The sequence below is a fragment of the Alphaproteobacteria bacterium genome (genome assembly GCA_041396705.1).
Classification (GTDB): domain Bacteria; phylum Pseudomonadota; class Alphaproteobacteria; order CALKHQ01; family CALKHQ01; genus CALKHQ01.
In genome coordinates this window covers 1-53,990 of record JAWKYB010000004.1, presented here as the reverse complement: position 1 = coordinate 53,990, position 53,990 = coordinate 1, and the positions used below count along the sequence as shown (strand labels likewise).

General features: G+C 69.5%; 63 protein-coding genes, 1 tRNA gene and 2 pseudogenes (1 of these 66 running past the window's edge). 16 read left to right on the top strand and 50 right to left on the bottom strand.

Annotation, left to right across the window (positions count from 1 at the left end; genetic code table 11):
* From R3F55_06320 to R3F55_06305, 4 genes are all read right to left on the bottom strand, one after another.
* Nucleotides 1-941, bottom strand: the 5' portion of a protein-coding gene (locus tag R3F55_06320) for a branched-chain amino acid ABC transporter permease (GenBank protein MEZ5667035.1). The gene continues 190 nt to the left of window position 1, outside the view; 941 of the gene's 1,131 nt are visible here — the first part of the coding sequence; its start codon is at nucleotides 939-941; the stop codon falls past the left edge of the window.
* A gap of 4 nt (nucleotides 942-945) precedes the next feature.
* The gene (locus R3F55_06315) at nucleotides 946-1,824 is read right to left on the bottom strand and encodes a branched-chain amino acid ABC transporter permease (protein MEZ5667034.1); all 879 of its coding nucleotides are present in this window, start codon (nucleotides 1,822-1,824) and stop codon (nucleotides 946-948) included.
* Nucleotides 1,825-1,915: 91 nt separating this feature from the next.
* On the bottom strand, nucleotides 1,916-2,806 hold the full coding sequence (locus R3F55_06310; protein MEZ5667033.1) for an ABC transporter substrate-binding protein: 891 nt from the start codon (nucleotides 2,804-2,806) through the stop codon (nucleotides 1,916-1,918).
* Nucleotides 2,773-3,210 (bottom strand): ABC transporter substrate-binding protein, encoded by a 438-nt coding sequence (locus R3F55_06305; GenBank protein MEZ5667032.1) that lies wholly within the window; start codon nucleotides 3,208-3,210, stop codon nucleotides 2,773-2,775. The genes R3F55_06310 and R3F55_06305 overlap by 34 nt, the downstream gene beginning before the upstream one ends.
* A gap of 562 nt (nucleotides 3,211-3,772) precedes the next feature.
* On the opposite strand from R3F55_06305, the gene R3F55_06300 reads away from it, so the two are divergent.
* Nucleotides 3,773-5,179 (top strand): acyl-CoA dehydrogenase family protein, encoded by a 1,407-nt coding sequence (locus R3F55_06300; GenBank protein ID MEZ5667031.1) that lies wholly within the window; start codon nucleotides 3,773-3,775, stop codon nucleotides 5,177-5,179.
* A gap of 31 nt (nucleotides 5,180-5,210) precedes the next feature.
* Here R3F55_06300 and R3F55_06295 read toward each other — a convergent pair whose 3' ends face one another.
* A complete protein-coding gene (locus R3F55_06295) occupies nucleotides 5,211-5,858 on the bottom strand; it encodes a PilZ domain-containing protein (protein ID MEZ5667030.1) in 648 nt (215 codons plus the stop codon).
* A 337-nt stretch (nucleotides 5,859-6,195) separates the two neighbouring features.
* Between R3F55_06295 and R3F55_06290 the strand changes: the two genes are divergently transcribed.
* From R3F55_06290 to R3F55_06240, 11 genes and pseudogenes are all read left to right on the top strand, one after another.
* On the top strand, nucleotides 6,196-7,356 hold the full coding sequence (locus R3F55_06290; protein ID MEZ5667029.1) for an acyl-CoA dehydrogenase family protein: 1,161 nt from the start codon (nucleotides 6,196-6,198) through the stop codon (nucleotides 7,354-7,356).
* Nucleotides 7,357-7,389: 33 nt separating this feature from the next.
* Nucleotides 7,390-7,791: a RidA family protein gene (locus tag R3F55_06285; protein ID MEZ5667028.1), complete on the top strand. Its 402-nt coding sequence runs from the start codon at nucleotides 7,390-7,392 to the stop codon at nucleotides 7,789-7,791.
* Nucleotides 7,788-8,399: a 2-hydroxychromene-2-carboxylate isomerase gene (locus tag R3F55_06280; protein MEZ5667027.1), complete on the top strand. Its 612-nt coding sequence runs from the start codon at nucleotides 7,788-7,790 to the stop codon at nucleotides 8,397-8,399. Before R3F55_06285 ends, R3F55_06280 begins: the two co-directional genes overlap by 4 nt.
* Nucleotides 8,400-8,521: 122 nt before the next feature.
* Nucleotides 8,522-10,018: pseudogene (locus R3F55_06275) on the top strand (carboxyl transferase domain-containing protein).
* Between the two features lie 4 nt (nucleotides 10,019-10,022).
* Nucleotides 10,023-10,808, top strand: coding sequence for an enoyl-CoA hydratase-related protein (locus R3F55_06270; protein ID MEZ5667026.1), 786 nt, complete (start codon nucleotides 10,023-10,025; stop codon nucleotides 10,806-10,808).
* A gap of 12 nt (nucleotides 10,809-10,820) precedes the next feature.
* Complete coding sequence (locus tag R3F55_06265; GenBank protein MEZ5667025.1) at nucleotides 10,821-11,756, top strand: potassium channel family protein; 936 nt, start codon at nucleotides 10,821-10,823, stop codon at nucleotides 11,754-11,756.
* Nucleotides 11,749-13,734: a biotin carboxylase N-terminal domain-containing protein gene (locus R3F55_06260; GenBank protein ID MEZ5667024.1), complete on the top strand. Its 1,986-nt coding sequence runs from the start codon at nucleotides 11,749-11,751 to the stop codon at nucleotides 13,732-13,734. Before R3F55_06265 ends, R3F55_06260 begins: the two co-directional genes overlap by 8 nt.
* Before the next feature lie 112 nt (nucleotides 13,735-13,846).
* A complete protein-coding gene (locus R3F55_06255; protein ID MEZ5667023.1) occupies nucleotides 13,847-14,278 on the top strand; it encodes a DUF1489 domain-containing protein in 432 nt (143 codons plus the stop codon).
* An 81-nt stretch (nucleotides 14,279-14,359) separates the two neighbouring features.
* Complete coding sequence (locus tag R3F55_06250; GenBank protein MEZ5667022.1) at nucleotides 14,360-15,424, top strand: BMP family ABC transporter substrate-binding protein; 1,065 nt, start codon at nucleotides 14,360-14,362, stop codon at nucleotides 15,422-15,424.
* A 6-nt stretch (nucleotides 15,425-15,430) separates the two neighbouring features.
* Nucleotides 15,431-16,795: an amidohydrolase gene (locus R3F55_06245; GenBank protein ID MEZ5667021.1), complete on the top strand. Its 1,365-nt coding sequence runs from the start codon at nucleotides 15,431-15,433 to the stop codon at nucleotides 16,793-16,795.
* Between the two features lie 92 nt (nucleotides 16,796-16,887).
* Nucleotides 16,888-18,096, top strand: a complete 1,209-nt coding sequence (locus R3F55_06240) for a Gfo/Idh/MocA family oxidoreductase (protein ID MEZ5667020.1) — start codon at nucleotides 16,888-16,890, stop codon at nucleotides 18,094-18,096.
* Nucleotides 18,097-18,337: 241 nt separating this feature from the next.
* On the opposite strand, the gene R3F55_06235 is transcribed toward R3F55_06240, so the two are convergent.
* The 3 genes from R3F55_06235 to R3F55_06225 all read right to left on the bottom strand — a co-directional run bounded on the left by R3F55_06235 (nucleotide 18,338) and on the right by R3F55_06225 (nucleotide 20,404).
* A complete protein-coding gene (locus R3F55_06235; GenBank protein MEZ5667019.1) occupies nucleotides 18,338-18,829 on the bottom strand; it encodes a GNAT family N-acetyltransferase in 492 nt (163 codons plus the stop codon).
* Nucleotides 18,826-20,235 (bottom strand): magnesium transporter, encoded by a 1,410-nt coding sequence (mgtE, locus tag R3F55_06230; GenBank protein MEZ5667018.1) that lies wholly within the window; start codon nucleotides 20,233-20,235, stop codon nucleotides 18,826-18,828. Before mgtE ends, R3F55_06235 begins: the two co-directional genes overlap by 4 nt.
* A gap of 82 nt (nucleotides 20,236-20,317) precedes the next feature.
* A tRNA-Leu gene (locus R3F55_06225) sits at nucleotides 20,318-20,404 on the bottom strand.
* 43 nt (nucleotides 20,405-20,447) lie between these two features.
* Between R3F55_06225 and lipB the strand changes: the two genes are divergently transcribed.
* Nucleotides 20,448-21,167 (top strand): lipoyl(octanoyl) transferase LipB, encoded by a 720-nt coding sequence (lipB, locus tag R3F55_06220; protein ID MEZ5667017.1) that lies wholly within the window; start codon nucleotides 20,448-20,450, stop codon nucleotides 21,165-21,167.
* Between the two features lies 1 nt (nucleotide 21,168).
* Here the strand turns inward: lipB and R3F55_06215 are convergent, their stop codons facing one another.
* A complete protein-coding gene (locus R3F55_06215) occupies nucleotides 21,169-22,059 on the bottom strand; it encodes a zinc ABC transporter substrate-binding protein (GenBank protein ID MEZ5667016.1) in 891 nt (296 codons plus the stop codon).
* Between the two features lie 162 nt (nucleotides 22,060-22,221).
* On the opposite strand from R3F55_06215, the gene R3F55_06210 reads away from it, so the two are divergent.
* From R3F55_06210 to R3F55_06200, 3 genes are read left to right on the top strand one after another with little or no spacing between them, the layout of a single operon-like run.
* Nucleotides 22,222-22,725 (top strand): Fur family transcriptional regulator, encoded by a 504-nt coding sequence (locus tag R3F55_06210; protein ID MEZ5667015.1) that lies wholly within the window; start codon nucleotides 22,222-22,224, stop codon nucleotides 22,723-22,725.
* Between the two features lie 29 nt (nucleotides 22,726-22,754).
* Complete coding sequence (locus tag R3F55_06205; GenBank protein MEZ5667014.1) at nucleotides 22,755-23,477, top strand: metal ABC transporter ATP-binding protein; 723 nt, start codon at nucleotides 22,755-22,757, stop codon at nucleotides 23,475-23,477.
* A complete protein-coding gene (locus R3F55_06200) occupies nucleotides 23,470-24,264 on the top strand; it encodes a metal ABC transporter permease (protein ID MEZ5667013.1) in 795 nt (264 codons plus the stop codon). Before R3F55_06205 ends, R3F55_06200 begins: the two co-directional genes overlap by 8 nt.
* A 9-nt stretch (nucleotides 24,265-24,273) precedes the next feature.
* Here R3F55_06200 and R3F55_06195 read toward each other — a convergent pair whose 3' ends face one another.
* The 41 genes and pseudogenes from R3F55_06195 to rpoC form a co-directional block, all read right to left on the bottom strand.
* Entirely contained in the window at nucleotides 24,274-24,672 is a 399-nt protein-coding gene (locus R3F55_06195; protein ID MEZ5667012.1) for a VOC family protein, read from the bottom strand.
* 3 nt (nucleotides 24,673-24,675) lie between these two features.
* Nucleotides 24,676-24,972 carry an acylphosphatase gene (locus tag R3F55_06190; protein MEZ5667011.1) on the bottom strand — a complete coding sequence of 99 codons (297 nt, stop codon included), beginning with the start codon at nucleotides 24,970-24,972 and terminating at the stop codon, nucleotides 24,676-24,678.
* Nucleotides 24,965-25,672: an ATP12 family protein gene (locus R3F55_06185; GenBank protein ID MEZ5667010.1), complete on the bottom strand. Its 708-nt coding sequence runs from the start codon at nucleotides 25,670-25,672 to the stop codon at nucleotides 24,965-24,967. The genes R3F55_06190 and R3F55_06185 overlap by 8 nt, the downstream gene beginning before the upstream one ends.
* Entirely contained in the window at nucleotides 25,669-26,349 is a 681-nt protein-coding gene (locus R3F55_06180; protein ID MEZ5667009.1) for an HAD-IA family hydrolase, read from the bottom strand. Before R3F55_06180 ends, R3F55_06185 begins: the two co-directional genes overlap by 4 nt.
* The gene (locus R3F55_06175; GenBank protein MEZ5667008.1) at nucleotides 26,339-27,325 is read right to left on the bottom strand and encodes an RluA family pseudouridine synthase; all 987 of its coding nucleotides are present in this window, start codon (nucleotides 27,323-27,325) and stop codon (nucleotides 26,339-26,341) included. The genes R3F55_06180 and R3F55_06175 overlap by 11 nt, the downstream gene beginning before the upstream one ends.
* On the bottom strand, nucleotides 27,322-27,708 hold the full coding sequence (gene crcB / locus R3F55_06170) for a fluoride efflux transporter CrcB (GenBank protein MEZ5667007.1): 387 nt from the start codon (nucleotides 27,706-27,708) through the stop codon (nucleotides 27,322-27,324). The genes R3F55_06175 and crcB overlap by 4 nt, the downstream gene beginning before the upstream one ends.
* Complete coding sequence (locus R3F55_06165; GenBank protein ID MEZ5667006.1) at nucleotides 27,705-29,030, bottom strand: replication-associated recombination protein A; 1,326 nt, start codon at nucleotides 29,028-29,030, stop codon at nucleotides 27,705-27,707. Before R3F55_06165 ends, crcB begins: the two co-directional genes overlap by 4 nt.
* A gap of 16 nt (nucleotides 29,031-29,046) precedes the next feature.
* Entirely contained in the window at nucleotides 29,047-30,537 is a 1,491-nt protein-coding gene (locus R3F55_06160; protein MEZ5667005.1) for a trypsin-like peptidase domain-containing protein, read from the bottom strand.
* A gap of 147 nt (nucleotides 30,538-30,684) precedes the next feature.
* On the bottom strand, nucleotides 30,685-31,101 hold the full coding sequence (gene rplQ / locus R3F55_06155) for a 50S ribosomal protein L17 (GenBank protein MEZ5667004.1): 417 nt from the start codon (nucleotides 31,099-31,101) through the stop codon (nucleotides 30,685-30,687).
* A gap of 64 nt (nucleotides 31,102-31,165) precedes the next feature.
* Entirely contained in the window at nucleotides 31,166-32,182 is a 1,017-nt protein-coding gene (locus tag R3F55_06150; GenBank protein ID MEZ5667003.1) for a DNA-directed RNA polymerase subunit alpha, read from the bottom strand.
* 116 nt (nucleotides 32,183-32,298) lie between these two features.
* Complete coding sequence (rpsK, locus tag R3F55_06145; protein ID MEZ5667002.1) at nucleotides 32,299-32,691, bottom strand: 30S ribosomal protein S11; 393 nt, start codon at nucleotides 32,689-32,691, stop codon at nucleotides 32,299-32,301.
* Nucleotides 32,692-32,763: 72 nt separating this feature from the next.
* Entirely contained in the window at nucleotides 32,764-33,132 is a 369-nt protein-coding gene (rpsM, locus tag R3F55_06140; GenBank protein ID MEZ5667001.1) for a 30S ribosomal protein S13, read from the bottom strand.
* Between the two features lie 121 nt (nucleotides 33,133-33,253).
* Complete coding sequence (locus R3F55_06135; protein MEZ5667000.1) at nucleotides 33,254-33,847, bottom strand: adenylate kinase; 594 nt, start codon at nucleotides 33,845-33,847, stop codon at nucleotides 33,254-33,256.
* Nucleotides 33,844-35,193: a preprotein translocase subunit SecY gene (secY, locus tag R3F55_06130; protein ID MEZ5666999.1), complete on the bottom strand. Its 1,350-nt coding sequence runs from the start codon at nucleotides 35,191-35,193 to the stop codon at nucleotides 33,844-33,846. The genes R3F55_06135 and secY overlap by 4 nt, the downstream gene beginning before the upstream one ends.
* Before the next feature lie 36 nt (nucleotides 35,194-35,229).
* Complete coding sequence (gene rplO, locus R3F55_06125) at nucleotides 35,230-35,718, bottom strand: 50S ribosomal protein L15 (GenBank protein MEZ5666998.1); 489 nt, start codon at nucleotides 35,716-35,718, stop codon at nucleotides 35,230-35,232.
* 31 nt (nucleotides 35,719-35,749) lie between these two features.
* On the bottom strand, nucleotides 35,750-35,971 hold the full coding sequence (rpmD, locus tag R3F55_06120; protein ID MEZ5666997.1) for a 50S ribosomal protein L30: 222 nt from the start codon (nucleotides 35,969-35,971) through the stop codon (nucleotides 35,750-35,752).
* Nucleotides 35,964-36,539 carry a 30S ribosomal protein S5 gene (rpsE, locus tag R3F55_06115; GenBank protein ID MEZ5666996.1) on the bottom strand — a complete coding sequence of 192 codons (576 nt, stop codon included), beginning with the start codon at nucleotides 36,537-36,539 and terminating at the stop codon, nucleotides 35,964-35,966. Before rpsE ends, rpmD begins: the two co-directional genes overlap by 8 nt.
* A 63-nt stretch (nucleotides 36,540-36,602) precedes the next feature.
* The gene (gene rplR / locus R3F55_06110) at nucleotides 36,603-36,968 is read right to left on the bottom strand and encodes a 50S ribosomal protein L18 (protein ID MEZ5666995.1); all 366 of its coding nucleotides are present in this window, start codon (nucleotides 36,966-36,968) and stop codon (nucleotides 36,603-36,605) included.
* A gap of 10 nt (nucleotides 36,969-36,978) precedes the next feature.
* Nucleotides 36,979-37,512: a 50S ribosomal protein L6 gene (gene rplF, locus R3F55_06105; protein MEZ5666994.1), complete on the bottom strand. Its 534-nt coding sequence runs from the start codon at nucleotides 37,510-37,512 to the stop codon at nucleotides 36,979-36,981.
* A gap of 42 nt (nucleotides 37,513-37,554) precedes the next feature.
* Nucleotides 37,555-37,953, bottom strand: a complete 399-nt coding sequence (rpsH, locus tag R3F55_06100; protein MEZ5666993.1) for a 30S ribosomal protein S8 — start codon at nucleotides 37,951-37,953, stop codon at nucleotides 37,555-37,557.
* 16 nt (nucleotides 37,954-37,969) lie between these two features.
* A complete protein-coding gene (gene rpsN, locus R3F55_06095; GenBank protein ID MEZ5666992.1) occupies nucleotides 37,970-38,275 on the bottom strand; it encodes a 30S ribosomal protein S14 in 306 nt (101 codons plus the stop codon).
* Between the two features lie 13 nt (nucleotides 38,276-38,288).
* Nucleotides 38,289-38,837: a 50S ribosomal protein L5 gene (gene rplE / locus R3F55_06090; GenBank protein ID MEZ5666991.1), complete on the bottom strand. Its 549-nt coding sequence runs from the start codon at nucleotides 38,835-38,837 to the stop codon at nucleotides 38,289-38,291.
* Between the two features lie 11 nt (nucleotides 38,838-38,848).
* Nucleotides 38,849-39,172, bottom strand: coding sequence for a 50S ribosomal protein L24 (gene rplX / locus R3F55_06085; GenBank protein MEZ5666990.1), 324 nt, complete (start codon nucleotides 39,170-39,172; stop codon nucleotides 38,849-38,851).
* A gap of 26 nt (nucleotides 39,173-39,198) precedes the next feature.
* Nucleotides 39,199-39,567: a 50S ribosomal protein L14 gene (rplN, locus tag R3F55_06080; protein MEZ5666989.1), complete on the bottom strand. Its 369-nt coding sequence runs from the start codon at nucleotides 39,565-39,567 to the stop codon at nucleotides 39,199-39,201.
* Nucleotides 39,568-39,570: 3 nt separating this feature from the next.
* On the bottom strand, nucleotides 39,571-39,831 hold the full coding sequence (gene rpsQ / locus R3F55_06075; GenBank protein MEZ5666988.1) for a 30S ribosomal protein S17: 261 nt from the start codon (nucleotides 39,829-39,831) through the stop codon (nucleotides 39,571-39,573).
* A gap of 10 nt (nucleotides 39,832-39,841) precedes the next feature.
* The gene (gene rpmC, locus R3F55_06070) at nucleotides 39,842-40,045 is read right to left on the bottom strand and encodes a 50S ribosomal protein L29 (GenBank protein MEZ5666987.1); all 204 of its coding nucleotides are present in this window, start codon (nucleotides 40,043-40,045) and stop codon (nucleotides 39,842-39,844) included.
* Nucleotides 40,046-40,048: 3 nt separating this feature from the next.
* Nucleotides 40,049-40,468, bottom strand: a complete 420-nt coding sequence (gene rplP / locus R3F55_06065) for a 50S ribosomal protein L16 (GenBank protein MEZ5666986.1) — start codon at nucleotides 40,466-40,468, stop codon at nucleotides 40,049-40,051.
* A 31-nt stretch (nucleotides 40,469-40,499) separates the two neighbouring features.
* Nucleotides 40,500-41,183: a 30S ribosomal protein S3 gene (rpsC, locus tag R3F55_06060; GenBank protein MEZ5666985.1), complete on the bottom strand. Its 684-nt coding sequence runs from the start codon at nucleotides 41,181-41,183 to the stop codon at nucleotides 40,500-40,502.
* Entirely contained in the window at nucleotides 41,183-41,566 is a 384-nt protein-coding gene (gene rplV / locus R3F55_06055) for a 50S ribosomal protein L22 (GenBank protein ID MEZ5666984.1), read from the bottom strand. The genes rpsC and rplV overlap by 1 nt, the downstream gene beginning before the upstream one ends.
* 4 nt (nucleotides 41,567-41,570) lie before the next feature.
* Entirely contained in the window at nucleotides 41,571-41,849 is a 279-nt protein-coding gene (rpsS, locus tag R3F55_06050; GenBank protein MEZ5666983.1) for a 30S ribosomal protein S19, read from the bottom strand.
* A 12-nt stretch (nucleotides 41,850-41,861) separates the two neighbouring features.
* Nucleotides 41,862-42,692 carry a 50S ribosomal protein L2 gene (gene rplB / locus R3F55_06045; GenBank protein ID MEZ5666982.1) on the bottom strand — a complete coding sequence of 277 codons (831 nt, stop codon included), beginning with the start codon at nucleotides 42,690-42,692 and terminating at the stop codon, nucleotides 41,862-41,864.
* Between the two features lie 22 nt (nucleotides 42,693-42,714).
* Complete coding sequence (locus R3F55_06040; protein ID MEZ5666981.1) at nucleotides 42,715-43,038, bottom strand: 50S ribosomal protein L23; 324 nt, start codon at nucleotides 43,036-43,038, stop codon at nucleotides 42,715-42,717.
* Nucleotides 43,035-43,658 carry a 50S ribosomal protein L4 gene (rplD, locus tag R3F55_06035; GenBank protein ID MEZ5666980.1) on the bottom strand — a complete coding sequence of 208 codons (624 nt, stop codon included), beginning with the start codon at nucleotides 43,656-43,658 and terminating at the stop codon, nucleotides 43,035-43,037. The genes R3F55_06040 and rplD overlap by 4 nt, the downstream gene beginning before the upstream one ends.
* An 11-nt stretch (nucleotides 43,659-43,669) precedes the next feature.
* Nucleotides 43,670-44,440: a 50S ribosomal protein L3 gene (gene rplC, locus R3F55_06030; protein ID MEZ5666979.1), complete on the bottom strand. Its 771-nt coding sequence runs from the start codon at nucleotides 44,438-44,440 to the stop codon at nucleotides 43,670-43,672.
* A 29-nt stretch (nucleotides 44,441-44,469) separates the two neighbouring features.
* A complete protein-coding gene (gene rpsJ, locus R3F55_06025; protein MEZ5666978.1) occupies nucleotides 44,470-44,778 on the bottom strand; it encodes a 30S ribosomal protein S10 in 309 nt (102 codons plus the stop codon).
* Nucleotides 44,779-44,847: 69 nt separating this feature from the next.
* A pseudogene (gene tuf / locus R3F55_06020) lies at nucleotides 44,848-46,039 on the bottom strand (elongation factor Tu).
* An 85-nt stretch (nucleotides 46,040-46,124) separates the two neighbouring features.
* On the bottom strand, nucleotides 46,125-48,200 hold the full coding sequence (gene fusA, locus R3F55_06015; protein ID MEZ5666977.1) for an elongation factor G: 2,076 nt from the start codon (nucleotides 48,198-48,200) through the stop codon (nucleotides 46,125-46,127).
* Nucleotides 48,201-48,247: 47 nt separating this feature from the next.
* Nucleotides 48,248-48,718: a 30S ribosomal protein S7 gene (gene rpsG / locus R3F55_06010; GenBank protein ID MEZ5666976.1), complete on the bottom strand. Its 471-nt coding sequence runs from the start codon at nucleotides 48,716-48,718 to the stop codon at nucleotides 48,248-48,250.
* Nucleotides 48,719-48,730: 12 nt separating this feature from the next.
* Nucleotides 48,731-49,102 (bottom strand): 30S ribosomal protein S12, encoded by a 372-nt coding sequence (rpsL, locus tag R3F55_06005; protein MEZ5666975.1) that lies wholly within the window; start codon nucleotides 49,100-49,102, stop codon nucleotides 48,731-48,733.
* A gap of 432 nt (nucleotides 49,103-49,534) precedes the next feature.
* Entirely contained in the window at nucleotides 49,535-50,083 is a 549-nt protein-coding gene (locus R3F55_06000) for an SH3 domain-containing protein (protein ID MEZ5666974.1), read from the bottom strand.
* A 264-nt stretch (nucleotides 50,084-50,347) separates the two neighbouring features.
* Nucleotides 50,348-53,990 (bottom strand): DNA-directed RNA polymerase subunit beta' (gene rpoC, locus R3F55_05995; GenBank protein MEZ5666973.1); only part of this gene is annotated, 3,643 nt, incomplete at its 5' end.

The following is a 53,990-nucleotide window of genomic DNA, read 5'->3' as shown; positions in this document are numbered from 1 at the left end:
ACGATCGGGCCGGCGAATGTGGCCGTGCCGCCGACGATCACCCAGATCAGCACATAGACCATCTGCGCCACGTCGAACCGGTTCGGCGACACCGAGCCGACGCCGTGCGCCATCAGCGCGCCGGCCAGGCCGGCGAAGGCCGAGCCGATCACCAGCGCCAGCGTGCGATAGCGGCGGGTGTCGACGCCCACCGAGGCGGCGAGCGAATCCTGCCAGTGGATCGCATGGAATGTCATGCCGATGCGCGAGCGCTCCACCCGCCACAGCAGCCACAGCGACGCGGCAACGACCACCAGGCAGAAATAATAGTAGTTGGCGGTGAACAGCGGCTTCGAGAAGCGGATCAGCAGATCCTCGTGCACCGGCATCAGGCCGAGGAAATAGTCGCCGGTCTGGCCGCCGGCGCCCGGTTCGCCGAGCCGGAGCGACAGCCAGTCGGCCAGACCGCCGAGATGCAGGTCGGGCAGCGCCGGCACCTGGGTCAGCCCCTTCGGGCCGCCGAACGGCACGGTGAACTTCTTCCAGCAGAGCCGGATCACCTCGGCCGCGGCAAACGAGCCGATCAGGAAGTAGAAGCCCTTCATCCGGAACAGCGGGAAGCTGAGCAGCCAGGCCACCAGCCCGGTAACCGCCGCGCCGCCGGCCATGGCCAGCACCACCGGCAGGCCGAGCAGCGACGCCAGCAGCGCGCTGCCATAGCCGCCGACGCCCATCATCACCACATGGCCCAGCGACCACTCGCCGGTCAGCGTGATCAGCCGGTAGCTGGCGACCAGCAGGATGTTGACCAGCAGCAGCACCGCCAGTTCGCGCTGCGAGATCGACAGCAGGTGCGGCAACGCCAGCAGGCCGGCGGCCAGCACCAGCCAGCCGACGGCCGTCGCCAGCGGCCGCCAGGCGCTGCCGCCGGCCGCCCCCTGCCGGGCCGCGATCGCGCTCATCGGCTCATGCCCGCTCGCGCGCGCCGAACAGCCCGGTCGGCTTGACCACCAGCACGACCAGCATCAGCAGCAGCCCGACGATGCCGGCGACCGTGCCGTCGGTATAGGTGGTGACGAAGGTGTCGACGAAGGCGTAGAGCACGGCCGCGACCACCGCGCCCTCCAGGCTGCCGATGCCGCCGACGATGATCACGATGAAGGCGGCGACGATGATGGAATGGCCCATATAGGGCTCGATCGGCACGTTCATCGCCATCAGCCCGCCGGCGATGCCGGCCAGCGCCGCGCCGAGCCCGACCGCGATCTGCGCGGTGCGGTTGACCGAGATGCCCTGCAGCTGCGCCGCCTCCGGGTCCTGGGCGCAGGCCCTGAGCGCCCAGCCGGTGCGGGTATGACGCAGGAACAGGTAGAGCAGGCCCAGCACCAGCACGGCGACGCCGATCACCAGCGCCCGCTCATAGGCCAGCTGTGCGCCTTCGATGCCGAGCTGCAGGCTGCCGTCGAGGATGTTGGGCAGGTCCTTGGCCCGCACCCCGAACTGTACCACCGCCAGCGACTGCAGGATCAGCAGCAGGCCGATCGACAGGATCAGGCCGCCCAACGGGTTGTCGCGCATCGGCCGGAACAGCCCGCGCTCCATCGCCAGCCCGATCAGCGCCACCACGATCACGGCGACCGCAAGCCCGAGCAGGAACGGTCCCGACTGCTCCACCGTCACGGTGTAGACCGCGAAGGCGCCGGCCATGTAGAGCTCGCCGTGGGCGAAATTGACGATCCGCATCACGCCGAAGATCAGCACCAGGCCGACCGCGACCAGCGCCATGTAGCTGGAGGCATAGAGCGCGTTCAGCACCGTCTGCAGCAGGGTGGCGAGGTCGGGCATTCAGGCGGCGCCGGGCTGCGCGGCACGGCGCCGGGCGAGGCATGGCCCCGCCCGGACGACGCGCGCGGACGTTGCGATCGGACGCGCGGCGTCAGCCACGCTGGTAGTACATCTCGCCCATCTCCTCCATCTTGGCGATGAGGGTGTCCTTATGGGCTTCCCACCAGGCCGGGATGCTCTTGAACTCGGCGATCTCGGCCTTGCCGTCGCGGATCACCACCACCGGCCAGTCGCCGACCAGTGCATTGTCGATGCCGAACAGGTCCTTGCCCCACCACTCGGCCGCGCCGAAGCAGTGCTTGCCGGTGCCGCCTTCCTTCATCGCGGCCAGCACGTCCTGCGGCTCCACGCTGCCGGCCCGGGTCGCGGCGTCGGCCCACAGGTCCAGGATCGAGGCGTATTCCCACGACACCGCGCTCCATTCGCCCGGGAACCGCTCGGCATATTCGGCATAGAACGCGTTGGGGTCGCGGAAGTTGATGCGCGGATCGTTCAGCGCCGCGTCGTCGAAATCGGGGAACTGGAAGACGAAGCCCTCCATGAACTCCTTCGACGTGTTGGCGACGACGTCGTGGTAGTAGTCGCAGGTGCACGAGATGATCTGACCCTTGAAGCCCTGCTGGTAGGCCTGCTCGCACAGCAGGTTGACGAAGTCGGCATAGGCCGTGTCCAGGCACAGGATGTCCGGGTTCGACGACAGCATCGAGGTCATCACCGGGGCGAAGTCGGTGGTCGAGATATCGAAGAACAGCGTGTCGTTGACCGTGATCCCGGCCGCCTCGAATGCCGCCTGGTAGGTGGCGACCGAAGGCCGGCCGAGCGAATCGTCCTGGGCGCAGATCACCGCCGTCTTCAGTTCGGGCCGGTTCTCCGCCACCCACTGCACGCCGGTGACGTTGTAGATCGGGTGCACCTCGCACGGTGCGATCAGGTTCGGCGTGTCCGGCGTCAGGTCGCTGGGCAGCAGGGTCGAGACCAGCATGTCGGCCTGCGAGGCGACGGCAAGGCCGCCGGCATGGTGTCGCCGCCCAGCATCATCACGAACTTGACGCCGTCCTCGAACACCAGCTGGGTCATGCCGACCGAGGCCTTGTCGGCGAGGTATTCGTTGTCGTAGGGCACCAGCTCGACCATGTACTGGTCGCCGCCGATGGCCAGCCCGCCGGCGGCGTTCACGTGCTCGGCCCAGATCTGGCAGCCGTACAGGCCGGGCAGCCCCCAGGCCGCGACCTCGCCGGTCAGCGGAGCCAGGAAGCCGATCTTGACCGTCTTCTCTTCCGCGCTTGCCTTGCGCGGCGCCTGGGTGACCGCACCCAGCGCCGCCAAGCCGGCCGCGCCCCCGCCCAGTACCCGCCGCCGTGACAGCTGGAATCCCCGCCTCACCATGATCCGTTCCTCCCTCTGCGCCGGACGCCCGCCCCCGCGCGCGCCGCGACCGGTCCTGCCCGCCTGCCGTGCGGGCCGCTCGCCTGAAGTGCGTCGATCATAGCGTCGAGGCGCAACGACCGGTCAAGTGATTAGACCACTTGCCGGGCAAATCCGAACCAAAGGATGACCCAAAACAAGGCCAATTCGAACCATTACAGACGGTGCGCGCAACGCACCGGCGCGCACGGCCCGTCGCGCATGGCTCGGCCTGTGCCGCCATTTCCGCGGCTCCTGCGCCGAACCCCAACCGCACGGTGCCCTTGCGCTGCGAAGCGGACGCCGCTCCGATGCCTGGCCGCAGGCCATGGTGGCTCAGACCAATCTTCGCCGACTGGTCCGATTTGGTCCTGTCGTGCCGTTCCGGTTCTTGCTCCCGCGTCGGCGCCTCAGCTACCGTTTTCTCCGGCAGTCGGCTGCGCCCGCGGGCGCAGCGGCGCGAACAACGGGCGGACGGCCGCACGCCCTGCCGGCGCCAGTGCCGGCCGCGCGGCCTCCAGCCGAACAGGCAGCGAGGGTGCACATGAGCGCGGCGAAGATGTGGGGCAGCGAGCCTTTCTGGGGTCTCGGCTTCGAGTGGGATCCGCAGTGGCTGCTCAACGACGAGCAGAAGCGGCTGCAGGCCAAGCTTATCGAGCTGTGCCGCACGACCCTGCGCGACAACGCGGTCGAGAGCGACCGCGGGCTGATCTTCCCGCGCAAGAACTTCGAGGCGCTCGCCGCCCACGGCTTCCTCGGCCTGCTGGTGCCGAAGGAATGGGGCGGGCTCGGCCAGTCCCACGTCTGCGCGGCGATGGCGGTGGAAACGATCGCGCGCTACGGCTGCGCCTCGACCGCGATGTGCTACACCATGCACCTGGGCGCGGTCGCCGCGGCCATGCTACGCGCCTACGACAACCCGACCATCGAGGCGCTGATGCGCCGGCTGGACAAGGAATGCCTGGTCGGCACGCTGAGCTATTCCGACCCGGAGACCGGGTCGCATTTCTGGTACCCGGTGAGTTCGCGGGCCGAGGACGCCGGCGATAAGTGGCGGGTGCTGAAAAAGGCCTCCTGGACCACGTCGGGCGGATTTGCCGACTGGTACATCGTGCAGACCACCAGCCCGAATTTCGACGGCAACTATTCCGACCTGAGCTGCTTCCTGATCATGGGCGACGAGGTCAAGGCCGAGCCGTCGAAGTGGGACGCTCTCGGGCTGCGCGGAAACCAGTCGGGCACGCTGCTGGTCGACAACGTCGAGATCCCGAAGGACCGCATGGTCGGCCCGAAGGGCGACGGCGCCAACTCGAACGACGAGGCGGTGGACCCGTTCTTCCTGATCTGCTCGTCGGCGTGCTGGAACGGCATCGCGCTCGGCATGATGGACATCGGGCTGATGCACACCACCCGCAAGAAGCACGTCGACGTCGGCATGCGGGTCTGCGACTACCCGACCATCCAGGACTATTTCGGCGAGGGCCTGATCTCGACCAACGCCTGCCGCGCGCTCGACTTCATGGTCGCCAAGGCGCTGGACGACGCCACCAACGACTGCGACTGGTCGATCCACAAGGGCGACCCGTCGAACCTGCCGCGCGCGGCCTATCTGCACTGGTGCTGGCAGATCAAGTTCCAGGCGGCCAAGAACGTGGCCGAGGTGTCCGACAAGATGCTGCATGCCTGCGGCGGCACCGGCTACAAGAAGGACCTGGGCATCGAGCGCTATCTGCGCGACGCCAAGGCCGGCTGGGTGATGGGCCCGACCAACGAGGTGCTGCGCCAGTTCGTCGGCAAGGCGGTGCTGCTCGGCTTCGGTGCGCTCGACTACTGGAACCAGGCGATCAACGAGCGCGTGATCTACAACGAGACCAAGAAGATGACGCCGGAGCAGAAGCGCGCGCTGGCCGAGCGCCTGCTCGCCGAGGCGGAGCCGAAGGCGGCCGAGTAGGCCTGCGCGGAACGGACGGCGGGCGCGGCGGTCAGGCCGCGTCCTCGTCGGCGGCGTTCAGCATGTTGAACTGGGCGCGCGGCAGTACCGCGCTCAGCCGCTCGGCGATGCGGTCCGGATCCTCGTCGAAGATGATCGCCATCTCGTCGTCGCGGGCCCAGGCGACCCGGCCTTCAAGGATGCCGAGACGGTCGATCTGCAGGCGAACGGACGCGCCGTCTACCGACTCCACCGGGGCGGTCAGGCGCAGGCGCGCGCCCTCGGTCGACACGTTCAGCACCATGCATGCCAGGTCGTCGTGGTCGGCATCGAACAGCACCCGGCCGGACCACAGCACGGAGACGCGGATGGTACGCCGCCGGTCGCTGGGCAGGTTGGCCGGCTTCGCCTCGAGCTGCATCTGCTGCGCCGTCTCGCGCGATTCGTAGTCGAACTCGACGCCGACCTCGCGGTCGGCACGCCAGACCACATAGCCGGTCAGGTCCGGATAGCCGTCGACCTGCACGGTGACGGCGTCCAGTGTCGCCGGCACGCTGTCCAGCCGCAGCCGGGCGCCGCCGATGGAGATGTTGATGATTTCGCAGGCGTGGCTGCCGCCGCCGGCGGCCAGCCGGCCGGCGATCAGCACCGCGGTGCGTACATGCCGCTGACGCTCTTGCCCCGTCGCCGGCGCGTTCATCTGCCACTCCGAACCCTGCGCCCGACTCGCCGATGCACCGCGCACCGGGATGGCGTTCTCCAAACCTACGCCACATCCCTTGCGCGATGCTTAACGGCGGCGCCAATGTACAGCGCGGTCGCGTATTGAATTCGCGCCGCCCGTGCATTGTCGCGGCCCGCATGTCCCCGCACGGGCGGCCGCCGTCGGACCCATCGCCGAATCCCCGCATCCCGCCCGCGTCGCGCCGTTCGCCGGCAACCCGGGGCCGGCCGATGCTTGCGTCGCCCGCCGCCGGGCTGCACAAATACGCCGAGCGCGCGCCGGCACCGCCGGTGGCGGCGGAAGGATGCCGGTCATGGTGACCATGCTCAGCTTCGGCCTTGACGAAACCGCGACGCTGCTGCGCGACACGGTCGCCCAGTTCGCGGCGGCCGAGATCGCGCCGCGCGCGCAAGCCATCGACCACGACAACCTGTTCCCGCGCGACCTGTGGCCCCGGCTCGGCGCGCTCGGCCTGCTCGGGCTGACCGTCGGGGAGGCCGACGGCGGCGCCGGCATGGGCTATCTCCACCATGTCATCGCCATGGAGGAGATCAGCCGCGCCTCCGCGGCGGTCGGCCTGAGCTACGGCGCCCATTCCAACCTGTGCGTCAACCAGATCCGCCGGTTCGGCACCGCCGCGCAGAAGGCGCGCTATCTGCCCGGCCTGATTTCCGGCGATGCGCTCGGCGCCCTGGCGATGAGCGAGGCCGGCGCGGGCTCGGACGTGGTCTCGATGCGCTGCCGGGCCGAGCTGCGCGGCGACCACTACCTGCTGAACGGCACCAAGATGTGGTGCACCAACGGCCCGCATGCCGACGTGCTGGTGGTCTATGCCAAGACCGACCCGGACGCCGGCAAGCGCGGCATCACCGCCTTTCTGATCGAGCGCGACATGCCGGGTTTCAGGCCGGCGCAGAAGCTGGACAAGCTCGGCATGCGCGGGTCGGACACCGGCGAGCTGGTGTTCCACGACTGCGCGGTGCCCGCCGCCAACGTGCTCGGCGAGGCCGGCAACGGCGTCGCCATCCTGATGAGCGGCCTCGACTACGAGCGCGTGGTGCTCGCCGGCGGGCCGCTCGGCATCATGCAGGCGGCCCTCGACCTGGTGCTGCCCTATGTCCACGATCGCCAGCAGTTCGGCCGGCCGATCGGCGCCTTCCAGCTGATGCAGGCCAAGCTGGCCGACATGTATGTCGCGCTGAACTCGGCCCGGGCCTACGTCTATGCCGTCGCCGCCGCCTGCGACCGCGGCGAGACCACCCGCAAGGACGCCGCGGGCGCCATCCTCTATGCCTCCGAGCAGGCCACCCAGGTGGCGCTGCAGGCGGTGCAGGCGCTGGGCGGCAACGGCTACATCAACGACTATCCGGCCGGCCGGCTGCTGCGCGACGCCAAGCTCTACGAGATCGGCGCCGGCACCAGCGAGATCCGCCGCATGCTGATCGGCCGCGAGCTGTTCGAGGAAGGCGGGTGAGCGTGCACGCGAGCTACTCCGCGGACGACGTCGATGCGCGGTAGCCGCATCTCCTCCGGCTCGCACTTCGAGGAGCTGGCCGGCTATGCCCGCGCCGTGGTCGACGGCGAGTGGGTGATGGTGTCCGGCACCACCGGCTTCGACTATGCGACCGGCGCCATCAGCGACGACGTCGGCGCGCAGACCGAGCAATGCTTCCGCAACATCGCCGCGGCACTCGACCAGGCCGGCTGCACCCTGGCCGACCTGCTCCGCATCCGGATCTATCTCGCCGATGCCGCAGATTTCGACGTGGTCGCGCCGATCGTCGGCCGCCACTGCCGCGCGGCGCGGCCGGCGAACACGACGCTTGTCGCCGGCATGGTCGACCCCCGGATGAGAGTCGAGATCGAGGTCACCGCCCGCCGCAATCCGCCTGCCGGAGACATCCTGTGACCCTGCCCGCCACGCCGATCGAGTTCTGGTTCGATTTCTCCAGCCCCTACGGCTATCTCGCCGCCCAGCGCATCGACGACGTCGCCGCCGCGAACGGCAGCACGGTCGCCTGGCGCCCGTTCCTGCTCGGCGCGCTGTTCAAGCTGACCGGCTCTTCGCCGCTGCTCGACCAGCCGCTGAAGGGCGACTACGCGCGACACGACATGGCGCGCTCGGCGCGGCGCACCGGGGTGCCTTTCCGCCTGCCCGACCCATTTCCCTTCTCCGGCGTTGCGGCCTCGCGGGCGTTCTACTGGCTCGACGGGTCGGATCCGTCCGCCGCCGTGGCCTTCGCCAAGCGCGCCTACGCGGCCATCTTCGGCGCGGGCCGCGACCTGTCGAAGCCGCCGGCCGTGGTCGACGTCCTTGCCGACTGCGGCCACGACCGCGCCGCCGCCGAGGCCGGCATCGCCGACCCGGCGGTGAAGGAGCGGCTGCGCGCGGCGGTCGACAGCGCCATCGAGCGCAAGATCTTCGGCTCGCCCTACTTCCTGGTCGGCGACGATCCGTTCTGGGGCGTCGACCGCCTGCCGGACCTGGCGGCGTGGATCGAACAGGGCGGCTGGTAGCCGGCGGCGCGCGGGTGGCGATCCTCAGTTCCAACCTGGCTGCCAACGACGCCGACACCCAGGCCCGTGCCGCGCGCGTGCGAACGCTCTGCGACGACCTGCACCGCCAGATCGCCGCGGCGGCCCTTGGCGGCGGCGAGGCCGCCCAGCAGACCCTGCGCGACCGCGGCAAGCTGCCGGTCCGTGCGCGCATCGACCGCCTGCTCGACCCCGGCGCGCCGTTCCTGGAGCTGTCGCCGCTCGCCGCCGGCGGCCTGTACGAAGATGCCGCGCCCGGCGCCGGCCTGGTCACCGGCATCGGTCTCGTCGCCGGCCGGCTGGCGATGATCGTGGCCAACGACCCGACGGTGAAGGGCGGCACCTATGTCCCGCTGACGGTGAAGAAGCACCTGCGCGCCCAGGAGATCGCGGCGGAGAACCGGCTGCCCTGCATCTACCTGGTCGAATCCGGCGGCGCCAACCTGCCGCACCAGGCCGAGGTGTTTCCCGACCGCGACCATTTCGGCCGGATCTTTTACAACCAGGCCACCATGTCGGCGGCCGGCATCGCGCAGATCGCGGTGGTGTTCGGCTGGTCCACCGCCGGCGGCGCCTATGTCCCGGCGATGGCCGACTATGCCGTCATCGTCCGCGGCCAGGGCGCGATCTTCCTCGGCGGGCCGCCGCTGGTGCAGGCGGCAACGGGCGAGCGGATCAGCGCCGAGGAACTGGGCGGTGCCGACGTGCATGCCCGGCTGTCCGGCGTGGTCGATGCGGTGGCCGACGACGACGCGCACGCGATCGCGCTGGCCCGCGAGGCGATGGCCGCGGTGCCGGCCTGCGTCGCGGCGACGCCGGACCGCGCGGCCCTGCCGCCGCGCCATTCCGTCACCGAGCTCGATGCGGTGGCCCCGGTCGACCTGCATCGCCAGCTGGACATGCACGAGATCCTGGCCCGGATCGTCGACGACAGCCGGTTCGACGCATTCAAGCCGCACTATGGCGAAACCTTGCTCACCGGATTTGCCCATATTGCCGGACATCACGTTGGAATCATTGCTAATAATGGGATTCTGTTCGCGGAGTCGGCGCTGAAGGCGACGCATTTCATCGAGATCTGCGCCCAGCGGCATATCCCATTGATCTTCCTGCACAATATCTCCGGATTCATGGTCGGCCGCGAGTACGAGGCCGGCGGCATCGCCAAGCACGGCGCCAAGATGGTCGCCGCGGTCGCCTGCGCCCGGGTGCCGAAGATCAGCCTGCTGGTCGGCGGCTCGTTCGGCGCCGGCAACTACGCCATGTGCGGACGTGCCTACGGCCCGCGGTTCCTGTTCGCCTGGCCGACCGCGCGCATTTCGGTGATGGGCGGCGAGCAGGCCGCCAGCGTGCTGGCAACGGTGCGCCGCAACGCCATGGAAGCAAAAGGCGAATCCTGGCCGGCCGGGGACGAGGACGCGTTCCGCCAGCCGATCCTGCACCGCTACGAGGCCGAGGGCAGCCCCTATTACGCCACCGCGCGACTGTGGGATGATGGCATCATCGACCCGAGATCGACTCGCGACGTGCTCGGGCTTGCCCTCGGCATCGTGCGGCAGGCGCCGGCCGAGCCGACGCGATTCGGCGTGTTCCGGATGTAGGCCCGTGACCGACCAGCCCATACTGCTCGACGTGGACGGCGCGATTGCCAGGCTGACGCTGAACCGGCCCGAGAAGCGCAACGCCTTCGACGACGGGCTGATCGGTGCGCTCGACGACGGCCTCGCCGCGATCGAGGCCGACGACCGGATCCGCGCCGTCATCCTGACCGGCGCCGGCGACCATTTCAGCGCGGGCGCCGACCTGGGCTGGATGCGGCAGGCGGGCGCGCAGGGCCCGGAGGAGAACCGGGCGAGCGCCCATGCCTTCGCCGAAGCGGTTGCCCGCCTCGACCAGCTGCCGGTGCCGACGGTCGCGGTGGTCCGCGGCGCCACCTATGGCGGCGGCGTCGGTCTGGTCTGCGCCTGCGACATCGCTCTCTGCGACCTGAGCGCGCGCTTCTGCCTGTCCGAGGTCCGGCTCGGGCTCGCGCCGGCGGTGATCGGGCCCTATGTGGTCCGCGCTCTCGGCCAGAGCTGGGCCCGGCGACTGATGCTGACGGCGGAGGTGGTGCCGGCCGACATGGCCCGTGCGGTCGGCCTGGTGCAGGAGATCGCGGCGGACCCCGATGCGCGTGCGGCCGAACTGGCCGGCCTGCTGCTCGCCGGCGCCCCGGGCGCGCAGGCGGAGGCGAAGGCGCTGGTCCGGCGTGCGGCCGGCCCGGTCGACGATGCGCTGCGCGGCTTCACCGCCGACCTGATCGCGCGCCTGCGCGCCGCGCCGGAGGGGCGCGAGGGCCTCGACGCCTTCTTCGCCAAGCGGCCGCCGTCCTGGGCGGGCAGGGACAGCTGACGGGCCGGGGCGGTGGCCATCAACCTGCGCGATCACTGGATCACCAGCCACGTCGCCACTGCGACCTTCGCCATCCTGATCACCCTGGCGACCGGCGAGGTCGCCGGCCATCAGCTCAGCATCGTCATCTTCGCCACCATCCTCGCCGGCTATGCGGTCATCTACCGGCTGGTACCGCACAGTCGGCTGTTCAACCTGGCGATGACCAACGGGCTGGTGATCTATGCCTGCCTGTTCGTCTTCTTCGTGTCGGCCAACTTCGCCGACGTGCCCGACTGGGCCTTGATGATCGGCATGCCGATGCCGGTGATCGGCTTCATCGGCGGCACCTGGGTCCATCGCGCCGACATCGAGACGACGATCCGCAACCGCCAGGCGGTCGGCGGGCGCCAGGTGCCGAAGTTCTGGCGCTGGCTGAGCCCGATCGCGCTGATCGGCGTCGCCACCTTCTTCACCAACACGGTGGCGATGGCTCCGCTCCTGCATGCCGCGGCGATGTTGGCGGCGATGACCGGGATCGCCGCGATCGCGGCCTGGCTGGCCCGCGATATCGCGGTGTTCCTGATCGACACCGGGCTGATCTTCGAATCCTTCTGGCGCGGGCTGACCTTCGTCACCGCGCCGGCCTTCGCCTTCATCACCTTCTACATGTTCAACGTGATCGTGTTCGCCGCGCTCTACCGGCTGATCGATCGCTACTCGCTGGCCTCGCACTTCCGCATCGACGGCGTCGCCCGCGACATGACCTTCGCCGAATGCCTGTATTTCTCGGTGGTGACGCTGTCGACCGTGGGCTACGGCGACATCGTGCCGGCCAGCGACAGCGCGCGCCTGATCGTGTCGCTGCAGGTGGTGCTGGGCGCGGTGCTGGTGCTGATCGGCGTGTCGGAAATCCTCAACTACGCCCGCAACCGCGGCTCCGGACCGCATGGCGGCGATCGTGGCTGAGCCGCCGGCCCGGCCGTTCGACAGCCTGCTGATCGCGAACAGGGGCGAGATCGCCTGCCGCATCGCCGACACGGCACGCAGGATGGGGCTGCGCACGATCGCCGTGTTCAGCGACGCCGATGCCGGCGCCCGCCACGTCCGCCGCTGCGACGAGGCGGTGCACATCGGTCCCGCCGCGCCGGGCGAGAGCTACCTCGACCCCGCCCGCATCCTGGCCGCTGCCCGCGTTGCCGGCGCCGGGGCGATCCACCCCGGCTACGGCTTCCTGGCCGAGAATGCGGGTTTCGCCGAGGCCTGCGCCGCCGCCGACATCGTCTTCGTCGGGCCGCCGGCCGCGGCGATGCGGGCGATGGGATCGAAGGACGCCGCGCGGATGCGCATGGCCGCGGCCGGCGTGCCGGTCACGCCGGGCTATGACGGCAACGACCAGTCCGAGACCGGCTTCGCCGCTGGCGCGACCGCGATCGGCTTCCCGCTGCTGGTCAAGGCGACGGCCGGCGGCGGCGGGCGTGGCATTCGCCTGGTCGAATCGCTGCAGGACCTCGCCGACGCCCTGCGCCAGGCCCGCGCCGAGGCCCAGGCCGCCTTCGGCGACGGCCGGCTGCTGCTGGAACGCTTCGTCGCCGGCGCCCGTCACGTCGAGGTCCAGATCGTCGCCGACCGCCACGGCAACGTCGTCCACCTGCACGACCGCGACTGCTCGATCCAGCGACGCCGACAGAAGCTGGTCGAGGAGGCGCCGGCGCCGGCCATCGCCGCGCCGGTCCGCGCCGCCATGGCCGAGGCCGCGGTGACCTGCGCCCGCGCCGTCGACTACCGCGGCGCCGGCACGGTCGAGTTTCTGTTGTCGCCAGATAATTCGTTCTATTTCATGGAGATGAACACCAGACTTCAGGTGGAGCATCCGGTCACCGAGGCGGTTACCGGCATCGACCTGGTCGCCTGGCAGTTGACGGTCGCCGCCGGCGCGCCGCTGCCGTGTCGGCAACACGAGATCGCGGTCAACGGCCACGCCGTCGAAGCGCGCGTCATCGCCGAAGACCCGGCCCGCGGTTTCGCGCCGGATCCCGGCCCGCTCGCGCTCGCCGCCTGGCCGCACGGCGGTGTCCGTGTCGACACCGGCTACGAGGCCGGCGACAGCGTGCCGGGCGCCTATGACTCGCTGCTGGCCAAGCTGGTGGTGCACGGCCTCGACCGCACCGATGCCTGGCGCGGCCTCGCCTCGGCGCTGCGCGACACCGCGGTCGGTCCCGGAGCCAGCAACCTCGGCCTGCTCGCCGCCATTGCCGGCGACCCGGCACTGCGGGCCGGACCGGTCGACATCGGCTGGCTAGAGCGCGCCCTGCCCGCGCTGCTCGCCGGTCTGCCGGACCGTCGCGCCGACGCGCTGGCCCTCGCCGCCTGGCACCTGCTGCGGCCGTCGTCGGGCGACGGCGACCCCTGGTCGCGACGCGACGGCTGGCGCGTGTCCGGCCGTGGCACGGCCGCGCTGACGCTTGCGGTCGACGGCGCCGCGGCCGCCGACCTCGCCGTCGCCTACCGCCCACGGGGCCTGGCGCTGCGCGGCGATGGCATCGACCTCGACCTGCGCGAAGACCGCGATGACGGCGGCCTGCTTCGGCTGGTGTGCAACGGCCGTGCGATTGCCGGCCATGTGCTGCCGCACGACAACGCGCTGGCGGTGCTGACCGGCGGCGCCCGGCACGTCGTGTCACGTCCTGCCCCGCGTGCCGGCAGCGATGCCGCCGCCGGCGACGGCCGCATCCGTGCGCCGCTGCCCGGCCGCGTCCAGGCGGTTCACGTCCGGCCCGGCGCCGCGGTCGCGGCCGGCGCGCCCCTGCTGGCGCTGGAAGCGATGAAGACCCTGCACGCGCTGGCCGCCGACCGCGACGGCGTGGTCGAGACCGTCGGCTGCGCCGTCGGCGACCAGGTCGCGCGCGGCGATCTGCTGGTTGTCATCGCGCCGGCTTCCGACTAACACCGGCATGCGGATCCGAAGCGTCGGCAGCCTCCGCATCGACGATACAGCCAACGGGTGGTCATCGAATAAAATGTTCATAAACAGACCACTATTGCCTTGATCTCATCTTATGGTTGATCTCGTCAAGCTGTGCGTCGGCGCCGAGGGCATTGCCGACCTGAAGGCCTATCACGCCGCCCGCTGGGCCGAGACCTCGCCGGACCGCGGCGCGTTCCGCATCTTCCACGGCACCCGCAACACGCCGAAGCTGGCCGACGAGATTCTCGCGTCCGGCGGTTCGCTCTACTGGGTGATCCAGGGGGCGATCGCCTGCCGGCAGCGGATCACCGGCTTCGAGCGCACCACCCGCGACGACGGCCAGCCCCTGTGCCTGATCGGCCTGGAGAACCGCCATGTCCCGACCGAGGCCTGGCCGATGCGGCCGTTCCAGGGCTGGCGCTATCTGAAGCCGGACCGGCGCCCGCCCGATGCCGCCGACTGGGTCGGCGAAGCGCCGCCGGAGGAGATGGCGCGCGAACTGCGCGCGCTTGGCCTGATCTGATCGACAGCGGTTTTCGGCGCCGCTAGCATCGGTTGGCGCGTGCCGCTCGCCTGGCGCGCAAGGGAACTGGGGGAGAGGATGATGCACAGGACGCTGGCGGCCGGGCTGGCCGCCGCGGCGGTCGCGACCGCGACCACCGCCTTCGCCGAGCCGCTGAAGATCGGCTTCGTCTACAACAGCCCGATCGGCGACGGCGGATGGACCTACCAGCACGACCAGGGCCGGCTGGCGCTGGAGGCGGCGCTGGGCGACGCGGTGGAGACCAGCTACGTGGAAAGCGTGGCCGAGGGCGACGCGGCCCGTGTCATGCGCCAGATGGTCGAGAACGGCGCCGGCCTCGTGTTCGCCACCTCGTTCGGGTTCATGAACCCGATGGCCGAGGTGGCGGCGAGCTATCCCGACGCGGTGTTCGAGCACGCCACCGGCTACACACTGCTCGACAACATGGGCGTCTACCATGCCCGCGCCTACGAGGCGCGTTACCTGTCCGGCATCGCCGCGGGCAGCGTCAGCCAGAGCGGCGTCGCCGGCTTCATCGCCTCCTTCCCGATCCCCGAGGTCATCCGCGGCATCAACGCGTTCACCCTCGGCATGCGCTCGGTCAACCCCGAGGCGACGGTCAAGGTGATCTGGATCTCGTCCTGGTACGACCCGGGCAAGGAAACCGAGGCGGCCCAGGCACTGATCGCCCAGGGCGCAGACGTGATCTCGCAGTTCACCGACTCGCCGGCGCCGACCATCGCGGCCCAGGAAGCCGGCGTCTGGTCGATCTCGGTCGGCTCCGACCGATCCAGCTACGGCCCGGACGCCCACCTGACCTCGGTCGTCTACAACTGGGCCGGCTTCTACGAGGAAACGGCCCGTGCCGTGATCGACGGCACCTGGCAGTCGGCCAACGTCTGGGGCGGCTTCGACCGCGGCATGATCGAGCTCGCCCCGCTGCACGCCGGGGTCCCCGACGACGCGCGCGCGCTGATCGAGGACAGGCGCGCCGCGATCGCCGCCGGCACCGCACATCCCTTCGCCGGGCCGGTGGCCGACCAGGACGGCACCGTCCGCATCGCGGCCGGCGCCGTGGCCGATGACGGCATGCTGCTGGGGATGGACTGGTACGTCGAGGGCGTCGACGACCGGCTGCCGAACTAGCCGGGCATGGCCCGTACCCTGATCGAGAATGCGCTGGTCGTCACGATGGACGACCGGCGCCGGGTGCTCGACCCGGGCACGGTGCTGGTCGACGGCGACCGCATCGCGGCGGTCGGTGCGCCGGGCGAGCCCGGCCTTGCCGCCGCCGATGCCGTGCGGATCGACGCGTCCGGCCACATCCTGATCCCGGGCCTGGTCAACACACATGTCCACCTGTCGCAGCAGCTCGGCCGCGGGCTGGGCGACGACGTCGACCTGTTGACCTGGCTGCACGACCGCATCTGGCCCTATGAGAGCAGCCTGACCCACGACGACCAGCTGATCTCGTCGCTGCTGTGCATGGCCGAGCTGGTGCGCTCCGGCGTCACCACCTTCTGCGAGGCCGGCGGCCAGCATGTCGACGCCATGGGCAGCGCCGTCGAGCAGGCCGGCCTGCGCGCCGTGCTGTGCCAGTCGACGATGGATTCCGGCGAGGGCCTGCCCGAGCGCTGGGTGCTGCCGACCCGGGAATGCCTTGACCGCCAGTTGCAGCAGCACCGGCGCTGGCAGGGCGCCGCCGACGGCCGGATCCGCCACTGGTTCGGCCTGCGCACCCTGTTCAACTGTTCCGACGAACTGGTGCGCGGCACCGTGGCACTGGCGCGCGCGCACGGCACCGGCATCAACATGCACCTGGCCGAGGTGATCGACGAGGTCCGCTTCGTCGAGGCCCGCTTCGGCGAGACCCCGGTCGCCCACATGGCGCGGCTCGACGCGCTCGGACCCGACCTGCTGGCGGTGCACACGGTCTGGCTGACCCCGCGCGACATCGACTTGTTCGTGCTGCACGACGTCAAGGTCAGCCACAACCCGGCCGCGGCCATGCGCGTGCTCGGCTTCGCCCCGGTGCCGGAGATGGTCGCCAAGGGCCTGTGCGTAACGCTGGGCACCGACGGCGCCCCATCGAACAACCGCATGGACCTGATCGACGAGATGTGGCTCGCCGGGCTGATCCACAAGGGCCGCTGGCTCGACCCGACCGTGATGCCGGCGGAGACCATCCTGGAGATGGCGACCGTCAACGGCGCCCGCGCATTGGCCTGGGACGACCAGATCGGCAGCCTCGCCGCCGGCAAGAAGGCCGACCTCGTGCTGATCGACCCGCGCAGCGCCGGCACGCTGCCGCTGCACGACCCGGTCGCCGGGCTGGTTAGCGCCATGCACGCCGCCAATGTCCGCTCGGTGATGATCGACGGGCGCTGGGTGCTGCGGGACGGCGCCATCGCCACCTTCGACGAGGCCGCCGTCCTGGCCGAGGCCGCAGAGCGCGCCGACGCCGTCCGCCAGCGCGCCGGCATCGTCCTGCCGCCCCGTTTCGCCAGGCAGCGCTGACGGCCGGGGCCGGGACGTCCCCGTCGGCCCGTTTCCACCGGCGTCCGAAACGATTAGAACGAACGAAACCATACTCATCGGGGAGGGAAACCATGAGCGGCGACAACATCGCCAACCAGGCCGGCTTCGAGACCTGGGGTCGGCGCCTGCGGCTCGGCTTCGTCGGCGGCGGCAAGGGCGCCATGATCGGCACGATCCAGGCCACCGGTGCCCGCATCACCAACCGCTGGGAAGTGGTCGCCGGCGCATTGTCGGCCCGGCCCGAGGTGGCCGTCGAATCCGGCCGGGCCTGGCACCTGGCCGAGGATCGCATCTACACCGACTATCGCGAGATGGCAGCGAAGGAGAAGCAGCGGCCGGACGGCATCGACGCGGTCTGCGTCGTCACCCCGAACGACAAGCACCATGCGATGTGCTGCACCTTCCTCGACGCCGGTTACGACGTCATCTGCGACAAGCCGCTGACCACGACGCTGGACGACGCCATCGACCTCGTCCGCCGGGTGCGCAAGGCCGGGGTGGTGTTCGGCGTCACCCATGCCTTCGCCGCCAACGCCATGGTCCGCCAGATGCGCGACATGGTCGCCGCCGGCGCTGTCGGTCGCATCCGCCAGATCCACGTTGCCTATTTCGACGAGTTCCTTGCCTTCCCCGGCGCCGAGGAAACCAAGCAGTTTTCCTGGCGCATCGACCCGGCCCAGTCCGGCGCGGCCAGCACCGCGGCCGACATCGGCACCCATGCGTGGCACCTGTCCACCTTCGTCAGCGGCCTGGAGATGCAACAGGTGCGGGCCGAGTTCCACACCTGCAGCCGGCCGAAGCCGATGGAGGACACCGCATTCATGCACGTGCGCTTCGCCGGCGGCGTGCCCGGCACGCTGAACGTAACCCAGGTCGCGGCCGGCGAGCGCGGCGGGCTGCACCTGCGCATCTATGGCGACGACGGCCGGCTGGAATGGCTGCAGAGCGAATCTGAGAAGCTGCGCTACACCCGCCTGGGCGAGGCCGAGCAGATCATCACCCGCGGTGTCGGCGGCAGCATGGCGGATTCGACCCAGCGCTACGTCACCCTGCCCCGCGGCTATGCCGAGGGCTGGTTCGAGGCCTGGGCCAATCTCTATGCCGAGTTCGCCGTCGCCATCGCCGCGCGCCGCGACGGCCGCACCCTGCCTGCCGGCCACGTCGCGTTCCCGACCGTCGAGGACGGCGCCCGCGGCATCAAGTTCGTCACCGCCGCCGTCAAATCCAACGCCGAGGGCGGCAGCTGGCAGGACTGCACGCTGGACCTCAGCGCACTCTGACCCGGCGGCCCGCGATGACGGAGGGGCATGGCGCTACCGGCCTGCCGCGCGGACAACGAGGACCTCGCGCCGCCCGCTGCCCCACCCGCCGTCGTTGCGAGGCGCGCAGCGCCGCGGCAATCCAGGGCAACCGCACAGCCGCACCTGCGCCCAGCCTGGATCGCCGCGCCGGCTTGCGGCTGGTGGCAATGGCGGTGCCGGCACAACCGGCGTGGGACAAGCTCGCGGGTGGAGAGGTCGGCTACGGGCCCAGCCGCTTCTCGAAGTGGAACTCCGTCGTGTTCGACAGGTCGTGCAGGTCGCGGGTGCGGCCGGTCCGGGTGTAGCCGAGGCCGCGGTAGAACCGGTGCGCGGTCTCGAAGCGGGTGTCGGACCACAGCTCGATCCGGGCGGCGCCGCGGTCGCGCGCCGCCGCCTCCACCAGCGCGGTCAGCCGCCGGCCGAGCCCGCCGCGGCGGGCGTCCGGATGGACGTAGAGCTTGTGCAGCTCGACCGTGGCGGTGGCGGGATCGAAGGCGTAGCCGACGATGCCGTGCAGCGCCGCGCCGCGCCAGGCCGTCCAGAACCTGCCGTCCTTGGCGCGGAAATGGCTGGCCGGGTGGCGCAGGCCGGGCTCTTCCAGGTCGACGTCGAGGATCACGCCGGGATAGGCCGACCAGCACAGGTCGACCAGCGCGATCACCGCGTCGCTGTCGGCGTCGCGGCCGTCGCGGATGACGATGCCGTCGCTCACAGCAGGAACACCGTGGCCAGGCCGAGGAACGCCAGGAACCCGACGATGTCGGTGACGGTGGTCAGGAACACGCTCGAGGCGACCGCCGGGTCGACGCCCAGCCGTTCCAGCCCCAGCGGAATGAACGCGCCGAAGAAGGCGGCGGCCAGCAGGTTCAGCACCATCGCTGCGCCGATCACCGCGCCGATCTGCCACGACGAGAACCAGAAGAATGCGATCGCGCCCATGATCAGCGCGAAGCTGAGCCCGTTGATCAGCCCGACCATCACCTCCTTGAAGATTACCCGCCAGGCGTTGGAGGGCGACAGCTCGCGGGTGGCGAGCGCGCGCACCGCCACGGTCAGGGTCTGGGTCCCGGCATTGCCGCCCATCGAGGCGACGATCGGCATCAGCACGGCCAGCGCCACCACCGCGGCGATGGCATCCTCGAACAGCCCGATCACCACCGAGGCCGCGATCGCGGTCAGCAGGTTGATGAACAGCCAGGTGAAGCGCGACCGAGTCGTGTTGAGCACGGCGGAGAACACGTCGGACTCCTGCACGCCGGCCAGCTTCAGCATGTCCTCCTCGGCCTCCTCGCCGACCACGTGCACGATGTCGTCCACCGTGATCATGCCCAGCAGACGCCCGTCGGCGTCGATCACCGGCGCGTCGACCAGACCGTACTGGCGGAACAGGAACGCCACCTCCTCCTGGTCCATGTCGACCGGGATGCGCTTGATGTCCTCCTTCATCAGCTCGGCGATTTTCACCTTGCGCCGGCTGCGCATGATCCGGCTCAGCGCCACCGCGCCGACCAGCTGCATCTTCGGGTCGACGACGAACAGGTCGTAGAACTCGTCCGGCAGGCTCTCGTCGTCCTTGCTGTCGCGCAGGTGATCGATGGTCTCGCCGACGGTCCAGAACTGCGGCACCATCACGAAGGCGCGCTGCATCAGCCGGCCGGCCGACTCCTCGGGATAGGTCAGGCCCTGCTCGACCAGCGCGCGGTCGGGCGCCGGCAGCTCGGCCAGCACCTCGCGCTGCTGGGCGGTGTCGAGATCCTCGATGATCTCGAGCGCGTCGTCGGTGTCGAGCTCGGCCAGCGCCGCCGCGATCTCCGACGCCGGCAACAGGTCGACCAGTTCCTCGCGGACCTGATAGTCGAGGTGGCTGAGGGTCTCGGGCAGCAGCGACGGGCCGATCGCCTTGATCAGCAGTTCGCGCCGCTCGCCGCCCAGCCGCTCGATCAGGTCGGCGACGTCGGCGGCATGCAGCTCGGCGGTGAGGCGGGCGACCTCGTCGAAGCGCTTGGTGTCGATCGCCTCGACGATCGCGCGGGTGACCTCGTCGGTCAGGCCATAGAGGTCTTCAGCCTCTTCGGTCTCCGGGGCCTGGATCGGGTCTTGCCGCGCGGCTTCGGCCATTGGCTTGCCTCGGGTCCGAACCTGGTACAAAACAAGGCCCGTGGTGAAGCCCACGGGCCCGACATAGCAAAGCTAGTTCAGATGGTGCGGTCGAGAAGACTCGAACTTCCACGGGGTTTCCCCCACAGCGACCTCAACGCTGCGCGTCTACCAATTCCGCCACGACCGCCCAGGCGCCCGTTCGCACGCCATGTGCCGTGCGGAGATAGCAAATGGCGCTGACCAGCGCAAGCCAAGCCCTGGAAATCTGCCGGCTTCGCGACCGGCCCGCGGCGCCGGTGGAATGGCGGATCGCGGAGCGGCCGGTGGCCTATCCCGATGCGCTTGCCGCGATGGAGGCCCGGGTCGCCGCGATCCGCGCCGGCACCGCGGCGGAGCTGGTCTGGCTGCTCGAGCACCCGGCGCTCTACACCGGCGGCACCAGCGCCCGGCGCGAGGACCTGCTATGGCCCGACCGGTTCCCGGTCTACCAGACCGGCCGTGGCGGCCAGTACACCTATCACGGCCCCGGCCAGCGGGTGGCCTATGTCATGCTCGACCTCGACCGGCGCGGCCGCGACATCCGCTGCTTCGTGCATGACCTGGAGCAGTGGCTGATCGAGGCGCTGTCGCGCTTCAACCTGCGCGGCGAGCGGCGCGACGGCCGTGTCGGCATCTGGGTCGCCCGCGGCGGCGGTCGCGAGGACAAGGTCGCGGCGATCGGCGTGCGCGTGCGCAAGTGGGTCAGCTTCCACGGCATCGCGCTCAATGTCGACCCGGACCTGAGCCACTTCCGCGGCATCGTCCCGTGCGGCATCGAAGCCGGTGCCGAGTCGCCCTATGGCGTCACCTCGCTGGTCGATCTCGGCCTGCCGGTGACCATGACCGACGCCGACCTTGCCCTGCGCGAGGCGTTCGAGGCGGTGTTCGGCGCACCGACCGTGCCCGCCTGAGCTACCCGCCGAGGCAGCCGGCGAGACTGTCGGCCAGTCCGTTCATCAGCGCGAAATAATCCTCCTGCGCGTCGCCGCCGGCCACGCCCAGCGGGTCGAGCGTGCCGGCACGCACGCCGGTGTCGGCGACGATGGTCTCGATCAGCGCCGGCCGGAACTGCGGCTCGGCGAACACGCAGACCGCGCCGGTGGCGCGGATCCGCGCCTCGATCTCAGCCAGCCGCGCCGCACTGACCGGCGCCTCCGGGCTGACCGTCACCGAGCCCACCGGCGAGAGCCCGTAATGCGCCTCAAGATACTGGAAGGCGTCGTGGAAGACCACATAGGGCCGGTCGCGGAGGGAGGCGAAGCGCGCGGCGAGTGCGGCGTCGAGGGCGCCGATCCGCAACTGCAGCGCTTCGGCGTTGGCGGCGTATGCCTCGGCATTGGCCGGGTCGATCGCGCCGAGGGTGTCAGCGACGGCCGCGACCATCGCGATCGCATTGTCGGGGTCGAGCCACAGGTGGTGGTCGATCAGTTCTTCGCCGTCTTCGTCGTGCGCCGCATCGCCATGATCGCCTTCGCCATGCGCATCGCCGTCTTCCTCACCGGCGGCATGATCGTGCGCCTCCCACAGCCCGCCTTCGCGCACCGGCAGCGGCACGATGCCGGGCGCGTCCGTCATCGCCAGCACGGCGGCGTCGCCGGCCAGTGCCGCCAGCGGCTCGGTCAGGAACCCCTCCATGCCGCTGCCGATCCAGAAGACGGCGTCGGCCTCGGCCAGCGTCCGCGCCTGCGACGGGCGCAGGGCATAGCCATGCGGCGAGCCGCCATCCTCCACCAGCAGGGTCGGCGAGCCGACGCCGTTCATCACGCCGGCGACCAGGCCGTGCAGCGGCAGGATGCTGGTCACGACGGCCGGTCCCTCCGCCGCCGCACCCGTCGCCATCGTCGAACCTGCACCGACAGCCGCCGCCAGAAGCCACTTCCGCACCGCCGATCCCCCCGATCCCGATTGAGTGTGATGTTATCACATATCTGGAAAGCCATGCATTGTTATGTTATCTCATCGGACATGGCAAGACAGAAGGCTGAGACCGATGGCCACGGGTTCCCGCAGCCCGATCACGACCACCGGCATTGCATCGACCAGGCGCTCGGAGCGGCAGAGGCGCTGTGCGCGGCACGCGGCGTGCGTCTGACCGACCAGCGCCGCGCCGTGCTGAGGCTGCTGCTGGAGGACCACGCGCCGCGCGGCGCCTATGAGATCATGGACCGCCTCGACTGGGGCGAACGCCGGCCGGCGCCGGCGCAGGTCTATCGCGCGCTGGAGTTCCTGCAGGAGCAGGGGCTGGTCCACCGGCTGGCCAGCATCAACGCCTTCGTCAGCTGCTGGACCCCCGATCGGCCGCACGGCGCGCAGTTCCTGATCTGCCGGGACTGCGGCACCGTGGCGGAGATGGCCGACGAGACCGTGGAGCGCGCCATCGTGCACGCGGCGGGCGATGCCGGCTTCAAGGTGACCGCGCCGACGGTCGAGATCGCGGGCATCTGCCCCAACTGCGCCGCGGGCTCGTAATGGACGCCATGGCGCCCGGGATGGGCCCGATGCGGGCCGGCGAGCCGCTGATTCGCGCCGAGGGGCTGGGCGTGCGCGCGCAGGACCACTGGGTCCTGCGCAATGTCGACATCGCGGTCGCCAGCGGCGAGATCGTCACCCTGATCGGGCCCAACGGCGGCGGCAAGACCACGCTGGTCCGCGCACTGCTCGGGGTCGCGCACATCCATCGCGGCACCGTCGTCCGCCGGCCGGGCCTGACCGTCGGCTACGTGCCGCAACGGCTGCGCATCGACCCGACCTTGCCGCTGACCGTGCGCCGGATGATGACGGCGACGTCGCGCCACGACGGTGCCGAGCTGCGGCAAGCGCTGGAGGCGACCGGGGTCGCCCACACCCTCGACCGCCCGGTGCAGCGGCTGTCGGGCGGCGAGCTGCAGCGGGTGCTGCTGGCCCGCGCGATGATGCGCAAGCCGGCGCTGCTGGTCCTCGATGAGCCGGTCCAGGGCGTCGACTATGCCGGCGAGGCGGCGCTCTACCAGCTGATCGCCGACACCCGCGCGCGCACCGGCTGCGGCGTGCTGATGGTCTCGCACGACCTGCACATCGTCATGGCCGCCACCGACCGCGTGGTCTGCCTCAACGGCCATGTCTGCTGCACCGGCAGCGCCCATGACGTCAGCGGCTCGCCGGAATACCGCGCCCTGTTCGGTCCGCGCGCGGTCGATGCCATCGCGGTCTACGCGCACAAGCACGACCACGAGCATGTTTGACGATTTCTTCGTGCGCGCGCTGGCCGCAGCGGTCGGCGTCGCCGTTGTCGCCTGCCCGCTGGGCTGTTTCGTGGTCTGGCGGCGCATGGCCTATTTCGGCGACACCATGGCCCATTCGGCCCTGCTCGGCGTCGCGCTCGGCGTGGTCGCCGGGATCGATCTGACCGTCGGGGTCGCCATCGCCGCGATCCTGGTGGCGCTGGCACTCTACGGCCTGCAGCGGGCGGAGACCTTCGCCACCGACACCCTGCTCGGCATCCTCGCCCATGCCGCGCTGGCGATCGGCCTGGTCGTCATCGGCGTCACCGGCGGCATCCGTCTCGACCTGATCGGCTATCTGTTCGGCGACATCCTGGCGGTCGACGACGCCGCACTGGCGACGATATGGGCGGGCGGCGCCGGCGTGCTGGCGGTGCTGGCGCTGGCCTGGCGGCGGCTGCTGGCGATCACCATCGACCGCGACCTCGCCGCGGCGGAAGGCACCGCGCCGGCCCCGATCGAGCTGCTGTTCATGCTGCTGATCGCCATCGTGGTCGCGCTGGCGATGCAGATGGTCGGTATCCTGCTGATCACTGCCATGCTGATCATTCCGGCGGCCGCGGCCCGGCCGCTGGCACGCACGCCGGAACAGATGGCGATTGCCGCCGCGGGCATCGGCGCCAGCGCCGCCGTGCTCGGCCTGATCGCGTCGCTGCAGCTCGACACCCCGGCCGGCCCGTCGATCGTCGTGGTGGCGACGATGCTGTTCCTGGCCACCGCCGCGACGGCGGCGCTGCGCCGCGGCTGAGACCGCGGCCTACACCGCCGGATCGGCCTCAGGCAGCTGGACCAGCGACAGCACGTTGTCGTCGGGGTCCATGAAGTGGGCCAGCCAGCCGCCCCACGGCTGGCGCTCGGGCGGGTCGGCAAAGCGCACGCCCTGCTCGCTCAGCGACTGATACGCCTCCTCGATGTCGTCCACCGCCAGCGACGCGCCGACGAAGCGGCCGACCAGCCCCTCCTCGCCGTCCTCCTCCGGCGCGTCGGCCTCGACGATCAGGTCGGCGCCGTTCGCCAGCGGAAAAACGGCATAGCCGTCGTCGAGCGACACCGCTTCCGGCTGCAGGCCCAGCTGGTCGCGATAGAAATCGACCGCGCCGGCGATGTCGCTGACGAACACCCGCACCGCTGCCAGACGCATCCCGTTCCCCGCCATCGCCTACTCCGTCGGCCGCTGCGCGAAGCCCCGCCCGCGCGCCGGCACATCCGCCGCCGCCGGCTCGCCGGTCTCGACCCGGTCGACCCTCGCGCCGATCGGACCGCGGCGGCAAGCTTCGATCATCGCCGCGACCGCCGCCGCCGGCCCGGCGAACAGCGCCTCGACCGTGCCGTCGCGACGGTTGCGCACCCAGCCGTCGAGTTCGCGGCGCACCGCCTCGCGCACGATCCAGGCGCGAAAGCCGACGCCCTGGACGCGGCCGGCGATCCGCAGCAGCCACGCCTGCCGGTCAGTCATCGTCGGCCGCCGCCAGCAGCGCAAGCATCCGCACCGCCACGTCGAAGTCGGCCCGCCGCGCCGCCCGCGCGCCCGCAGCCTCGGCGTCCTCGCCCCACAGCCGCGCCTGGTGGGTCTCGTCGAGGATCGACGCCGCCCAGGCCGCATCCGACGTCACCGCACGGTCGACCACGGCGAGGGCCAATGCCACCGAACCCAGCACCGCGGTGAGGTTGGAAATCGCCGCCAGCGCGAAATCGTCCCGCGGCCTCAGCGCCGCGCGGATCGCCGCCAGCGAGGCCTCCGGCTGGCCGACCGGCGTCACCGCGTCGGTAACGGCCAGCGGCGCGTCGTGCTGACGCATCAGCCAGTCGAGCACCGGCTGCCAGGTCGCCTGCTGGCGCGCCGCCAGCTCCGGCTGCTCGGCCGTCCGGTAGCACAACAGATCGGTCGCGCCATAGCGCACGATCTGGTCGATCACCTCGTCGCGGCGATCCGGAACCAGGTCGATGGCGGCGTTGGCGATGCGGTTCAGCGGCATCGCGCGCATGTCGATCTTCTCGCCCTGCGCGTTCCATTCGGCACACAGCGCCTCGGCCAGGGCCTGACGCGGCAGGCACAGCGCACGCCGGCCCGGCGTGCGCACCGGCCGGCCGTCCAGCTCGACAGCCCAGCCGGCCTCGGTGCGCCGGCAACCCGCCTGCTTGAAGAACCGTTTCACCGCGCCACCAGGGCATCGAGCAGCCCCGGCACCTCGCTGAACCGCCGGGCGACGCCGGCGGCTCCGGCCTCGGCCAGCTCCTCTGGCGGGTGATAGCCCCAGGCGACCCCCAGCGACCGCGCGCCCGCGTTGGCGGCCATGGCGATGTCAAAGCCGGTGTCGCCGATCACCACGGTCCGCGACACCGCCACGCCGGTTTCGTCCAGCGCCCGGTAGACCATCTCCGGCGAGGGCTTGCCGGCCGCGTCGTCGGCGGTCTGCAGCGTCACGAACCGGCCGCGCAGGCCGTGGCGGTCGAGCGTCGAGACCAGTCCGCTGCGCGACTTGCCGGTGGCGATACCGAGCAGCCAGCCGGCCGCCGCCAGCACGTCGAGCGCGGCCAGTGCCCCGTCATAGAGCGGCTCGGCATGGTCCGGGTCGGCATGCAGCCGCAGGAACGTCTCGCGATAGCCGTCCACCGCCGCGTCCAGTTCCGAGCCTGGCAGCCCGCCGGCCAGCTTGGCGATCGCCATGTCCAGCCGCAGGCCGACGACGCGGCGAATCCGCTCCTCGTCCGGCGCCACCCGCCCGATTGCGGCGAAAGCGCCGCCCATCGACTGGATGATCGTGCGCTGGCTGTCGACCAGCGTGCCGTCGCAGTCGAACAGGGCCAGCCGCGGCGCGCCGTCAGTCGTCATCGACTTCCATCCGGTCGAAATCGGCCTCGTCGAAGCCGAAGAACTGCCAGGTCACCCGCAGATCCTCCGGCAGCGGGGCGGTCACCGCCAGCCGGCCGCCTGCCGGATGGGCGATGTCGATGCGGCGCGCGTGCAGGTGCAGGCGGTGGGCGATGTCAGCGCCGGTGATGAAGGCGTCGGCGCCGCCGTATTTGCCATCGCCCAGGATCGGCGCGCCGACCGCCGCGCAATGCACGCGCAGCTGGTGGGTGCGGCCGGTGCGCGGCCACAGGGCCAGCCAGGCCGCACGCTTGCCTGCCCTGTCGACGACCCGCATGTCGGTGATCGCGCGCTGCCCGCCTTCCGGATCGACCTCCATCTGCTCACCGGCGCGGCCCGTCTTCTTGCGCAAGGCCAGGTCGATGGTTCCCACCTCGCGGTCCGGGCCGCGGACGACGATCGCCCAGTACAGCTTCTCGGCGTCGCGAGCGCGGAACGACGCGGTCAGCGCACGGGCAGCGGGCGCCGACCGCGCCAGCAGCAGCACGCCGCTGGTGTCCTTGTCGAGCCGGTGGACCAGCCGCGGCCGCTCGGCGGCGTCGAATTGCAGCGCCTCCAGCATCGCGTCGAGATGGCGGGTCGTGCCGGTACCGCCCTGCACCGCAAGCCCGGCCGGCTTGGCGATGGCGATCACGTCGGCGTCGCGATGCAGCACCCAGCCGCGCACCTCGGCGATCTCGGCCGCCGTCAGCGCCGGCTGCGGCCGGGCCGGCGCGTCGGCGGTTGCCGGTTCGCCCAGCGGCGGGACGCGCACCACCTGGCCCGCCTGCAGCCGTTGGCTCGCCTTGGCGCGCTTGCCGTCGACGCGCACCTGGCCGGTGCGCAGCAGCTTTTCCAGGCGACCGTGGCTGAGCTGCGGCGCCAGGCGGCGGAACCAGCGGTCGAGCCGGACGTCGGCATCTTCGGCCGTCACGGTGTGCGAGGCGACACCGCTCATCCCAGCAGCCCCCGCATCAGGCGCATGCCGGCGAACAGGGCGGCGACGGAGAGCACGACCGAGGCCGCCACATAGGCGGCCGCCGGCCCGTAGGTCTTGCGCTCGATCAGCACGATCACATCCAGCGAGAAGGTGGAGAAGGTGGTGAAGGCCCCGAGGAACCCCACCACCAGCATTGCGCGCAGCTCCGGCGCCGGCGACCAGATCTGCGCGCCGAGCTCGACCAGCACGCCGAGCACGAAGGAACCGACAACGTTTACCGTCAGGGTGCCGTAGGGAAAGCCGACGCCGACCAGCGCGCCGACCGCGCTCATCGTCAGATAGCGCGCGACCGCGCCGGCGGCACCGCCGGCCGCCACCGCCGCCAGGGTCAGCGCGGTCACGGCTTCGCCTCGGCCGGTTCGGCCGGCGTCGCCGCCTGGCGGTCCTGGCGCAGGCGTTCCCAATAGGCCAGCCGCTTCAGCACCTCGCGCTCGAAGCCGCGCTCGACCGGCTCGTACAGCCGCCGCCGGCGCATGCCGTCGGGGAAGTAGTTCTGGCCAGAGAAGGCATCGGGCGCGTCGTGGTCGTAGTCGTAGCCGGCGCCGTAGCCCAGGTTCTTCATCAGGCGCGTCGGCGCGTTGAGGATGTGCTTGGGCGGCATCAGCGAGCCGGTCTCGCGCGCCGCCGCCCGCGCGTTCTTCTCCGCCCGGTAGGCCGCGTTCGATTTCGGCGCGGTGGCCAGGTAGATCGCGGTCTGCACCAGCGCGATCTCGCCCTCCGGCGTGCCCAGCCGCTCGTAGGTCTCCCAGGCGTTCAGCGCCTGGATTGCCGCCTGCGGGTCGGCCATGCCGACGTCCTCGTAGGCGAAGCGCAGCATGCGCCTGGCCACGTAGAGCGGGTCCTCGCCGGCCTCCAGCATGCGGGCGAGCCAGTAGAGCGCGGCATCGACGTCGGAGCCGCGCAGGCTCTTGTGCAGGGCGGAGATCAGGTTGTAGTGGCCGTCCTGCTTCTTGTCGTAGACCGGCGCGCGCCGCTGCACAAGCTGCGCCAGCCGCTGGGTGTCGACCGTACCGATGTCGGCCGGCAACGCGAACACCTCCTCGGCCAGGTTGAGCAGGAAGCGGCCGTCGCCGTCGGCCATTGCGCGCAGGGCCGCCCGCGCCTCGTCGTCCAGCGGCAGCGCGCGGCCCTCCAGCTCCTCGGCGCGGACCAGCAGCTTCTCCAGCGCGGCGTCGCCCAGCCGATGCAGCACCAGCACCTGCATCCGCGACATCAGCGCCGCATTGAGCTCGAACGACGGATTCTCGGTGGTGGCGCCGACCAGGATGACCGTGCCGTCCTCCACATAGGGCAGGAAGCCATCCTGCTGGGCGCGGTTGAAGCGATGGATCTCGTCGACGAACAGCAGCGTGCCCTGCCCAGCCAGCCGGCGCTCGCGCGCCTGCTCGAACGCCTTGCGCAGGTCGGCCACGCCGGAGAACACCGCCGACAGCGCGACGAAGGCCATGTCGGTGGCATCGGCCAGCAGGCGGGCGATCGTGGTCTTGCCGCAGCCTGGCGGGCCCCAGAGCACGATCGAGCTGAGCCGACCGGTCTTGACCATGCGGCCGATCGGCCCGTCAGGACCGAGCAGGTGGTCCTGGCCGACCACCTCAGGCAGCCGCTGCGGGCGCAGCCGGTCGGCCAGCGGTCGCGGCGCCTGGCTCTCGAACAGCGTGGCCACCGCAGCCCCGCGACGGCTAGCCGTGAATGCCGACGGTCAGCAGCTTGCCGTCGCGCACGAAGGCGATCTGCCATTCCGGCTGCGGTTCGGCGACGTTGCGCAGCAGGATGTCGACCGACTGCACCTCGCGGCCGTTGATGCCGACCACCACGTCGCCCTCATGCAGGCCGATGCGGGCGGCGGGCGAGCCGGGCTGGACGCCGGTCACCAGCGCGCCGCCGCGCATATGACCAAGATCATATTCGTTCATCAGCGCCTCGGTCAGCGTCACCACGACGGCGCCGGCCAGCGGATGCTGACCGTCCAGGGGCGTGCCCTCCGCCACCTCGGTCACGCTTGGCGGCAGGGCCAGCACGGCGCTGAGCTGGACCACGGTGCCGTCGCGCATCGCGACCAGGTCGACCTTGTCGTCGGCCTTGTGGGTGCCGATGCGGAAACGCAGCGCCTCGCCGTTCTCCAGCTCGTTGCCGTCGATCGACATCAGCACGTCGCCGACCTGCAGGCCGGCCAGCGCCGCTGGGCTGTCCGGCGCGACGCCGGTGACCAGCGCGCCGAACGGGCGCGCCAGGCCCACCGCGCTGGCCATCGCCGAGGTCACGTCCTCGGTGGTCACGCCCAGCCATGGCCGGGCGACGATGCCTTCGGCGATCAGCGCGCCGACCACGCTGCGCACCATGTTGACCGGGATCGCGAGCCCGATGCCGTGCGAGCCGCCGGACGAGGTGGTGATGATCTCGGAATTGATCCCGATCAGCCGGCCGTCCATGGCGATCAGCGCGCCGCCGGAGTTGCCGGGATTGATCGAGGCATCGGTCTGGATGAAGAACGCGTAGTCGGAAATGCCGATGTCGGTGCGGGCCAGCGCCGAGATGATGCCGCTGGTCACGGTCTGGCCGACGCCGAACGGGTTGCCGATCGCCAGCACGATGTCGCCGACCTTGGCCCGGTCGGAGTCGCCGAGCTCGAGATAGGTCAGCGGCCCGCCGGGCACGCGGATGCGCAGCACGGCCAGGTCGGTGCTCGGGTCGGTGCCGAGCAGCTCGGCGACGAACTCGCGGCGGTCGGACAAGGCCACCACGATGGTGTCGGCGCCGTCGACGACGTGGTCGTTGGTGACGACGATGCCGTCGGGCGAAACGATCACGCCGGAACCGAGCGACAGCGGCTCCTCCTCGGCCGGTTCGCTGTCCTCGCTGCCGAAGAAGCCGCCGAAGAACGGGTCGTCGCGCAGCCGGGTGCTGGGCTCGCCGTCGGCGGCCCCGCCGACGCGCACACTGGTGTAGATATTGACCACCGCCGGGGTCGCCAGTTCGACCAGCGGCGAGAACGACAGCTGGATCTGCGCCATGCTCTCCGGCACGACGACCGCGCCGGCGCCGCCCTCGCGCGGCGGCCATTCGATATCCGCCGCCAGCGCCTGCGCGCCGGCCAGCGTCAGCGCGGCCAGCGCCGCCGCATTCACCCATCGTCCAAGCCGGCACGCGCCGGCGCCGTTCCGCCCGTTCACGCGGTCATCTCCCCCATCGAGTACAACGCCCGCGGCGAAATCTAGCCGATTTGCCGCGCCGACCCAAAGCATCGCCGGCCGCCAAATGCAAAGGGCAGCCGTCGCCGGCTGCCCCCGCATCGTCAATCCGGCCGGTGTGCGGCCGGTTCAGTCCTCTTCCGCCTCCGCGGCCTTCACCGGGCCGGAGTCCTGGCCCTTGGCGTCCGGGTCGCGGTCGACCAGCTCGATGATTGCCAGCGGCGCGTTGTCGCCGTAGCGGAAGCCCGCCTTCATCACCCGCGTGTAGCCGCCGTTGCGCGCGGCATAGCGCTCGGCCAGCGTGGTGAACAGCTTGTCGGTCAGCTTCGCATCCGGGATCACCCGCAGCGCCTGGCGGCGTGCGTGCAGGCCGCCGCGTTTGCCCAGGGTGATCATGCGGTCGGCAACCCGGCGCAGCTCGCGCGCCTTCGGCAGCGTCGTGGTGATCTGCTCATGCTTCACCAGCGAGGCGACCATGTTGGCCAGCATCGCCTGGCGGTGGCTGTGGGTGCGGCCCAGCTTCCGGTTGGCCATTCTGTGACGCATCGTCCGTCTCCCTGCGCGCGCTCAGCGTCCGCGCCTTTTCTGCCGCTCCGTCGGCACCGGCCGATCAGAACGGCTCCTCCAGGCGCTTGGCAAGATCCTCGATATTCTCCGGCGGCCAGCTGGGGATTTCCATGCCCAGGGTCAGGCCCATGTTGGCCAGCACTTCCTTGATCTCGTTCAGGGATTTGCGGCCGAAGTTCGGCGTCCGCAGCATCTCAGCCTCGGTCTTCTGGACCAGGTCGCCGATGTAGATGATGTTGTCGTTCTTCAGGCAGTTGGCCGAGCGGACCGACAGCTCCAGCTCGTCGACCTTGCGCAGCAGGTTCCGGTTGAACGGAATCTCCTCGGCCTCCTCGTGGGCGGTCTCGGCGCGCGGCTCCTCGAAGTTGATGAACGTCTGCAGCTGGTCCTGCAGGATGCGCGCGGCCAGCGCCACCGCATCCTCGGGCGTCACCGCACCGTTGGTCTCCAGCGTCAGCACCAGCTTGTCATAGTCGGTGACCTGGCCGACGCGGGCGTTCTCGACCCGGTAAGACACGCGCTTGACCGGGCTGAACAGCGCGTCGACCGGGATCAGGCCGATCGGCGCGTCCTCGGCCCGGCTCGCCGACGCCGGCACATAGCCCTTGCCGGTCTCCACCGTCAGCTCCATCGACACCCGCGCACCGTCGTCCAGGGTCATGATGTGGTGCTTCGGGTTCAGCACCTCGATGTCGTGGCCGGACTCGATCGCGCCGGCAGTCACCTCGCCCGGGCCGGTGGCGATCAGCGTCATCCGTTTCGGGCCTTCGCCGTGCATGCGCAGGCCCATCGACTTGATGTTCAGGATGATATCGGTAACATCCTCGCGGACGCCCGGGATCGACGAGAATTCGTGCAGCACGCCGTCGATCTTGACCGCGGTCACCGCGGCGCCCTGCAGCGACGACAGCAGCACGCGGCGCAGGGCGTTGCCCAGCGTCAGGCCGAAGCCGCGCTCCAGCGGCTCCGCCTCGATCTCCGCGACGTTGCGGTTCTCGCCCTTGGCTTCGATCTGCAGCCGGTTCGGCTTCTTCAGCTCTGTCCAATTCTTCTGGAGCACCGATCAGGCCTTTCTGCAAACGGCACGGCGGACTCTGACCACCGCATGCCGCTATTGCGGGAGCGCCCGCCACCCGGCGGACTGGCCGGCTGTCGAAGGCCGGCGAAACGAAGAAATCAGACGCGGCGACGCTTGCGCGCGCGGCATCCGTTGTGCGGGATCGGCGTGACGTCGCGGATCGAGGTGATGGTGAAGCCCACCGCCTGCAGCGCCCTGAGCGCGGATTCGCGGCCGGAGCCGGGGCCCTTGACCTCGACCTCCAGCGTCCGCATGCCGTGCTCCTGCGCCTTGCGACCGGCATCCTCGGCGGCGGTCTGCGCGGCATAGGGGGTCGACTTGCGCGAGCCCTTGAAACCCTGGCTGCCTGCCGACGACCACGAGATCGCGTTGCCCTGGGCATCGGTGATCGTGATCATCGTGTTGTTGAACGTCGCGTTGACGTGGGCCACACCCGACGTGATGTTCTTTCTTTCGCGCCGCCGTGGCCGCGCCGCTGTGGCTTTCGCCATCCCGTTGCTCCTGTCCCCCGGCGGTCGAAACCGGCCGGTTCGCCGTCCAGAACCCCTCGGTCCCCGACCGCGCTACTTCTTCTTGCCTGCGATTGCCCGGGCGCGCCCCTTGCGTGTGCGCGCGTTGGTGTGGGTGCGCTGGCCGCGCACCGGCAGCTGCTTGCGGTGCCGCAGGCCGCGATAGCAGCCCAGGTCCATCAGCCGCTTGATGTTCATCGCGGTCTCGCGCCGCAGGTCGCCTTCGACCGTGTAGTCGGTGTCGATCACCTCGCGGATGCGGATGATCTCGTCCTCGGTCAGGTCGTGGACCCGGCGCTCGTCCGGCAGACCCACCTTGTCGCAGATCTCCTTCGCCTTGGCCGGACCGATGCCATAGATGTAGCGCAGTGCAATGTGCACCCGCTTCTGCGTCGGAATATTGACGCCGGAAATTCGCGCCACCCGTTACTCTCCCCAGCCTGCCGCCGCGCGGCCCAGAATGCAAAAACCCGCGCACGCGCTCGCGCGCCGCCTTGTTTCGGTTGCGTGAAGGCCGCCGAATATACAGGCCCGCAAGCCCGTGTCAATCGCCATCGGCCCGGTCCAGCAGTGCGACAATGTCGCGATAGACGCCCTCGATATCCTGCATGCCGTCGACCGTGCGGAGCATGCCCTTGTCGCGATAGTAGGGCAGGATCGGCGCGGTCTGCGCGCGGTACACCTCGAAGCGGCGGCGTGCCACCGCGACGTCGTCGTCGGCACGGGTCGCCTGCCCCGCCGCCGCCGCCTCGGCGGCGCGGTTGCCGATGCGCGCGATCAGCGCCTCCTCGTCGACCCGCAGTTCGATCACCCGGTCGAGCTTGAGGCCCTTCGCGCTCAGCATCGCGTCCAGCGCCTGGGCCTGGGCCACCGTGCGCGGGAAACCGTCGAGAATGAAGCCGCCGGCACAGTCCGGCTCGTCGATCCGCTCGGCGATCATCGCCACCATCACCTCGTCGGGCACCAGGTCGCCGCGGTCCATGATCTCCTTGGCGCGCCGGCCCAGCAACGTGTTCGCCTTGACCGCGGCGCGCAGCATGTCGCCGGTCGACAACTGCACCATGCCGCGCTCGGCCTGCAGCCGGCCGGCCTGGGTGCCCTTGCCCGCACCCGGCGGTCCCAACAGAATGATGTTCATCCGCGGCGCCCGCGCAGCTTGGCCTTCTTCACCAGCCCCTCATACTGATGCGCCAGCAGGTGCGAATGGATCTGGCCGACGGTGTCGAGCGAGACCACGACCACGATCAGCAGGCTGGTGCCGCCGAAGGTGAACGGCACGGCATATTGCGAGATCAGGATCTCCGGCAGCAGGCAGACCAGGGTGAGATAGGCCGCACCGATCACGGTCAGTCGGGTCAGCACGTAGTCCAGGTGCCGCGCCGTGCTCTTGCCCGGCTTGTAGCCGGGGATGTAGCCGCCGTAGCGGCGCAGGTTCTCCGCCGTCTCGTCCGGGTTGAACACGATCGACGTGTAGAAGAAGCAGAAGAACACGATCAGCGCCGCATAGAGCAGCAGATAGACCGGCTGGCCGTGGCCGAGATAGAGCGACAGGTCGCCGAGGAAGCCTTCCTGCGCCTGGCCGCCGCCGAAGGTCAGCATGGTGGTCGGCAACAGCAGGATCGAGCTGGCGAAGATCGCCGGGATGACGCCGGAGGTGTTCAGCTTCAGCGGCAGGTGCGAGCGCTCGCCGCCAAACATCTTCTGCCCGACCTGGCGTTTCGGATACTGCACCAGCAGCCGCCGCTGCGCGCGTTCCATGAACACGACGAACGCGACCACCGCCACCGCGACGATCAGCATCAGGATCACGATCACCGGCGAGATCTCGTTGGTGTAGCCCATCTCCAGCAACGCGGCCAACGACGACGGGAAGGCCGCCACGATGCCTGCAAAGATGATCAGCGAGATGCCGTTGCCGATGCCGCGCGAGGTGATCTGCTCGCCCAGCCACATCAGGAACATGGTGCCGCCGACGATGGTGGTGACGATCGTCAGCCGGAAGAACCAGCCGGGATCGGTCACCGCCAGCTGGCCGTTGCTGAGCTGCATGCCTTCGAGGAACGAGGCGATGCCGTAGCCCTGCAGCACGGCCAGCACCACCGTGCCGTACCGGGTGTACTGGTTGATTTTCTTGCGGCCGGCCTCGCCCTCCTTCTTCAGCTCGCCGAGCTTCGGCGACATCGCCATCATCAGCTGCATGATGATGGAAGCCGAGATGTAGGGCATGATGTTGAGCGCGAAGATGCTCATCCGGCCCAGCGCGCCGCCGCTGAACATGTCGAACATGCCCAGGATGCCGCCCTGCTGCTGGGCGAAAACCTCGGCCAGCACGACCGAATCCACGCCCGGCAGCGGGATATAGGTGCCGAGGCGGTAGACGATCAGGATGCCGAGCGTGAACCAGATCCGCTTCTTCAGCTCCGTCGCCTTGCCCAGCGCGGAGAAGTTGAAGTTGGCGGCCAGTTGTTCGGCGGCTGAGGCCATGCGTAAGGAATCCCTGCTCGCTGCGGAAGGGGGCCGTTACTCGGCTTCGGGCGCGGCCGGCTTCACCGGCGACAGCACAACCGAGCCGCCCGCCTTCTCCACCGCCTCGATCGCGGCCTTGGAGGCCGCAGCGGCATGGATGGTCAGCTTGGCCGACAGTTCGCCCTTGGCCAGCAGCCGCACCGGGTTGCGCTTGCGCCGCAACAGGCCGGCCGCGACCAGCGCGTCGGCGTCGACGTCGGCCCCGGCCTTCAGCTTGCCGGCCTCGACCGCCTTCTGCAGGCGGCCGAGATTGACCACGTCATAGGTGACCCGGAACGGATAGTTGGTGAAACCGCGCTTGGGCAGGCGCCGATGGATCGGCATCTGGCCGCCCTCGTAGCCGTTGATCGCCACGCCGCTGCGCGACTTCTGGCCCTTCTGGCCATGACCGGAGGTCTTGCCCAGGCCCGAGCCGATACCGCGACCGACCCGCTTGCGCGGGCGATGCGCGCCCGGATTGTCTGAAAGCTGATTGAGCTTCATCGTCTTAGTCCACCCCGCAACGGCCCGCGCGCTATTCCGCCGGCTCGACCCTGATCAGGTGCTGTACCTTGTTGATCATGCCCCGCACGGCCGGCGTGTCTTCCAGCACGCGGCTGCGGTGCATCTTGTTCAGCCCCAGCCCGACCAGCGTCGCGCGCTGGTCGGCCGGCCGGCGGATCGGGCTGCCGATCTGGGTAACCTTGATCCGACCGGCGGCCTGCTGCCCCCCCGCCTTGGCACCTGCCTTAGCCATTCGCCTGCTCCTGCGCTTCCGCCGCGGCCTCCGCCGGCGCATCGCCGCGGCCGCGCCGGCCGAGGATGTCGCTGGTCTTCTTCGACCGCTTGGCCGCCACCTGGCGCGGGGACACCGACCGCGTGAGCCCGGCGAAGGTGGCGCGAATCATGTTGTACGGGTTCGAGGTGCCGAGCGACTTGGCGACGACGTCCTGGATACCCAGGCTCTCGAACACCGCGCGCATCGGGCCGCCGGCGATGATGCCGGTTCCCGGCGGGGCCGAGCGCATCACCACGCGGCCGGCGCCGAACACGCCCTGCACGTCGTGGTGCAGCGTGCGGCTCTCGCGCAGCGGCACCTTGATCATGTTGCGCTTGGCGGATTCGGTCGCCTTGCGGATCGCTTCCGGCACCTCGCGGGCCTTGCCGTGGCCGTGGCCGACCCGGCCGCGGCCGTCGCCGACCACCACCAGGGCTGCGAAGCCGAAGCGCCGGCCGCCCTTCACCACCTTGGCGACGCGGTTGATGCTGACCAGCTTCTCAACCAGTTCGCTCTCGTGGCTGCGTTCTTCTCTCGCTCTTGCCATCAGTCTCGCTTCCGTTCGCTCATGCCCGGCGCGGTTGACCGCGCCGGCACCCTGCGTTGCCGCCTAGAACTCCAGCCCGCCCTCGCGCGCCGCGTCGGCCAGCGCCTTGACCCGGCCGTGGAAGGCATAGCCGCCGCGGTCGAACACCACCGTGCCGATGCCGGCTTCCTTCGCCCGCTCGGCCAGCGCCTTGCCGACGGCGGCCGCCGCCGCCTTGTCCGAGCCCTTGGCCATGCCGCCGCGCAGCGCCTTGTCCAGCGACGACGCGCTGACCAGCGTCACGCCGCGCGCATCGTCGATGATCTGTGCGTGGATATGCTTGCTCGACCGGAACACCGACAGCCGCGGACGGCCGTTGGCCTGCGCGCGCAGACGGAACCGCGTGCGCCGCTTGCGCCGATCGAACAGCTCCTTGGTAGTGCTCGCCATCGTCCCGCCCCTACTTCTTCTTGCCTTCCTTGCGCAGCACCGTCTCGTCCCGGTACTTCACGCCCTTGCCCTTGTACGGCTCGGGCGGACGGTAGCTGCGCAATTCGGCCGCCACCTGGCCAACATGCTGCTTGTTCGCACCGCTGATCGCGATCGTCGTCGGCGTCTCGCACTTGATCGTCAGCCCTGCCGGGATCGGATAGATCACGTCGTGGCTGAAGCCGAGCTGCAGCTGCAGGTTGTTGCCCTGCACCGCGGCGCGATAGCCGACGCCGATGATGTCCAGGTTCACCGTGAACCCTTCCGACACGCCGGCGAACAGGTTGCGGATCTGCGCGCGGGTGGTTCCCCACATCGCACGCGAATGCTTGGTGTCGTCGCGCGGCTTCACCGTGACCTGGCCGTCCGCATGTTCGACATGCACAGCGTCGGTGAGCGCGACTTCCTGCACGCCCAGCTTGCCCTTCGCCTTGATCACCTTGTCCGCCAGCGTCACCTCGACGCCGCTCGGCACGGCAACCGGCAGTTTTCCTACCCGCGACATTGCACTCTCCCTGGCGCTCGCGCCCTTCTCAGCCTGCCGGCCCTAGAAAACCTCGCAGAGGACCTCGCCGCCGACATTGGCGGCGCGCGCGTCCTCGTCGGAGATCACGCCGGTCGGCGTCGACAGGATCGAGATGCCGAGCCCGCCATAGACCCGCGGCAGGTCCTTGATCTTCGCATACACGCGACGGCCCGGCTTGGAGACCCGCTTGATCTCGCGGATCACCGGCTCGCCCTCGTGATACTTCAGCTCGACCGTGAAGAAGTCGATGCCGTTGCGCACGTTGAACTGCGAGTAGCCACGGATGTAGCCCTCGCGCTGCAGCACGTCCAGCACGCGCCGGCGCAGGTTCGAGGCGGGCGTATCGATCGTGTTCAGCCCGGCGCGCTGTCCGTTGCGGATGCGCGTGAGCATATCGCCCAGAGGGTCGCTCAGCACCATGGAGCAAACTCTCCTTCTACCAGCTCGATTTGATCATGCCTGGGATCTGGCCAATCGAGGCGAGCTCGCGCAGCGCGATCCGGCAGAGGTTGAACTTGCGGTAATTGCCGCGCGGTCGCCCGGTCAACTCGCACCGGTTGCGAATCCGCACCTTGGCGCCGTTGCGCGGCATCTCGGCCAGCTTCAGCACCGCCTGGAACCGCTCTTCCGGCGACAGCGCCTCGTCGCGGATCCGCGCACGCAGGGCCGACCGGCGAGCGGCATGGCGCGCCGCTTTCGCGGCCCGCTGCTTGTTCTTCGCAATGGCGCTCTTCTTCGCCATCCTTCCTCTCCAATCAGCTCTGGTTGCCGAGCGGCATGTTGAAGGCACGCAGCAGAGCCAGCGCCTCGTCATCCGTCCGGGCCGTGGTGCAGACCACGATGTCCATGCCCCGCACCTGGTCGACGTTGTCGTAGTCGATCTCGGGGAACACGATCTGTTCCTTCAGGCCCATGGCGAAGTTGCCGCGGCCGTCGAAGCTCTTGGCATTGAGTCCGCGGAAGTCGCGGACCCGCGGCAGGGCGACGTTGACCAGCCGGTCCAGGAACTCGTACATGCGCTGGCCGCGCAGCGTGACCTTGGCGCCGATCGCCATGCCCTCGCGCAGCTTGAAGCCGGCGACCGACTTCTTCGCCTTGGTCGCTACCGCGCGCTGGCCGGCGATGCGGCTCAGCTCGCCGACCGCCGCCGTCACCTTCTTCGAATCCTGGGTGCCCTCGCCGACGCCCATGTTGATGACGATCTTCTCCAGCTTCGGCGCCTGCATGGTGTTGCGGTAACCGAACTGCTCCATCAGCTTCGGACGGATCGTCTTCACGTATTGCTCTTGCAGTCGTGCCGCCATGGCTCGCCGCCTCACCTGTCGATGATCTCGCCGGACCGCTTGGCGAACCGGACCTTGCGTCCGTCCTCCAGCGTGCGCAGCCCGACGCGGGTGGGTTGACCTGTCTTCGGGTCGGCGATCGCCACATTCGAGATATGCAGCGACGCCTCCTTCTCGATAATGCCGCCGGGGTTGCCGGCCGACGGGCGCTGGTGGCGCTTGACCATGTTGACGCCCTGCACCACGACGCGGCGGTTGTCGCGGTCGACCCGCAGCACCTCGCCCTTGGCGCCCTGCTGGCGGCCGGTGGTCACCACCACCTGGTCGCCCTTTTTGATCTTGAATTTCTCGGCCATGATCCGTTGTGCTCCGTGCGTTCGGCCTACAGCACTTCCGGCGCCAGCGAGACGATGCGCATGAAGTTGCGCCCGCGCAGCTCGCGCGTCACCGGGCCGAAGATGCGGGTGCCGATCGGCTCGCCCTGCTTGTTGATCAGCACGGCGGCGTTGCGGTCGAACCGGATCACGCTGCCGTCGACGCGGCGGATGTCGCTGGCGGTGCGCACGATCACCGCGCGATGCACGTCGCCCTTCTTCACCTTGCCGCGCGGGATCGCCTCCTTGACGCTGACGACGATGACGTCGCCGACGCCGGCGGACACCCGCCCGGAGCCGCCCAGCACCTTGATGCACTGCACCCGGCGGGCGCCGGAATTGTCGGCGACCTCCAGATTGGTTTGCATCTGGATCATGGCTTAAGCCTCCGCCCCGGCCGGCTGGTCGGCCTCGTCAAAGATCACTTCCCAGCACTTGTTCTTCGAAATCGGGCGGCATTCGCGGATGCGCACCGCGTCGCCGGCGGCGCAGCGGTTGTCCGGGTCATGCGCCGCGTATTTCTTCGAGCGGCTGATGAACTTCTTGTAGATCGGGTGCATGACGCGGCGGTCGACGCGAACGGACACCGTCTTGTCGCCCGACCGCTTCACCACAACGCCCTGCAAAACGCGTCTCGGCATCGCTCGCTCCTCAGCCCTTCGCCGGCGCGGTCGACGCGCCGCCCAGCAGGGTCTTGATCCGCGCGATATCGCGCCGGACCTGCCGCACCCTGGCCGTGTTCTCCAGCTGCCCGCTGGCCCTCTGAAAACGCAGGTTGAACTGCTCTTTCTGCAGGTCGCCGAGCATGCCGGTCAGCTCCTCGCGCGACTTGCCGCGGATGTCACCGATCTTCATGGCTCAGGCCTCCGCCGCCAGACGGCTGACGATGCGGGTGCGGATCGGCAGCTTGGCGGCCGCCAGCCGCAGCGCCTCATGCGCCACATCTTCCGGCACGCCGTCGATTTCGAACATGATCCGGCCCGGCGCCACCCGTGCCGCCCAGAATTCCGGCGAGCCCTTGCCCTTGCCCTGGCGCACCTCTGCCGGCTTCTGGCTGACCGGCACGTCCGGGAAGATGCGGATCCACACCTTGCCGGCGCGCTTCATGTGACGCGTCATCGCGCGGCGCGCGGCCTCGATCTGGCGTGCCGTCACCCGGTCGGGCGTCGTCGCCTTCAGCCCGAAGGCGCCGAAGTTCAGGCTGGTGCCGCCCTTGGCGGTGCCGTGAATGCGGCCCTTGTGCGCCTTGCGGTATTTCGTCCGCTTCGGAGACAGCATGGTTCTCGCCTCGCCTCTCTAATCCGTTCCGTCAGCGGCCCATCTGGGCCTGCTGGTCGGCCAGCCGCTTGTCCTGGGCCATCGGGTCGTGGGCCATGATCTCGCCCTTGTAGACCCAGACCTTGACGCCGCAGGTGCCGTAGGTGGTGCGTGCGGTCGCGGTGCCGTAGTCGACGTCGCCGCGCAGCGTGTGCAGCGGCACCCGCCCCTCGCGATAGGTCTCCGACCGCGCGATCTCGGCGCCGCCCAGGCGGCCCGAGCACTCGATGCGGATGCCCTGCGCACCCAGCCGCATCGCCGACTGCAGCGCCCGCTTCATCGCACGGCGGAACGCCACCCGGCGCTCCAGCTGCTGGGCGATGTTCTCGGCGATCAGCTTGGCCTCGGTCTCGGTCTTGCGGATCTCGACGATGTTCAGGTTCACGTCCGACTTGGTCATCTGCATCAGGCTCTGACGCAGCTTCTCGATGTCGGCGCCCTTCTTGCCGATCACAACGCCCGGCCGGGCGGTGTGGATCGTCACCCGCGCCTTCTTCGCCGGACGCTCGATCGTGATCCGGCTGATGCCGGCCTGCGACAGCCGCCCTTCCAGATACTTGCGCAGGTTCAGGTCTTCGTGCAGCAGCGCCGCATAGTCGCTGTCGGCGTACCAGCGCGAATCCCAGGTGCGGTTGATCCCGACCCTGAGCCCGATCGGATTGACTTTCTGGCCCATCAGGCCGCCTCCTCGACTTGTTCGCGCACCACGATCGTCAGCTGGGCGAAGGGCTTGCGGATGCGCCCGACCCGGCCACGCGCCCGCGGACGGAACCGCTTCATCACCAGGTCCTTGCCGACCGTGGCCTCGGCGACGACCAACTGGTCGACGTCGAGCTGGTGGTTGTTCTCGGCATTGGCGATCGCTGACTGCAGCACCTTCTTCACGTCGCCCGAGATCCGGCGCGGCGAGAAGGTCAGCGCGGCCAGCGCGTCCTGGGCCTTCATGCCGCGGATCATCTGCGCGACCAGGTTCAGCTTGCGCGGGCTCACCCTCAGCTTGGTCACCTTCGCCATCGCCTCGGTCTCGGCCTGGCGGCGCTCGTTTGCCGGCTTGCCCATCGCCCTACTTCCTCTTCGCCTTCTTGTCGGCCGCATGGCCGTAGTAGGTCCGGGTCGGCGAGAACTCGCCGAACTTGTGGCCGACCATGTTCTCGGTCACCAGCACCGGCAGGAACTTCTGCCCGTTGTAGACGCCGAACGTCAGGCCGACGAACTGCGGCAGGATGGTCGACCGCCGCGACCAGATCTTGATCACCTCGTTGCGGCCCGACTCGCGTACCTTGTCGGCCTTCTTCAGCAGATAGCCGTCGACGAACGGACCCTTCCAAACCGAACGTGCCACCGCCCGTCCCCCTTACTTGCGCGAACGCCGGCGGCGGATGATGAACTTGTCCGTCGCCTTGTTGTGCCGCGTCCTCTTGCCCTTGGTCGGCTTGCCCCACGGCGTCACCGGATGGCGGCCGCCGCTGGTGCGGCCCTCGCCGCCGCCGTGCGGATGGTCGATCGGGTTCATCGCCACGCCGCGCACCGACGGGCGCTTGCCCAGCCAGCGCTTGCGCCCGGCCTTGCCGAGCTTGATGTTCGACTTGTCGGGGTTGGACACCGCGCCGATGGTGGCCATGCACTCGCCCCGCACCACGCGGACCTCGCCCGACGACAGCTTCAGCTGGGCATAGCCGGAGTCGCGGCCGACCAACTGCACATAGGTGCCGGCCGACCGCGCCATCTGGCCGCCCTTGCCCGGCTTCAGCTCCACGTTGTGCACGATGGTGCCGACCGGGATCGAGTTCAGCGGCATCGCGTTGCCCGGCTTCACGTCGACCCGCTGGCCGGACACCACGCTGTCGCCGACGCCGAGGCGCTGCGGCGCCAGGATGTAGTTCTGTGTGCCGTCCTCGTAGCGGATCAGCGCGATGAACGCCGTGCGGTTGGGATCGTACTCGATCCGCTCCACCGTCGCCGGCTGATCGAAATTGCGCCGCTTGAAGTCGACCACGCGATACAGCCGCTTGTGGCCGCCGCCGATGCGCCGCGCGGTGATCCGACCGTAGTTGTTGCGCCCGCCCTTCTTGGTCAGGCCCTCGGTCAGCGCCTTGACCGGACGGCCCTTGTACAGCGCCGAACGGTCGACCAGCACCAGCTGGCGCTGGCCGGGCGTCGTCGGGTTGTAGGTCTTCAGTGCCATCTTCGCCTCGCTTCGCCCGGTCTCAGATGCCGGTCGTCACGTCGATCGACTGGCCCTCGGCCAGGGTCACGACGGCTTTCTTGCTGTCCGGACGCCGGCCCGGCTTGCCGCGCCAGCGCTTGATCTTGCCCTTCTGGCGCAGGGTGTTCACCGCCGTGACCTTGACGTCGAACAGCTGCTCGACCGCCAGCTTGATCTCCGGCTTGGTCGCGTCCATCGACACCCGGAAGGTGATCTGCCCGTTCTCGGCGCCCATCGTCGCCTTCTCGGTGATCACCGGACCGCGGATGATGGCGTACATCCGCTCACGGCTGACGCTCACCGTCCGGTGGTACTTGCTCTTCATGACGCAAGCCTTTCGCTGAGGGCGGCGACGCCGGCGCGGGTCAGCACCAGGGTGTCGCGCTTCAGGATGTCGTACACGTTGGCGCCCTGGCTCGGCAGCACGGCGATGCCCGGGATGTTGGCCGCGGCGCGCTGGAAGTTGTCGTCGGGCGTCTGGCCGTCGATGACCAGCGCACCCTTCAGGCCCAGCTTCGCCAGCTTGGCCGCCAGCGGCGCGGTACGCGGCTCCGTCATCGCGATGCTGTCCAGCACCAGCAGCTGGCCCTCGGCCGCCTTGGCCGACAGCGCGCACATCAGGCCCAGCCGGCGCACCTTCTTCGGCAGCTTGTGGCTGTGGTCGCGCACCACCGGGCCGTGCACGCGGCCGCCGCCGATGAAGATGTTGCTGCGGCGCGACCCGTGGCGGGCGCCGCCGCCGCCCTTCTGGCGGCCCAGCTTCTTGCCGGTCCGCGCGATCTCGGAACGCCCCTTGACCTTGTGGGTGCCGGCGCGGCGCTTGGCCAACTGCCAGTTGACCACGCGCGCCAGGATGTCGCGGCGCACCTCGACCCCGAAGATCTCGTCGGGCAGGTCGATGTCGCCCGCCTCGGCCGCGTCCAGATTGACGACTTTCAGCTTCATCGCCCCTGCCCTCAGCTTTCCTGCGTGTCCGCAGAGGTCTCCGGCGCCGCATCGGTCGCCGTGTCTGCAGGCGTATCTGCCGCCTCGGCCGGGACCGCCGCGCCTGCGGCCGCCTTCAGGCCGGCCGGATAGGGCGCGTCCTCGGGCCGCTTGCGCTTGACCGCGTCGCGGACATAGACCCAGCCGCCCTCGGCGCCCGGCACCGCGCCGCGGACCAGGATCAGGTCGCGGTCGGTGTCGATGCGGAACACCTGCAGGTTCTGGGTGGTGACCATGCGGTCGCCCATGTGGCCGGCCATCTTCTTGCCCTTGAACACCTTGCCGGGGTCCTGGCACTGGCCGGTCGAGCCGTGGCTGCGGTGGCTGACCGACACGCCGTGGCTGGCGCGCAGGCCGCCGAAGTTGTGCCGCTTCATCGCACCGGCGAAGCCCTTGCCGATGCTGGTCGACGACACGTCGACCAGCTGGCCCGGCACGAAGTGCGCGGCCGACAGGCTGGCGCCGACATCGACCAGCGCGTCCGCGGCAACCCGGAATTCCTTCAGCTTCATCTTCGGCTCGACGCCGGCCTTGGCGAAGCGCTCGCGCTCGGGCTTGCCGACATTCTTCACCTTGGCGCGCCCGGCGCCGAGCTGCACGGCGGTGTAGCCGTCGCGCTCCTCGGTCCGCTGGGCGATCACCTGGCAGTCGTCCATGGCCAGCACGGTCACCGGAACATGCGCGCCCTCCGCGTCGAACACGCGGGTCATGCCCAGCTTGCGTGCGATAATACCAGTCCGCATGGCTCCCTCGTCCTACCTTGAGCGCGCGCTCAGAGCTTGATTTCGACGTCGACGCCGGCGGCGAGGTCGAGCTTCATCAGCGCGTCCACCGTCTGCGGCGTCGGATCGACGATATCGAGCAGGCGCTTGTGGGTCCGGATCTCGAACTGCTCGCGCGACTTCTTGTCGATGTGCGGCGAGCGCAGCACCGTGAACCGCTCGATCCGCGTCGGCAACGGAATCGGTCCCCGCACCCGCGCACCGGTGCGCTTGGCCGTATTGACGATCTCGCTCGTCGACTGGTCCAGCACCCGGTGGTCGAACGCCTTCAGGCGGATGCGAATGTTCTGGTTATCCATTGCCGTATCCTTCCGGCGCGTCCGCTGGCCGCCATGGCCGGGACGCGCCGTCTTTCCCTGGATTGCCGCTTACTTGCTGATGGAGGCGACGACGCCGGCGCCGACGGTGCGGCCGCCCTCGCGGATGGCGAAGCGCAGGCCCTCGTCCATCGCGATCGGCGCGATCAGCTCCACGTCCATCGTGATGTTGTCGCCCGGCATCACCATCTCCGTGCCCTCGGGCAGCTTGATCGAGCCGGTCACGTCCGTCGTCCGGAAGTAGAACTGCGGACGGTAGTTCGAGAAGAACGGCGTGTGACGACCGCCCTCCTCCTTCGTCAGGATGTAGCACTCGCACGTGAAGTTCGTGTGCGGCGTGATCGAGCCCGGCTTCGCCAGCACCTGACCGCGCTCCACGTCCTCGCGCTTCGTGCCGCGCAGCAGAACGCCCACATTGTCACCCGCCTCGCCCTGGTCCAGAAGCTTGCGGAACATCTCAACGCCCGTGCACGTCGTCTTCGACGTCGCCTTGATCCCGACGATCTCGATCTCGTCGCCAACCTTCACGATGCCCCGCTCCACCCGGCCCGTCACAACCGTGCCGCGGCCCGAGATCGTGAACACGTCCTCGATCGGCATCAGGAACGGACGGTCCTTCGGGCGCTCGGGCTGCGGAATGTAGTCGTCCACCGCCTTCATCAGCTCGAGGATCTTGTCGTGACCGATCCCCGCGTCCCGGCCCTCCAGCGCCGCCAGCGCCGAGCCCGCGATCACCGGAATGTCGTCGCCGGGAAAATCGTACGACGACAGCAGCTCGCGAACCTCAAGCTCGACAAGCTCCAGAAGCTCCGCGTCGTCGACCTGGTCCACCTTGTTCAGGAACACAACCAGCGACGGAACGCCCACCTGACGCGCCAGCAGTATGTGCTCCCGCGTCTCGCGGCATCGGACCGTCCGCCGCCGAAACCACTAGAATCGCGCCGTCCATCTGCGCCGCGCCCGTGATCATGTTCTTCACATAGTCCGCGTGACCGGGGCAGTCCACATGCGCATAGTGACGGTTCGGAGTCTCGTATTCCACGTGCGCCGTGTTGATCGTGATCCCGCGCGCCTTCTCCTCAGGCGCCTTGTCGATCTGGTCGTAGTCCGTGAACGCCGCCCCGCCGCTCTCCGCCAAAACCTTCGTAATCGCCGCCGTCAGCGTCGTCTTGCCGTGGTCCACGTGACCAATCGTCCCGATGTTGCAGTGCGGCTTCGTCCGCTCAAACTTCGCTTTCGCCATCGTCGGTCTTTCCCTCAATTCCCGCTCCGGCGGACCGCGAGCGGAGGTGTTTGCCTAATCGACCAGCCGGCCAGGGGCCGCGCCGTCAGGCCATCTTGGCCCGGACTTCCTCGGCAACCGCCTGCGGAACCTGCTCGTAGTGATGGAACTGCATCGTGTAGGTGGCACGGCCCTGGCTCATCGAGCGCAGGGTGTTGACGTAGCCGAACATGTTGGCCAGCGGCACCATCGCCTTGACGACGTTGGCATTGCCGCGCGCCTCCATCGACTGGATCTGGCCGCGCCGGCTGTTCAGGTCGCCGATGACGTCGCCCATATATTCCTCGGGCGTCACCACCTCGACGTCCATGATCGGCTCCAGCAGCACCGGGCCCGCCTTGGCCATGCCCTCGCGATAGGCCGCCCGCGCCGCGATCTCGAACGCCAGCACGCTGGAGTCGACGTCGTGATAGGCGCCGTCGATCAGCGAGGCCTTGAAGTCGATCATCGGAAAGCCGGCCAGCACGCCGGATTCGCAGGAGCCCTTCAGGCCCTTCTCGACGCCGGGGATGTATTCCTTCGGCACCGCGCCGCCGGTGATCGCGTTCTCGAACGCGAAGCCCGACCCGGCCTCGCCCGGCTCCAGCACCAGCTTGATCCGCGCGTACTGGCCAGAGCCGCCGGACTGCTTCTTGTGGGTGTAGTCGATCTCGTGCCGGCGGGTGATGGTCTCGCGATAGGCCACCTGCGGCGCACCGACATTGGCCTCGACCTTGAACTCGCGCTTCATGCGGTCGACGATGATCTCGAGGTGCAGCTCGCCCATGCCCTTGATGATGGTCTGGCCGCTCTCGGCGTCGGAGCTCACGCGGAAGGACGGGTCCTCCTGCGCCAGCCGCGACAGGGCGATGCCCATCTTCTCCTGGTCGCCCTTGGTCTTCGGCTCGACCGCGACCTCGATCACCGGCTCGGGGAACTCCATCCGCTCCAGGATGATCGGCTTCACCGGGTCGCACAGGGTGTCGCCGGTGGTGGTCGCCTTCAGGCCGCAGATGGCGACGATGTCGCCGGCGCGGGCCTCCTTGATGTCCTCGCGGTGGTTGGCATGCATCAGCAGCATGCGGCCGACGCGCTCGCGGTTGTCCTTGACCGAGTTCATCACCGACGTCCCGGTCTCCAGCACGCCCGAATAGATGCGGGCGAAGGTCAGCGAGCCGACGAACGGATCGGTCATGATCTTGAACGCCAGCGCCGAGAACGGCGCTTCGTCGTTGGTCGGCCGGGTGTCGGTGGTCTCGCCGTCCATCTTCACGCCGCGCACGTCGGGCACGTCGGTCGGCGCCGGCATGTAGTCGACGACGGCGTCGAGCAGCGGCTGGACGCCCTTGTTCTTGAACGCGCTGCCGCACAGCACCGGCACGAAGGTCAGGCTGAGCGTGCCCTTGCGGATGCACTTGATCAGCGTCGCCTCGTCCGGCTCGCTGCCCTCCAGATAGGCTTCGAGCGCCGGCTCGTCCTGCTCGACGGCGGCCTCGACCAGCTTCTCGCGATACTCGGCGGCGATGTCGGCCAGATCGGCCGGGATATCCTCGTAGACGAACTCGGCGCCGAGGGTCTCTTCCTTCCAGCGGATCGCCCGCATGCGGATCAGGTCGACCACGCCGACGAAGTCGCTCTCGGTGCCGATCGGCAGCTGGGTGACCAGCGGGGTGGCGCCCAGCCGGTCTTCCATCATCTGCACGCAGCGGAAGAAGTCGGCGCCGATACGGTCCATCTTGTTGACGAAACACATCCGCGGCACGCGGTACTTGTCGGCCTGGCGCCAGACGGTCTCCGACTGCGGCTCGACGCCGGCGACGCTGTCGAACACGGCAACGGCACCGTCGAGCACGCGCAGCGAGCGCTCGACCTCGATGGTGAAGTCGACGTGGCCCGGCGTGTCGATGATGTTGACCCGGTGGTCGCGCCAGAACGCGGTGGTCGCGGCCGAGGTGATGGTGATGCCGCGCTCCTGCTCCTGCTCCATCCAGTCCATGGTCGCCGCGCCGTCATGGACCTCGCCGATCTTATGGGACCGGCCGGTGTAATAGAGGATGCGCTCGGTGGTCGTCGTCTTGCCGGCATCGATGTGGGCCATGATGCCGATGTTGCGATACCGGTTGAGGGGAGTCTGCCGCGCCATGGGGATAATCCGTTTCCTTCGTGCTCAGGCGTGTGTGCCGCCTGGCGTCACCAGCGATAGTGCGAGAAGGCCTTGTTGGCCTCCGCCATCCGGTGCGTATCCTCCCGCTTCTTGATTGCGCCGCCGCGGTTGTTCGCTGCGTCCATGAGTTCGTTGCAGAGGCGCTCGACCATGGTCTTTTCCGACCGGCCGCGCGAATTCGAGATGAGCCAGCGGATGGCGAGCGCCTGCGCCCGCTCCGGCCGGACCTCGTTCGGAACCTGGTAGGTGGCGCCGCCGACGCGCCGCGAGCGCACCTCGATCTGCGGCATCACGTTTTCCAGCGCCTCGTGGAACAGGCGCAGGGGATCGCCGACGCCGCGCTGACTCATGCGCTCGAACGCGCCGTAGACGATCTGCTCGGCGGCCGACTTCTTGCCGTCGCGCATCAGGCAGTTCATGAACTTGGTGACCGTGCGGTCGCCGTGCAACGGATCCGGAATGATCTCGCGTCGGACGGCGCTGTGGCGGCGTGACATCCGGGGCTCTCCTTACTTCGGGCGCTTGGCGCCGTATTTCGACCGGCGCTGGCGGCGGTCCTTGACGCCCTGGGTGTCGAGGGTACCGCGGATGATGTGGTAGCGGACGCCGGGCAGGTCCTTGACGCGGCCGCCGCGGATCATCACCACCGAGTGTTCCTGCAGGTTATGGCCGATGCCCGGGATGTAGCTTGTCACCTCGAAGCCGTTGGTCAGCCGCACGCGCGCGACCTTGCGCAGCGCCGAGTTCGGCTTCTTCGGCGTCGTGGTGTAGACGCGGGTGCACACGCCGCGCTTCTGCGGGCAGGCCTCGAGCGCCGGCACCTTGTTGCGTGCGCGCGGTGCCTTGCGCGGCTTGCGGATCAACTGGTTGATCGTCGGCATCCAACCTTCATCCCTATCGAGCGCCGGGCAAATGCGCCGGCACGACACGCCGCCCGGCGCCCTCCGCCGACCGGTCGCGTCGAAAACATATAAGCGACCGCCCGCATTCGCCTTGCCTACTGGTGGCGTGGCAATTGCGGTCCAGCCGCTTGATCTTCAGCGTTGCTTCGGGAGCGTGTTTGGCGGCGCGATCGCTGGTATACGCCCGGTCGCCACGACCGTCCCTGGAACGAGCGGCGCACTATATGTACGCGCCCCAATGGCGTCAACCACAAAGCCGTTGCCGTTGCCGCCACCCCGCAACCGCGGTGTGATAGGCGAAGCGCCGACGCGGGTCAAGCGCCGCGGTCCGTTTCCTGCGCGGGAATCACGTAAGCGTCTGCGCCGTCGCCCGTCGGCCGGGTACTGCAGGCCGCCCGGCGAACGCCCGGCCTATTGCAGGGTGGCGCAGATCGAGCGGCCGTCGCCCATGCGGATCAGCACCTGGCCGCCGACGCAAACCGGCGTCGCGCCGGTCTCGACGGTCGAGCCGTTGTCTGTCGTGGCCGGCCCGGTCGTGGTCGACGGCCGGTTCTCGGACAGCAGGTGCGCAGCCGTGAATCCGCGGCTGCCGTCGGCCATCTCGACATAGAGCCAGCCGCTGCTGGGCGCCTGGCCCAGGACCGAGACCAGGGCGGCATAGGGAATGGTGCCGACCGGGTCGAAGTCGGTGCTGGGGCCGGAGCGGACGCGGGCCGAGGTGGTGGCGTACATCGGACGCGGCGAATCGTAGAGGGCCACATCCTCGGCAACGCTGCCGACGGCGGCCGTGGTGTCGCTGCCGCCGTCGCCGTCCGGCGTCTGGATCGTGTTCAGGCCTTCCTCGCGCGGCGCCAGCGAATCCGCCAGCGCGGACGTCGCAACGCAGGACGCGAGCGCCAGCGCGAGCGCGATCGCCGCCCCGTGCCGCCTGCCTGCCGTTCGACCGAATTCAGCGCTCATGACCGCAGCCCAATCTTTTCCGTTCGCCAGCCTTGCCGGCCGCCCGGCGGCGCCGGGCCGGTGCCGACGGTGCCATCCGAAGCACATGCGAACTCTAACAAGAAACGATGAATGCGGCACAGTCATGGCGACGTCAAAGTGGCGCAGTTCTCCGCGCCCCGGAGCGCATGGCGGGCCCGCAACGCCCGGCGTTGTTCCGTCGCGGAAAGACCGAGGGCCGCCGGTTGCCCGGCGGCCCTTCGGCGTTCGACGCTTGCGCGCGGCCTATTCGGCGGCGTCGGCCGCCGGCGCGTCCGGCCCCGCATCCGCGCCCGGCTCGGCGCCGGCAAGCTGCGCCCGCTCGGTCGCCAGCTCGGCGACCTCGCGGTCGTGGTCGGCGGCGATGCGCCGGTACTTGTTCATGATGTTGCCGGTGCCGGCGGGAATCAGCCGGCCGACGATCACGTTCTCCTTCAGGCCGCTCAGCTCGTCCATCTTGCCGTTGACGGCGGCGTCGGTGAGCACGCGGGTGGTCTCCTGGAACGAGGCCGCCGAAATGAACGACCGGGTCTGCAGGCTCGCCTTGGTGATGCCCTGCAGGACCGGCTGCGCCATCGCGGTGCGCAGGCCCTCCTCGACCATCGCCTCGTTGATCGCCTGGAACTCGGCCCGGTCCGCCAGTTCGCCCACCAGGTAGGTGGTGTCGCCGGGCTCGACGATCTCGACCTTCTGCAGCATCTGGCGAACGATCACCTCGATGTGCTTGTCGTTGATCTTCACGCCCTGCAGCCGATAGACGTCCTGGATCTCGTTGACCAGATAGCGGGCCAGTTCCTCGACGCCGAGCACGCGCAGGATGTCGTGCGGTACCGGGTTGCCGTCGACCAGCAGGTCGCCCTTCTGGACGTAGTCGCCCTCGCGCACCAGCACGTTGCGGCCCTTCGGCAGCAGGTACTCGAACGGCTCGGCCTCCTCGTCGTCCGGCCGGATGATCACCCGCTGCTTGGCCTTGTAGTCCTTGCCGAACTCGATGCGGCCGTCGATCTCGGCGATCACCGCATGGTCCTTCGGCTTGCGCGCCTCGAACAGCTCCGCCACCCGCGGCAGACCGCCGGTGATGTCCCTGGTCTTGGAGGATTCCTGCGGCACGCGCGCGATCACGTCGCCCGGCGCCACCTCGGCGCCGTCCTCGACACTGAGAATGGCGTTGACCGACAGCTTGAAGGTGGCCTGCTGGCCGCTCTCCGAGATGCGCACCTCGCCGGCCTCGTCGACCACGTCGATCGCCGGCTGCAGCGCCGACGACCGTGGCGATTCCATCACCACCTTGCTGGAGATGCCGGTGGCCTCGTCGACCACTTCGCTGAAGGTGACGTTCTCGACCAGGTCGCGATAGCGCACCTTGCCGCTCTGGTCGACGATGACCGGGATGTTGAACGGATCCCACTCGGCCAGGCGGGTGCCGCGGGCGACCGCCTCGCCATTCTCGACCAGCAGCTTGGCGCCATAGGGGATGCGGTGCTTGGCCCGCTCCCGCCCGTTGTCGTCCAGCACCCGCAGCTCGCAGTTCCGGCCCATCACGATCAGCCGGTTCTCGGAATCGGTGACGACGTTGCGGTTCTTCAGCTCGACCTTGCCGTCGTAGTTGGCCTCGATGTGGCTTTTCACCGCGCTCTTCTGCGCCGCACCGCCGATGTGGAAGGTGCGCATGGTCAGCTGGGTGCCGGGCTCGCCGATCGACTGGGCGGCGATCACACCGACCGCCTCGCCGATATTGACCGAGGTACCGCGGGCCAGGTCGCGTCCATAGCACTGACCGCACACGCCGACCTGCGATTCGCAGACCAGCGGCGAGCGGATCTGCACGGTCTCGACGCCGGCGCGCTCGATGCGCTCGACATCCTCCTCCTGCAGGATCTGCCCGGCCTCGGCCAGCGTCTCGCCGGTTTCGGGGTGGACGACGTCGTGCATGACCGTGCGGCCCAGGATGCGCTCGCCCAGCGTCTCGACCACGTTGCCGCCTTCGATGATGGCTGACATCGACAGGCCCTTCTCGGTGCCGCAGTCGTGCTCGGTGATGATGCAGTCCTGCGCCACGTCGACCAGGCGGCGGGTCAGATAGCCGGAGTTGGCCGTCTTCAGCGCCGTGTCGGCCAGGCCCTTGCGGGCGCCGTGGGTGGAGTTGAAATACTCCAGCACGGTCAGGCCTTCCTTGAAGTTCGAGATGATCGGCGTCTCGATGATCTCGCCCGACGGCTTGGCCATCAGCCCGCGCATGCCGGCCAGCTGCTTGATCTGCTGGGCCGAGCCGCGGGCGCCGGAGTGCGCCATCATGTAGACCGAGTTGATGCCGCGCCGGTCGGTCGGGCGCTGCATCTCAGCCATCATCTCCTCGGCGACGAGGTCGGTGCACCGCGACCAGGCGTCGACGACCTTGTTGTACTTCTCGCCCTGGGTGATCAGGCCTTCCTGGTACTGGGTCTCGAACTCCTTGATCAGCGCGCGGGTCTCTTCGACCCGCTCGGCCTTGGTCGCCGGGATGATCAGGTCGTCCTTGCCGAACGAGATGCCGGCCCGGCAGGCCCGGGTGAAGCCGATGTTCATCATGCGGTCGCAGAAGATCACCGTCTCCTTCTGCCCGCAGTGGCGATAGACCACGTCGATGACCTGGCTGATCTCGCGCTTGGTCAGCAGCCGGTTGACCAGACCGAACGGCACGTTCGGGTGCTTCGGAAGCACCTGGGCCAGCATCATGCGGCCCGGGGTGGTGTTGACCGTCAGCACCACCGGGGTCCCGGTCTCGTCGACCGTGGCCAGGCGGGCGCGAATCTGCGAGTGGATCGACAGCGCGCCGGCCTCGACCGCATGCTCGATCTCGCCCATCGAGGTGAAGGTCGGCACCCGGTGCGCAACCGCCTTGCCCGCCTTGACCTTGGCGAAGGCGTCGGCCGCGTCCTTGTAGGCCGGCTCCTCGGAGCGATCGTCCGGCTTGCGCAGCAGCACGTGCCCGCTGTCGAGCGCATCCGCCAGCGCCTCGGCCGAATCCACGCTCACCGCCGGGCCCACCGCGACCGGCGAGTCCATGGTGATGTAGTAGAGACCGAGCACGATGTCCTGCGACGGCACGATGATCGGCTTGCCGTTCGCCGGGCTGAGGATGTTGTTGGTCGACATCATCAACACGCGCGCCTCGAGCTGCGCCTCCAGCGACAGCGGCACGTGCACCGCCATCTGGTCGCCGTCGAAGTCGGCGTTGAAGGCGGTGCAGACCAGCGGGTGCAGCTGGATCGCCTTGCCCTCGATCAGCACCGGCTCGAACGCCTGGATGCCGAGGCGGTGCAGCGTCGGCGCACGGTTCAGCAGCACCGGATGCTCGCGGATCACCTCTTCCAGGATGTCCCAGACCTCGGGCCGCTCCTTCTCCACCATCTTCTTGGCGGCCTTGATCGTGGTCGCCATGCCGTAGAGCTCGAGCTTCGAGTAGATGAACGGCTTGAACAGCTCCAGCGCCATCTTCTTCGGCAGGCCGCACTGGTGCAGCTTCAGCTCCGGGCCGACCACGATGACCGAGCGGCCGGAATAGTCGACACGCTTGCCGAGCAGGTTCTGCCGGAACCGGCCCTGCTTGCCCTTCAGCATGTCGCTGAGCGACTTCAGCGGCCGCTTGTTGGCGCCGGTGATGACGCGGCCGCGGCGGCCGTTGTCGAACAGCGCGTCGACGGCCTCCTGCAGCATGCGCTTCTCGTTGCGCACGATGATGTCGGGCGCGCGCAGCTCGATCAGCCGCTTCAGGCGGTTGTTGCGGTTGATGACCCGGCGGTAGAGGTCGTTGAGGTCGGAGGTCGCGAAGCGGCCGCCGTCGAGCGGCACCAGCGGGCGCAGGTCCGGCGGAATCACCGGCACGACGTCCAGGATCATCCATTCCGGC

What these genes read in the sequence shown, in the direction of transcription:
- R3F55_06310 (MEZ5667033.1), bottom strand. Translation starts at nt 2,806, where the DNA reads ATGCTGGTCTCGACCCTGCTGCCCAGCGACCTGACGCCGGACACGCCG.
- rpsC (MEZ5666985.1), bottom strand. Translation starts at nt 41,183, where the DNA reads ATGGGCCAGAAAGTCAATCCGATCGGGCTCAGGGTCGGGATCAACCGC.
- R3F55_06255 (MEZ5667023.1), top strand. Translation starts at nt 13,847, where the DNA reads ATGGTTGATCTCGTCAAGCTGTGCGTCGGCGCCGAGGGCATTGCCGAC.
- R3F55_06250 (MEZ5667022.1), top strand. Translation starts at nt 14,360, where the DNA reads ATGCACAGGACGCTGGCGGCCGGGCTGGCCGCCGCGGCGGTCGCGACC.
- rplN (MEZ5666989.1), bottom strand. Translation starts at nt 39,567, where the DNA reads ATGATCCAGATGCAAACCAATCTGGAGGTCGCCGACAATTCCGGCGCC.
- rplC (MEZ5666979.1), bottom strand. Translation starts at nt 44,440, where the DNA reads ATGCGGACTGGTATTATCGCACGCAAGCTGGGCATGACCCGCGTGTTC.
- R3F55_06245 (MEZ5667021.1), top strand. Translation starts at nt 15,431, where the DNA reads ATGGCCCGTACCCTGATCGAGAATGCGCTGGTCGTCACGATGGACGAC.
- rplD (MEZ5666980.1), bottom strand. Translation starts at nt 43,658, where the DNA reads ATGAAGCTGAAAGTCGTCAATCTGGACGCGGCCGAGGCGGGCGACATC.
- R3F55_06175 (MEZ5667008.1), bottom strand. Translation starts at nt 27,325, where the DNA reads ATGAGCGGTGTCGCCTCGCACACCGTGACGGCCGAAGATGCCGACGTC.
- R3F55_06190 (MEZ5667011.1), bottom strand. Translation starts at nt 24,972, where the DNA reads ATGACTGACCGGCAGGCGTGGCTGCTGCGGATCGCCGGCCGCGTCCAG.
- R3F55_06210 (MEZ5667015.1), top strand. Translation starts at nt 22,222, where the DNA reads ATGGCAAGACAGAAGGCTGAGACCGATGGCCACGGGTTCCCGCAGCCC.
- rplQ (MEZ5667004.1), bottom strand. Translation starts at nt 31,101, where the DNA reads ATGCGTCACAGAATGGCCAACCGGAAGCTGGGCCGCACCCACAGCCAC.
- rpsJ (MEZ5666978.1), bottom strand. Translation starts at nt 44,778, where the DNA reads ATGGATAACCAGAACATTCGCATCCGCCTGAAGGCGTTCGACCACCGG.
- fusA (MEZ5666977.1), bottom strand. Translation starts at nt 48,200, where the DNA reads ATGGCGCGGCAGACTCCCCTCAACCGGTATCGCAACATCGGCATCATG.
- rpsQ (MEZ5666988.1), bottom strand. Translation starts at nt 39,831, where the DNA reads ATGCCGAGACGCGTTTTGCAGGGCGTTGTGGTGAAGCGGTCGGGCGAC.
- rpsK (MEZ5667002.1), bottom strand. Translation starts at nt 32,691, where the DNA reads ATGGCGAAAGCCACAGCGGCGCGGCCACGGCGGCGCGAAAGAAAGAAC.
- R3F55_06240 (MEZ5667020.1), top strand. Translation starts at nt 16,888, where the DNA reads ATGAGCGGCGACAACATCGCCAACCAGGCCGGCTTCGAGACCTGGGGT.
- mgtE (MEZ5667018.1), bottom strand. Translation starts at nt 20,235, where the DNA reads ATGGCCGAAGCCGCGCGGCAAGACCCGATCCAGGCCCCGGAGACCGAA.
- R3F55_06180 (MEZ5667009.1), bottom strand. Translation starts at nt 26,349, where the DNA reads ATGACGACTGACGGCGCGCCGCGGCTGGCCCTGTTCGACTGCGACGGC.
- rpsH (MEZ5666993.1), bottom strand. Translation starts at nt 37,953, where the DNA reads ATGGTGCTGAGCGACCCTCTGGGCGATATGCTCACGCGCATCCGCAAC.
- R3F55_06195 (MEZ5667012.1), bottom strand. Translation starts at nt 24,672, where the DNA reads ATGGCGGGGAACGGGATGCGTCTGGCAGCGGTGCGGGTGTTCGTCAGC.
- R3F55_06205 (MEZ5667014.1), top strand. Translation starts at nt 22,755, where the DNA reads ATGCGGGCCGGCGAGCCGCTGATTCGCGCCGAGGGGCTGGGCGTGCGC.
- R3F55_06300 (MEZ5667031.1), top strand. Translation starts at nt 3,773, where the DNA reads ATGAGCGCGGCGAAGATGTGGGGCAGCGAGCCTTTCTGGGGTCTCGGC.
- R3F55_06285 (MEZ5667028.1), top strand. Translation starts at nt 7,390, where the DNA reads ATGCGCGGTAGCCGCATCTCCTCCGGCTCGCACTTCGAGGAGCTGGCC.
- rpsG (MEZ5666976.1), bottom strand. Translation starts at nt 48,718, where the DNA reads ATGTCACGCCGCCACAGCGCCGTCCGACGCGAGATCATTCCGGATCCG.
- R3F55_06305 (MEZ5667032.1), bottom strand. Translation starts at nt 3,210, where the DNA reads ATGGTGAGGCGGGGATTCCAGCTGTCACGGCGGCGGGTACTGGGCGGG.
- rpmD (MEZ5666997.1), bottom strand. Translation starts at nt 35,971, where the DNA reads ATGGCTAAGGCAGGTGCCAAGGCGGGGGGGCAGCAGGCCGCCGGTCGG.
- rplP (MEZ5666986.1), bottom strand. Translation starts at nt 40,468, where the DNA reads ATGCTGTCTCCGAAGCGGACGAAATACCGCAAGGCGCACAAGGGCCGC.
- secY (MEZ5666999.1), bottom strand. Translation starts at nt 35,193, where the DNA reads ATGGCCTCAGCCGCCGAACAACTGGCCGCCAACTTCAACTTCTCCGCG.
- rpsE (MEZ5666996.1), bottom strand. Translation starts at nt 36,539, where the DNA reads ATGGCAAGAGCGAGAGAAGAACGCAGCCACGAGAGCGAACTGGTTGAG.
- R3F55_06295 (MEZ5667030.1), bottom strand. Translation starts at nt 5,858, where the DNA reads ATGAACGCGCCGGCGACGGGGCAAGAGCGTCAGCGGCATGTACGCACC.
- rplR (MEZ5666995.1), bottom strand. Translation starts at nt 36,968, where the DNA reads ATGGCGAGCACTACCAAGGAGCTGTTCGATCGGCGCAAGCGGCGCACG.
- rplX (MEZ5666990.1), bottom strand. Translation starts at nt 39,172, where the DNA reads ATGGCCGAGAAATTCAAGATCAAAAAGGGCGACCAGGTGGTGGTGACC.
- rplO (MEZ5666998.1), bottom strand. Translation starts at nt 35,718, where the DNA reads ATGAAGCTCAATCAGCTTTCAGACAATCCGGGCGCGCATCGCCCGCGC.
- rplE (MEZ5666991.1), bottom strand. Translation starts at nt 38,837, where the DNA reads ATGGCGGCACGACTGCAAGAGCAATACGTGAAGACGATCCGTCCGAAG.
- R3F55_06200 (MEZ5667013.1), top strand. Translation starts at nt 23,470, where the DNA reads ATGTTTGACGATTTCTTCGTGCGCGCGCTGGCCGCAGCGGTCGGCGTC.
- rpsL (MEZ5666975.1), bottom strand. Translation starts at nt 49,102, where the DNA reads ATGCCGACGATCAACCAGTTGATCCGCAAGCCGCGCAAGGCACCGCGC.
- rpmC (MEZ5666987.1), bottom strand. Translation starts at nt 40,045, where the DNA reads ATGAAGATCGGTGACATCCGCGGCAAGTCGCGCGAGGAGCTGACCGGC.
- lipB (MEZ5667017.1), top strand. Translation starts at nt 20,448, where the DNA reads ATGGCGCTGACCAGCGCAAGCCAAGCCCTGGAAATCTGCCGGCTTCGC.
- rpsN (MEZ5666992.1), bottom strand. Translation starts at nt 38,275, where the DNA reads ATGGCGAAGAAGAGCGCCATTGCGAAGAACAAGCAGCGGGCCGCGAAA.
- R3F55_06135 (MEZ5667000.1), bottom strand. Translation starts at nt 33,847, where the DNA reads ATGAACATCATTCTGTTGGGACCGCCGGGTGCGGGCAAGGGCACCCAG.
- R3F55_06040 (MEZ5666981.1), bottom strand. Translation starts at nt 43,038, where the DNA reads ATGAAGAGCAAGTACCACCGGACGGTGAGCGTCAGCCGTGAGCGGATG.
- R3F55_06000 (MEZ5666974.1), bottom strand. Translation starts at nt 50,083, where the DNA reads ATGAGCGCTGAATTCGGTCGAACGGCAGGCAGGCGGCACGGGGCGGCG.
- rplF (MEZ5666994.1), bottom strand. Translation starts at nt 37,512, where the DNA reads ATGTCGCGGGTAGGAAAACTGCCGGTTGCCGTGCCGAGCGGCGTCGAG.
- R3F55_06315 (MEZ5667034.1), bottom strand. Translation starts at nt 1,824, where the DNA reads ATGCCCGACCTCGCCACCCTGCTGCAGACGGTGCTGAACGCGCTCTAT.
- rplB (MEZ5666982.1), bottom strand. Translation starts at nt 42,692, where the DNA reads ATGGCACTGAAGACCTACAACCCGACGACGCCCGGCCAGCGCCAGCTG.
- rplV (MEZ5666984.1), bottom strand. Translation starts at nt 41,566, where the DNA reads ATGGGCAAGCCGGCAAACGAGCGCCGCCAGGCCGAGACCGAGGCGATG.
- R3F55_06290 (MEZ5667029.1), top strand. Translation starts at nt 6,196, where the DNA reads ATGGTGACCATGCTCAGCTTCGGCCTTGACGAAACCGCGACGCTGCTG.